Below are 46,295 nucleotides of genomic sequence, written 5' to 3'. Positions count from 1 at the left end.
AAGGCTCTTTTTCGTTTTGTCAACAACATTTTTTCGCTTTCGCTTAAAACCTTGTTGACGCTACGGCCGCTGGTTTCTGCCGCGGCCCTCGTTTGCAAACGAGGAGGCGAATCTTAGGCGAACATCAGCCATATGACAAGGGTTTGACCGAAATCTTTTTTGGCGAGTCACCTGCGGGTCGATTTCACCACTGCGTCCATCGGAACCGCCTCGGCCATAGCTGTGTAGCCGGCGTCGCTCGGATGGATGTGATCGCCGCTGTCAAAGCCACGCCGCAGGCGGTCCGGCTGCGCCGGATCGCGCAGCGCAGCGTCGAAATCTACGACGCCGTCGAAAGCATGGCTGGTCCGAATCCACTGATTGACGGCGAGCCGAATGCTTTCTCGCTGCGACGGAAGCGACGCCGGCGTCAGCGTCGCGCCGAACACCTTCACGCCGGCATGCCGTGCCGCGGCGATCAACCGCTGGTACCCGGCGATCAGATCGGCAGCCGTCACCGAGGTGTGCGGGAAGTCGCAGTCGAGGCCGTTACGCGGCGGCATCGCCGCAAAATTGATGTCATTGATACCGATCAAAAGAATCGCCGTCTTGACGCCCGGGCGCGCGAGCACGTCGTGCTCGAAGCGCGTCGCGAGCGCGTCGCCGTAGCAAGGGGAGTCACTCAGCAAGCGGTTGCCGCTGATCCCCAGATTGACGATCGCGGTCGACCGGTCGCCGCTAGTGGCGAATCGGCGCGCCAACGCGTCCGGCCAGCGGCGATTCTGGTTCAGGCTGGAACGCATGCCGTCCGTGATCGAGTCGCCGATCGCGGCAACGGCGGCGGATGCAGGCGCCGCGTCCACCGACAATCCTGTCACCCATACATATTGCGTGAACCGGGCGCGAAACGCTTCCGCGGAAGCGTCCGCCGCGTGATTACCCGGCGCCGAAACGTAGTTCACCTGGTTCGACACGCGGTGCCAAGCCACGATACGTTGCTCGGGACCCATAAACGCGCTGACCGCATAAGGCGCACCTTCGGCAATATCGACAGCGACGGGGTCGCTGTCCAACTGGCCACCCGGCGGAATCGAAACCGCGCTCTTGCCACCGAACGTCACGCGCGCCTCGCCGTTACCAGCCGCCGCCGCGCCACCCGCCGAGCGTGCGATACGCAGATCTTCGATGACAAGCGGAGTTTTGCCGTACCGGTTGCTGAGGTGGACTCGCGCCGACTTTCCGGACAGTGTCGGATACACAATCTGACGAACCGTGCGCCCGGCTACTTCCGGCGCGCGATAGAGCGGCGGCAAGTCCGCCCGCTGTGGGATGGGTTGCAGCGCTGTCGCCCAGGCGGTGACCCAATGTGCAGGGGCGTCGGCGGCGAAAACGGTTGGGGAAACGGCAAATTGGACAAGCAACGCCGCGCCGCATGCGGCAGCCAGGGTGCGAATGGTCATTCGGGTGGTCGGTTCGAGGCGAAACGTGCATTGTGCCCGATCGCACCAGCCGTCGCGGGTCCGCGCGACGGCGTTCCCGCGCTCCGCCGACTCAGGCCGTCTGTGCCCCGATCATCTTCAGCGCGAGCGCTTCAGCGACTTCGATTCCGTCGATGGCCGCCGAATAGATCCCGCCGGCATACCCTGCGCCTTCGCCAGCCGGATACAAACCTTCGACGTTCATGCTTTGATAGTCGTCCCGCCGACGCACGCGAATCGGCGACGACGTTCTCGTCTCGACGCCCGTCAGCACCGCGTCGTGCATTGCAAAGCCGGCGATCTTCTTGTCCATCTGCGGAAGAGCTTCGCGAATGGCCTCGATCACATAGTCGGGAAGCGCGGTGCTGAGATCGGTTGGATGCACGCCGGGTTTGTACGACGGCACCACCGAACCCAGCGACGTGGACGGCCGGCCGGCGATAAAGTCGCCGACCAACTGGCCCGGCGCCATATAGTTGCCGCCGCCGAGCTCGAAAGCCCGCTCTTCCCATTTGCGCTGAAAAGCGATGCCGGCGAGCGGGCCGCCCGGATAGTCGTCCGGCGTGATGCCGACGACGATCCCCGCGTTGGCGTTCCGCTCCGCCCGCGAGTACTGGCTCATGCCGTTGGTCACCACGCGACCCGGCTCGGATGTCGCCGCCACAACGGTGCCGCCAGGGCACATGCAAAAACTGTAGACAGCGCGGCCATTGCTGCAGTGATGCACCACCTTATAGTCGGCGGCGCCCAACTGTTTGTGACCGGCAAACTTGCCGAAACGGCTACGGTCGATCAAACCCTGCGGATGTTCGATGCGGAACCCGAGTGAAAACGGCTTCGCCTCAATATAGACGCCGCGGTCGTTGAGCATCTGGAAAGTGTCTCGCGCGCTATGACCGACCGCCAGCACCACATGATCGCAGCGCAGCGTTTCGCCGGTCGACAGCTTCAGCCCGCGCACCTTGCCCTGATCGATCTCGATATCGTCGACGCGGCTTTCGAAGCGCACCTCGCCGCCCAGCTCGTGAATGGTCGCGCGCATTTTTTCGACCATGCTCACAAGCCGGAACGTGCCGATATGCGGTCGGCTCAGAAACAGAATGTCTTCCGGCGCGCCGGCTCGCACGAATTCCTCGAGCACCTTGCGGCCGTAGTGCTTTGGATCCTTGATCTGGCTGTACAGCTTGCCGTCCGAGAAGGTGCCCGCGCCGCCTTCGCCGAACTGCACATTCGACTCGGGATTAAGCACCGACTTGCGCCACAGGCCAAAAGTGTCCTTGGTGCGCTCGCGCACGGCCTTGCCGCGCTCGAGGATGATCGGCCGGAAGCCCATTTGCGCCAAGATCAGGCCGGCGAACAGGCCACACGGCCCCATGCCGATCACGACCGGGCGCAGCGCGGTCATCTGCGCCGGGGCTTTGGCAACGAACCGGTAGGCCATGTCCGGTGTCACGCCGCAGTGCGGCACATCGGCGAGTCGCTTGAGCGCGGCCGCTTCATCCGCGACCTCGACATCGACGATGTACGTGAGTTTGATGTCGGCGCGCTTGCGCGCATCGTGCGCGCGGCGAAACACGGTGTATCGGATGAGCCCGTCCGCGGCCACGCCGAGTTCCGCGAGGCGCGCACGCACGGCGGCTTCGAGGGCGCTCTCGGGATGATCGAGCGGGAGTTTGATTTCGCTTAGACGTAACATGAGTACCGGGGGATGCAGGAAGGCCGCAAATCGTGGCCAATTCGCAATTTTATAGGTTTAGTGTGGGGGCGGGGCGCCGGCGCAGACGAAACGCTTGCCAAGGAAACCGCCCAAGCCCCTATCGGCCCAATCGACCCATCTCAAAAAATTTATTAACCGACCGGTCGGTTGGCTTATACTGTGCGCACACAGACAACTTCCGCAGAGAGCGTCCCCATGTACACGCAATCCCTGGATATTCCCGGCAATGTCGCCCCGCTGGATGCGGGCGCAGACTCGTCCGAGCAGACGCATTTCGACGCGGTCATGGCCGCCGATGGCAAGATCGAAGCTCAGGACTGGATGCCGGAGGCCTACCGCAAGACGCTGGTCCGGCAAATCTCGCAACACGCGCATTCGGAAATCGTCGGCATGCTGCCGGAGGGTAACTGGATCACGCGCGCGCCCAGCCTGAAGCGCAAGGCGATTCTGCTTGCCAAAGTGCAGGACGAAGCCGGCCACGGCCTCTATCTATATAGCGCGGCGGAAACGCTCGGCGTGTCGCGCGACCAGTTGATCGCGGCGCTGCACTCGGGCAAAGCCAAATATTCGAGCATCTTCAATTACCCGACGCCCACATGGGCCGACGTCGGCGTGATCGGCTGGCTGGTGGACGGCGCGGCGATCATGAACCAGATTCCGCTGTGCCGTTGCACGTACGGCCCGTACGCGCGCGCCATGATCCGCATCTGCAAGGAAGAGTCGTTCCACCAACGCCAGGGTTTCGACGCGCTCATGTCGATGATGGCCGGCACCGAAGCGCAACGTGAACTGGTCCAGCAGGCGGTGAATCGCTGGTGGTGGCCGGTGCTGATGATGTTCGGCCCGAGCGACAAGGATTCGATCCACAGCAATCAGTCGTCAAAATGGGGCATCAAGCGCATTTCGAACGACGACCTGCGTCAGAAATTCGTCGACGCCACCGTCGACCAGGCCAAGGTGCTCGGCGTCACGCTGCCCGATCCGGACCTGAAATGGAACGAAGCGCGCGGCCATCATGACTACGGCGACATCGACTGGGAAGAATTCTGGCGCGTGGTGAACGGCGACGGTCCGTGCAACCGCGAGCGTCTCGCCACCCGCGTCAAAGCCCACGACGACGGCGCCTGGGTTCGCGAAGCCGCCCTCGCCCACGCCGACAAGCAGCGCCAGCGCGCACAACAGCACGCCGCCTAAGCAGCGCGGCATGCCAGACAAAGCATCTCAGGAGATCTGCAATGAACAAGGAATGGCCGATTTGGGAAGTCTTCGTGCGCAGCAAGCAGGGACTCGACCACAAACACTGCGGTAGCCTGCACGCAGCCGACGCGCCGATGGCGCTGCGCATGGCGCGCGACGTCTACACGCGGCGCCAGGAAGGCGTGAGTATCTGGGTGGTGCCGTCGTCGGCGATTACGGCGTCCGCGCCGGAAGACAAGGCGGAGCTGTTCGAACCGGCTGGCGACAAGATCTACCGCCACCCGACGTTCTACACGCTCCCCGACGAAGTCAACCACATGTAAGTGCGGCCATGAACATCACGCCCCAACATCTCCAATACGTGCTGCGCCTCGCGGACACCGCGCTGATCCTCGGTCAGCGCAATACCGAATGGTGCGGCCACGGCCCGATCCTCGAAGAGGACATCGCTCTGTCGAACATGAGCCTCGACCTGATCGGCCAGGCGCGCCTGCTGTACACGCATGCCGCGTCGCTCGAGCAACAGCTCACCGGCAAAAGCCGCACGGAAGACGACTACGCGTACTTTCGCGCCGAGCGCGAATTCGCCAACTACACGCTCGCCGAGTTGCCGCATGTCGGCCCGCTGTCGGCCACCGCGCAAGCCGAGAAGGATTACGCGGTCACGATCGTCCGCAATTTCCTCTACTCGACGTTGATGGCGCATCTTTGGACGGCGCTCACGGCATCCACCGACGAGCAGCTGGCGGCGATCGCGTCGAAGTCGATCAAGGAAACCAGCTATCACGTGCATCACGCGCGCGAGTGGCTGATCCGTTTCGGCGATGGCACCGAGGAATCGCATCGCCGAGCGCAAGCCGCACTGGACTATCTGGTGCCGTACACGCGCGAATTCTTCAGCACGGACGCCGTTGAGGAAGTCGTTGCAGCAGCCGGCATCGGCCCGTTGACGTCGGACCTCGAAGCGGCGTGGCTCGACGACGTGCGCGCCACGCTCGACGAAGCCACCTTGACGCTGCCCGAGCCGGTCAAGCACATCACGACCGGCAAACACGGCGAGCATTCCGAGCACATGGGTTTCGTGCTGGCCGAAATGCAGAGCCTTGCACGCCAGCATCCCGGCGCCACCTGGTAATCCGACGATGACGACTTCGACTGCCCTTCGCACAAACGACATGACTGACACGACCGACGCCGCGCTCGCACGCGCATGGGCCGTGCTCGAAGCGGTGCCTGATCCGGAGATTCCGGTGGTGTCGATTCGCGAGCTCGGCATCCTGCGCGACGTGCGGCGCGCCGCCGACGGCACGCTCGAAGTCGTGATCACACCGACCTACTCCGGTTGCCCGGCCATGTCGCAGATTGCCGAGGACGTCGCGCATGCACTCGACGTGGCGGAGCTCAAGCCTTATCGGATCGCCACGGTGCTCGCGCCTGCCTGGACCACGGACTGGATGACCGCCGACGCACGCGAAAAACTGCGCGCCTACGGCATCGCGCCGCCCACGGGCAATTGCGGTTCGCCTGCGCCCGTGCAGGAAAAGGTGATGCGATTCGTACCCCGCGCGCTGCCCGCGCCGTCGTGCCCACGCTGCGGCTCGGCGCACACCGAGCGTCTCGCGCAATTCGGCTCGACCGCCTGCAAAGCCTTGTACCGCTGCATCGACTGCCGCGAACCCTTCGACTACTTCAAACCATACTGATATGGCCACCCCGCAATTTCACCCGCTGCGTATCCGCGAAGTACGACCCGAAACCGCCGATTCGGTTTCGGTCGCCTTCGAAGTCCCCGCTGAACTGCGCGACCACTATCGCTTCACGCAAGGCCAGTTCGTCACGCTGAAGACGCATATCGACGGTGAGGAAACGCGCCGGTCGTATTCGATCTGCGTCGGCGTCACCGATTACGACCGCGACGGCGAACTGCGCATCGGCATCAAGCGCGTACGCGGTGGGCGTTTCTCGAACTTCGCCTTCGACACGCTGCAGCCCGGCCACACGATCGAGGTGATGACGCCGGACGGGCGCTTCTTCACCCATCTGAACGCCGATCAAGGCCAGCAATACCTGGCGTTCTCGGGCGGCTCGGGCATTACGCCGGTGCTGGCCATCATCAAGACCACGCTCGAAGTCGAACCGCGCAGCACCTTCACGTTGGTGTACGGCAACCGCAGCGTCGATCAGATCATGTTCGCGGAAGAGCTCGAGGATCTGAAGAACCGCTTCATGAACCGCTTCGTGCTCTATCACGTGCTGTCCGACGATCTGCAGGACGTCGAGCTGTTCAACGGCGTGCTCGATCAGGAGAAGTGCGCGGCCTTCATCGAGAATCTGTTGCCGGCAGATGCGATCGACGAAGCCTTCATCTGCGGCCCCGGTCCGATGATGGACGCCGCCGAAGCCGCGCTGAAAGCCGCCGGCGTGCCGTCGGAAAAGGTGCACGTGGAGCGCTTCGGTTCGCCGCTGCCGCAAGCGGGCGTGCCGCCGGTCGAAATCACCGAAGACACGCCGGCTGCCGATCTCGAAATCGTGCTCGACGGCAAACGCCGCAAGCTGCGCCTGCCGTATCAGGGCGTGAGCGTGCTCGACGTCGGCCTGCGCGCCGGCCTTGCGCTGCCCTATGCGTGCAAGGGCGGCGTCTGCTGCACCTGCCGCGCGAAGGTGCTGGAAGGCGAAGTGAAGATGGAAAAGAACTACACGCTCGAAGAACACGAGATCCGCGACGGTTTCGTGCTGACGTGCCAATGTCATCCAATCAGCGACCGCGTGGTGGTGAGCTACGACGAACGTTGAACCGCGTGCGGCGGGCGAGCCTGCTAGACGTCCGCCGCGCTTTCAGCAGTTCCGCGATCCGCTTACACTAGGGGCCGCTCGCGATCGGACACCTGTTCCGGTCGATGAGCGGCCCCTAGTGTTGTTAACCGCCCTACGCCACTGCCGATGAGCACGATCCACCTCACCAACGGCGATGTCGCCGCCGAGTCACTGCGCACCGCATTGCGGGATGCCGGCCGCGCCGATCGCGTGCACGCCTTGCGCGACGATCTCGCGGTCGGCCCGCTACGCGGCGTCGACGACGCACCGGACGTGCGCGCGGACTTCTGGGATCGCGTGAGGGCGGACACCCGGCGTGATTTCCTTCGGGAATTCCGCGAACACGCTGCGGCGCTGGAGAATATCGCGCGCGGCGAAGCGAATCTGGTGGTGTGGCACGGCGAAAGCGCATCGGATCAATTGATGCTGCGCCGCGTCTGCTATCACCTGCGCAACAGCCCGCAGCGCCTGAACGAAGTGCGTCTGTCGATTCGCGATCTCACCGATCCGGGCGCGTGGGCGCACAGCCGCAAAGACCGCGCGACGTCGGTCGGCATGTTCGCGCCGGCCGTGCTGCAATCCCGGCTGCCGGACGCCGCGCCGATTTCCGTACTGCGCATCAGCCGGCTCGCGCTCGAATGGCAGGAAGTCAAACACGCGAACGGCGAAACGCGGCGCTGGCGCGACAATACGTTCACGAGCGGCAGTTTCGCGGAATTGGACGCGCTGATTTTCGAGCACGTCACTGAAGACTGGCAGCCCGCCGCGCGCGTTGCCGCCGAATTGATGACCGCCGAACTCGGATTCCTGGTCAGCGACAGCATTGTGCTGTGGCGCTTCCGCGAACTGGCCGCGACCCGGCGCATCAGGCTGCGCGGCGACGCGAGCGCACGGCGCACGCTCGAATTGTGCGCGGCGTTCGCCCCCTGTCCACACTAATACAACAGACGACTATGGCCCGCACCCGTGCCCCCGACCACGAAACCCAGCGCGAGCAGATTCTCGAACTCGCCGCGGCAAAATTCGCCCAGACCAGCTATCCGAGCACCTCGATGGCCGATCTCGCCGCCGCGAGCGGCACCTCGAAAGCGCGCCTCTACCACTACTACGCGAGCAAGGAAGCGATCCTGTTCGATCTGCTGGACCGTTACACCAAGCGGCTGATGCTGATCATCGCCGAGGTGGAAGGCGCGAGTCAGCGGCGCGGTTTGTCGGAGCGGGAAACCTTCGCCGAGCTGATCCGGGCGTTTTTGTCGGAGTACGAGACGTCGCACAGCCGGCACGTCGCGCTGTTGAACGACGTGAAGTATCTGGTCGATACCCAGCGCGAAGTGATCCTGAACCGTCAGCGCGACGTGGTCGCCGCTTTTGCGCGACAGTTGGCCCGCGCGTACCCGGAGCGCGCCACGCGCGACAACCAGACCGCGCTCACCATGATGGTGTTCGGCATGATCAACTGGACATTCACCTGGCTGAAGCCGGATGGCCGGATGGGCTACCGTGAATTCGCCGAGCAGGTGGTCGGTATGGTGGACCACGGATTGAGTTCGAACCCAGCCTGATCCCGCACTGCAACAATATTCAGACGAAATAATGGACCAAAGTGCCCGATGTGCGACACCGTGTCACGAACGTCTGTTCCATTTATTTATTATTTAAAATCAATAACCTAAAATTAGGGCGCCACCTTTTTAGGCATCTCCTTCAAATATTGATACGGGTTTTCCCTAGTGATCGGTCTGGATCTCCGCTAAAATTGCTTTTGCGGTGCACCACGCCGCTCGACTAAAAGGAGAACCCGACCATGAACTTGATTACACCCCGCGCCGCTGAGCCGATCGTCGCGCACGATCGTTTGACGCAGCCAGCCGGTCGTGCGCCTGCTCTGGTCCGCGAGCTCACCGCTGTCGACCGCGAGCGTCTGCTGACCCACTTCCTCGCGCTCGACGAGGACGACCGACTCCTGCGCTTCGGCCAGATCGTGCCGGATCACGTCATCGAAAACTATGTTCGCGCGATCGACTTCAAGCGCGACACCGTCTTCGGCGTGTTCAACAATCAACTGCAGTTGACCGGCGTCGGCCACCTGGCCTATCTGCCTGCCGAAGGCGACAAGCGCACGGCGGAGTTCGGCGTGTCCGTGCTGGAAAGCGTCCGCGGCCAGGGCATCGGCACGAAGCTGTTCGAGCGCGCCGCCATTCGCAGCCGCAATACGCACGTCACCATGCTGTACATGCACTGCCTGTCGCGCAATTCGACCATGATGCACATCGCGAAGAAGGCCGGCATGAAGATCGAATACGCCTACGGCGAGGCCGACGCTTACCTCACGCTGCCGCCGGCGGATCAATCGAGCATCATCGCTGAAATGCTGCAGGAGCAGGCTGCAGTGTTCGACTACGCGCTCAAGCGGCAAGCGCGTCAGGCGTCGAAGCTGTTCGAATCGTTCATGCCGACGGAAGTCGCAGCCTAAAACGCTTGCGCTTCGCCAAACAACAAAGGGCGGCCCCGTGGCTGCCCTTTTTGTTTGCTGGGCGGTCGCACGCCACGCCGTCGTGCTCACAAAATCGGCAGCGCCGTCGTCTCCTTGATCTTTTCCAGTGAGAAGCTCGTTTTCACGTCGATCACCGACGGATGGTGTAGCAACTGGTCCTGCACGAAGCGCGAAAAGTGCGCCATGTCCTCCACCTGGACACGCAACAAGTAGTCCATCTCGCCGGTCATCGCATGACACGCCACCACTTCCGGCCACGTCTGAACGGCCACGCGAAACAGATCGGCGTGCGTGGCGTCACCGCGCGGACTGAGTGCCGGACCGCCGCGCTTTTCCAGCCGCACATTCACGTACGCGAGCAAGTCGAGCCCAAGCCGCTGCGCATCGAGCAACGCGACATAGCCGCGGATCACGCCGCTCTCTTCCAGCCGCCGGATACGCCGCAAACACGGACTCGGCGAAAGATTGATGCGCTCGGCGATCTCCTGATTCGAAAGCCGGCCATTCTCCTGAAGGATCGCCAGAATCCGCCTGTCGATGGCGTCTATCTCTATATTGGCCATTTTCTGCCGTCCATTCAAAACATTGAGCTATAAACTAGCGTCAGCGTATCGATGCGCGATTAAGTTCGCAAGTTTTCGCCGCAGGCAGGCCTTTACACTTGCGTCATTCAGTCGCGCTCAATCGCACATCCGGAGACAGACATGCAGGTTTCAACTTGGGAAAATCCGCTCGGCACCGACGGCTTCGAGTTCATCGAATACACCGCACCGGATCCGAAGGCGCTCGGCAAGCTCTTCGAGCAGATGGGCTTCACCGCCGTCGCGCGGCATCGTCATAAAGATGTGACGCTGTACCGCCAGGGGGAAATCAACTTCATCGTCAACGGGGAGCCGGATTCGTTCGCGCAACGCTTCACGCGTCTGCACGGCCCGTCGATCTGCGCGATCGCTTTCCGCGTTCAGGACGCCGCCAAGGCGTACAAACAGGCTCTGGAAAAAGGCGCCTGGGGCTTCGACAACAAAACCGGCCCGATGGAATTGAACATTCCGGCGATCAAAGGCATTGGCGACTCGCTGATCTATTTCGTCGACCGCTGGCGCGGCAAGAACGGCGCCGAGCCGAACAGCATCGGCAACATCGACATTTACGATGTCGACTTCGAACCCATTCCGGGCGCAAACCCGAATCCGGTCGGCCACGGCCTGACCTACATCGACCACCTGACGCACAACGTGCATCGCGGCCGGATGCAGGAATGGGCGGAGTTCTACGAGCGTCTGTTCAACTTCCGCGAAGTGCGTTACTTCGATATCGAAGGCAAGGTGACGGGCGTGAAGTCCAAGGCGATGACCTCGCCGTGCGGCAAGATCCGCATCCCGATCAACGAAGAAGGTTCGGAGACCGCCGGCCAGATTCAGGAATATCTCGACGCGTACCACGGCGAAGGCATTCAGCACATTGCCCTCGGCAGCAACGACATCTACCGCACGGTGGACGGCTTGCGCGAATCGAACATCTCGCTGCTCGACACGATCGACACTTATTACGAGTTGGTCGATCGCCGCGTGCCGAATCACGGTGAACCGCTGGACGAATTGCGCAAGCGCAAGATCCTGATCGACGGCGCACCCGATGATTTGCTGCTGCAGATCTTCACCGAAAACCAGATCGGCCCGATCTTCTTCGAGATCATTCAGCGCAAGGGCAATCAGGGCTTCGGTGAGGGCAACTTCAAGGCGCTGTTCGAATCGATCGAACTGGATCAGATTCGCCGTGGCGTGGTGCAGGACAAAGTCTGACGGCTTGCGCCGCTTCACGAGAGCGGACACATAGCTCCAAATGAAAAGGGCGAAGATCTCACGATCCTCGCCCTTTTCATTAGCGCCGTTGTCTCAGGTGAAACCTTGGTCGGAGAACGGCTGGTTACTCAATCGACACACCGCCTGCGCGGCGCATCACGAATTCTGGTCTTCCTCGTCGGACTTGGTGGATCGCGTGACGCGGTCCATGGCAATGCGTGCGGGCGCGACCTGCGCCGTACGGGTTACAGCGTTCGACAGCGCGCCTGCACTGCCCGAGTTCGAGCGCACCGGTGCGCTCATGGCGAAAAATGCGGCCGAAACCATCAGGAACGTCTGGATGTTTCTCGTGTTCATGCGTACTCCTTTTCTGACTGCCCTGTTGTCGTGAAGCTCCGCCGAATGCGGAGCGTTGCGCGGACATTGCTCACAGGTTGGGGGTTAGACAGACATTTCAACTGCGGTTCCGCAGATTTGTAGTTTTTACAGCTTGTTACAGGCCGTCGCAGGAACAGCGGGCGCGCACACGCCGAGCGGGCGCACGCCTACACCGACCGTATCGCTGCGGTCCCCATTTTTTCGCGGCCTGCGGCGGGTTTTCACCAGTGCTACCATCACTTAAAACACGTCAAGATGACGGCCCCGGCCCTACGCATTCACAAGATGCCGCGGCCCAAAAAAGTTTTGGTGATCCCAAACTGGTTGGAGGAGTACACATAATGAACGCCCCGCTAGACGCAGGTCAGCGAGCCTCGCTCGAAGCCGCGTTGTCTTCCGTCACGCTCGACGACAAATACACCCTCGAACGCGGCCGCGCGTACATGAGCGGCATCCAGGCGCTGGTGCGTCTGCCGATGCTGCAACAGGAACGCGACCAGGCCGCCGGGCTCAATACCGCCGGCTTCATCTCCGGTTACCGCGGATCGCCACTCGGCGGACTCGACCAATCCCTGTGGAAGGCGAAACAGCATCTCGCCGCGCATCAGGTCGTGTTCCAGCCAGGCGTCAACGAAGACCTCGCGGCAACCGCCGTTTGGGGTTCGCAGCAGGTCAATCTGTACCCGAGCGCCAAATACGACGGCGTGTTCTCGATGTGGTACGGCAAAGGCCCAGGCGTCGACCGTTCCGGCGACGTCTTCAAGCATGGCAACTCGGCCGGCTCGGCGCGCAACGGCGGCGTTCTCGTGCTCGCCGGCGATGACCACGCGGCGAAATCGTCCACGCTCGCGCACCAGTCCGAACACATTTTCAAGGCGTGCGGCCTGCCGGTTCTGTTCCCGTCGAATGTGCAGGAATATCTCGACTTCGGTCTGCACGGCTGGGCGATGAGCCGCTATTCCGGCCTGTGGGTCGCGATGAAGTGCGTCACCGACGTGGTCGAATCGTCGGCATCGGTCGATATCGATCCGCACCGCACGAAAATCATCCTGCCGGAAGACTTCGCAATGCCCGAGGGCGGCCTGAATATCCGCTGGCCGGATCCGCCGCTGGTGCAGGAAGCGCGTCTGCTCGACTACAAGTGGTACGCGGCGCTCGCCTACGTGCGCGCCAATAAACTGGACCGCGTCGAAATCGATTCGCCGCATGCGCGCTTCGGCATCATGACCGGCGGCAAGGCGTATCTCGACGTGCGTCAGGCGCTGACCGACCTCGGTCTCGATGACGAAACGTGTTCGCGCATCGGCATCCGTCTGTATAAGGTCGGTTGCGTGTGGCCGCTCGAAGCGCAAGGCGCGCAGGCTTTCGCGCGCGGCCTCGACGAAATTCTGGTGGTCGAGGAAAAGCGCCAGATTCTCGAATACGCGATCAAGGAAGAGCTGTACAACTGGCCCGACGCACAGCGTCCGCGCGTGTTCGGCAAGTTCGACGAGAAAGACGGCGCGGGCGGCGAATGGTCGGTGCCGATGGGCAACTGGCTGCTACCGGCGCACTATGAACTCTCGCCGGCGATCATCGCCAAGGCTATCGCCACGCGGCTCGACAAATTCGACCTGCCGTCCGATGTGCGCGCTCGCATCGCCATGCGCATCGCGGTGATCGAAGCGAAGGAAAAGGCGCTGGCGCGGCCGCGCGTCGAAGCCGAACGCAAGCCGTGGTTCTGCTCGGGCTGTCCGCACAACACATCGACCAATGTGCCGGAAGGCTCGCGTGCAATGGCCGGCATCGGCTGCCATTACATGACGGTCTGGATGGACCGCAGCACCAGCACGTTCAGCCAGATGGGCGGCGAAGGCGTCGCGTGGATCGGCCAGGCGCCGTTCAGCAACGACAAGCACGTGTTCGCCAATCTCGGCGACGGCACCTACTTCCATTCAGGGCTGTTGGCGATTCGCGCGGCGATCGCGTCGAAGGCCAACATCACCTACAAGATTCTCTATAACGACGCGGTCGCCATGACCGGCGGCCAGCCGGTCGACGGCGTGCTGACCGTGCCGCAGATCACGCACCAGCTCGCCGCGGAAGGCGCGACGAAAATCGTGATCGTCACCGACGAGCCGGAGAAGTACTCGGCAAACGTGGGCCTTGCGCCCGGTATCGACATCCACCATCGCGACAAGCTCGACGAGGTGCAGCGCCAACTGCGTGAAGTGTCCGGCACGACGATCCTGATCTACGACCAGACTTGCGCGACCGAAAAACGCCGCCGCAGGAAACGCGGCACGTATCCGGATCCGGCGCGCCGCGTCGTGATCAACGAAGCGGTGTGCGAAGGCTGCGGCGATTGCTCGGTGAAGTCGAACTGCCTGTCGGTCGAACCGCTCGATACCGAGTACGGTACGAAGCGCCAGATCAATCAATCGACCTGCAACAAGGACTTCTCGTGCGTGAACGGTTTCTGCCCGAGTTTCGTGTCCGTTGAAGGTGGTCAGTTGCGCAAACCGAAGGCCGCCTCCGGCGTCGCCGGCGACGCGATGCCGCCGGTGCCGGAACCCGAATTGCCGTCCATGGAGCGGCCGTACGGCGTGCTGGTGACGGGCGTCGGCGGCACGGGCGTCGTGACGATCGGCGCGTTGCTCGGCATGGCCGCGCATCTGGAGAACAAGGGCGTCACCGTGCTCGACGTCACCGGCCTCGCGCAAAAAGGCGGCGCCGTGATGAGCCACGTGCAGATCGCGAAAAATCCGGCCGACATCCACGCGACCCGAATCGCCATGGGCGAAGCGAGCCTCGTGATCGGCTGCGACGCGATCGTCACGGCCAGCGACGAATGCGTGTCGCGCATGCAGGCGGGCCGCACACGCGTCGTGCTGAATAGCGCGCATACGCCGACTGCCGAACTCATCAAGAACCCGAACTGGCGCTTCCCTGGCAGCAGCACGGAAGCCGACGTGCGCGCCGCCGCGGGCGACGACGGGGTCGACACGGTCGACGCGAATCACTTCGCGGTCGCGCTGCTCGGCGATGCGATCTATACGAATCCGTTCGTGCTCGGCTATGCATGGCAACGCGGCTGGGTGCCGCTCATGTATGAGTCGCTGATGCGCGCCATCGAGCTGAACAACGTGCAGGTCGAGAAGAACCGCGCGGCGTTCGAGTGGGGCCGCCGTGCAGCGCACGATCTGGCCGGGGTTCGCAAGCTCGCGCAATCGCAAGGACGCGGCGCCGCGGCGGAAACGGCGAGCAGCAAGATCATCTCGCTGCACACGCCGAAGGCCCTCGACACGCTGATCGACAAACGCGCCGAGTACCTGACAGCGTGGCAGAACCACGCGTATGCGGAGCGTTATCGCGCGGTGGTCTCGCAAGTGCGTGCGGCGGAGTCGGCGCTCGATTCGATAGACGGTCAGTTGCCGTTGACCGAGGCGGTCGCGAAGAACCTGCACAAGCTGATGGCCTACAAGGACGAGTACGAAGTCGCGCGTCTGTACAGCGATCCGGCGTTCATCGAAAAACTGAAGTCGAATTTCGAAGGCGATTGGAAGCTGCACATTCACCTCGCGCCGCCGACGTTCTCGAAGAAGGATGCCAAGGGTCATCTGGTGAAGAAGAAGTACGGCCCTTGGGTTTTCAGCGCGATGCACGTGCTGGCCCGCTTCAAGTTCCTGCGCGGCACCGCGCTCGATCTGTTCGGCAAGACGGAAGAGCGTCGCACCGAGCGCGCGTTGATCGGCGAGTATGAAGCGCTGGTGCGTGAACTGATCGCCGGCCTGACGACGCAGAAGCGTGAGCTGGCCATCGAACTGGCGAATCTGCCCGACGGCATCCGCGGCTATGGTCACGTGAAGGAAAACAACCTGAAGGGCGTGCGCGTCAAATGGAACGAGTTGCTGGCGCGGTGGCGTTCGCCGGAGGCTGGCAAGACGCAACACGCGGCGTGATCGGAATGGCTTGACCGGCTCGCCGGTCTGAAAACAAAAGGCGACTGTCCTTGCGGACAGTCGCCTTTTTTACGTGCTATGAGACGTGACGCGTAACGCCGGTGCAACTACTGCGCCAATAAAAAAGCCACGGGTTCGGCACCCATGGCTTTTTTGCAAACTCGTCGCGAACGCCTCGACGAGGCGCCGCTCCGAGTCTCAAAGCATCCGCATTACTTCGCGTTCACTGCCTTGCGTGCGTTGGCCGACGCGACTGCCGTCATGTTGATGATCCGGCGCACGGTCGCAGCCGGCGTCAGAATGTGCACCGGCTTTTCCGCGCCCAGCAGGAACGGGCCGACCGTCACGCCTTCGCCGCCGATCATCTTCAGCAGGTTGTACGTGATGTTCGCCGCTTCCACGTTCGGCATGATCAGCAGGTTGGCTTCGCCGGTCAGCGTCGTGCCCGGGAACGCCGCCTTGCGGACAGCTTCTGACAATGCCGCATCGCCATGCATTTCACCGTCGATCTCGAGCGACGGCGCACGTTCGGTAATCAGCTTGCGAGCCGCAGCCATACGTTGCGACGACGACGACGGCGCGCTGCCGAAGTTCGAGTTCGACAGCAACGCCACCTTCGGCGTGATACCGAACTTCTCCATCTCACCCGCAGCCAGCATCGTCATATCGGCGAGTTGCTCGGCGGTCGGCGTTTCGTTCACGTAGGTATCGCAGATGAACAGATTGCGGCCCGGCAGCATCAGCAGATTCATCGCGGCGAAGTTCTGCACGTTGTCCGCCTTGCCCAGCACCTGTTCGATGAACTTCAGATGCGCGTGGTACTGACCGATCATGCCGCAGATCATGCCGTCCGCTTCGCCGAGGCGCACAAGGATCGCGCCAATCAGCGTGTTGAACTTGCGCATTGCAGCCTTCGCCACGTCCGGCGTCACGCCTTCACGCGCACCGAGTTCGTGGTACGCCTGCCAGGATTTCTGATAGCGCGGATCGTCTTCCGGATCGACGATCTCGAAGTCGTCGCCGCACTTGAGCTTCGAGCCCATCTTCTTCAGACGCATCTCGATCACCGACGGACGGCCGACCAGGATCGGCTTGGCGATCTTTTCCAGCAGCACGAATTGCGCGGCGCGCAGCACGCGCTCGTCTTCACCTTCGGCGAACACGATACGCGCCGGCTCCGACTTGGCCGCTGCGAACACCGGACGCATCACCATGCCCGTGCGATACACCGTCGTGCCGAGTTCTTCGCGATAAGCGTCCATGTCCTTGATCGGACGGGTCGCGACGCCCGAATCCATTGCCGCTTGCGCGACGGCCGGCGCGATCTTGATGATCAGGCGCGGATCGAACGGTTTCGGAATCAGATACTCGGGACCGAATTCCAGCGAGTGTCCTTCATAGGCCTTCGCGACTTCATCGCCCTGATCGGTTTCTTCGGCCAGCTCGGCGATTGCGCGTACGCAGGCGAGCTTCATTTCTTCCGTGATGGTGGTGGCGCCGACATCCAGTGCGCCACGGAAGATGAACGGGAAACACAGCACGTTGTTGACCTGGTTCGGATAGTCCGAACGGCCGGTCGCGATGATGCAGTCCGGACGCACTTTCTTCGCGTCTTCCGGGCGGATTTCCGGTTCCGGGTTTGCCAGCGCGAGAATCAGCGGCTGGGTGCCCATTTCGGCGACCATCTCCGGCTTCAGCACGCCTGCGCTCGAGCAGCCGAGGAACACGTCGGAGCCGCGGATCGCGTCAGCGAGCGTGCGTGCCTCGGTGTTCGCCGCGTAGCGTTCCTTCGACGGATCGAGGTTGCCGCGGCCTTCGTAGATCACGCCCTTGGAGTCGGTGACGAGAATGTTCTTCTTCGACAGGCCCAGGTTCACCAGCAGATCCAGACACGCGATTGCCGCGGCACCTGCGCCCGAACACACCAGTTTCACTTCGTCGAGCTTCTTGCCGACCACTTTCAGGCCGTTCAGGATAGCCGCCGATGCGATGATCGCGGTGCCGTGCTGATCGTCGTGGAAGACCGGAATCTTCATACGTTCGCGCAGCTTCTTCTCGATGTAGAAGCACTCGGGCGCTTTGATGTCTTCAAGGTTGATGCCGCCGAGCGTTGGCTCGAGCATCGCGATCGCTTCGACCAGCTTGTCCGGATCGGACTCGGAGAGTTCGATGTCGAACACGTCGATGCCCGCGAACTTCTTGAAGAGACAGCCCTTGCCTTCCATCACCGGCTTCGCGGCGAGCGGGCCGATGTTGCCGAGACCGAGCACGGCCGTGCCGTTCGTGATCACGCCGACCAGGTTGCCACGCGAGGTGTACTTCTGCGCGTCGAGCGGCTCCTCGTAGATCGCCATACAGGCCGCGGCGACGCCCGGCGAGTACGCCAGCGACAGATCGAGCTGATTCGATAGCGGCTTGGTGGGCGTGACCGAAATCTTGCCGGGTTTCGGATTCTGGTGGTATGCGAGAGCGCTTTGCTTAAGTTGTTCGTCCATTTTTTGGCCTGCGAGACGTAAGAAATTGGGCCCGGCACACCGCACGTCAGCGTCGCGTGCATCTATCGAATGGATAATCGACCGAGGCGGTTTGCGCATGCGCCGGTTGAGCGCGGCGTCGAACCTCGCCGGAGGACAGGACGATGCGGAGTGCTTCGCGGGTCGGTTAGTGTACACCCCGAATGAGTCGATGCACTGACTGGTTAACGCTGCTCGCCATCGGCGAAACAGCGCTCGCGCAATGCTGCAGCGCCGCATGCGGCGGCCCTTTCGCGCTTTGTCATGCGCAGGTCACGGACAGGCTGTTCGCGCTCACTCGAGCTCGGCGCCGCGTCGTTCGGGAATCAGGAAGAGTGTCGCGAAGATGTCGAGCAGGTAGATCGACGCAAGCAAAGCCAGCGCCGCGCCGAACGAGTAGCGCGCGGCCAGAGCGCCGACCACCACCGGCCCGAAGCCGCCCACCGCCCGGCCGATGTTGAACAGCACATTCTGCGCGGTGGCGCGCGCATCGGTTGGATAAAGCTCGGAGATCAGCGCACCGTATCCGCCGATCATGCCGTTGACGAACACGCCCATCGCCGCGCCGCCGATCAAGAGCGCCATCGGCGTGCTCAGGTGAGCGTAGACGAACACCATCACCACGGCGCCCGCCTGGTAGAACAGAAAGGTCGGCTTGCGGCCGAAGCGGTCGGCGGCGATGCCGAACAGCCAGATGCCGCACGCCATGCCCAGAATCGTCGCGGAGGTCCACAGGCCGGATTTGGTCAGCGAATAGCCGAAGGTTTTCGACAGATAGCTCGGCAGCCAGATCATCAGGCCGTAGTAGCCGAAGTTTTGCACTGAACAGAGAATCGCCACGCCGATGCTGGCGCGCGTGGTCCGGCCATCGGCCACCAGCAATTTCAGCGGCAGCTTGCGCATGCCGCGCGCCACGCGCTCGGTGAAGAGCGCCGGTTCCTCGACCTGGCGCCGCACGAAAAACGACACCACCGCCGGCAACAGCCCGAGCGCGAACATGCCTCGCCAACCGATCACCGGCAATAGCAGCGGCGTCAGCAATGCCGCAGCCAACACGCCGAGCTGCCATCCCAAGCCGACGTACGACGAGACGCGCGCGCGCTGTGACGCCGGCCATGCCTCGGCCACGAGCGTCATGCCGATGCCGAATTCGCCGCCAAGCCCGATTCCGGCGATGGTCCGGTATGTCAGCAGATCGGCATAACCTTGCGCCAGCGCGCACAAGCCGGTGAACACCGCGAAGATCAGGATCGTCCACGTCAGCATGCGCACGCGGCCGAAATAGTCGCTCAGCACGCCGAAAATCAAACCGCCCGCCACTGCGCCAATCAGCGTCCACGTGACGAGCGAGCCGGCCTGCGCGGAGCTCAGATGCAGATCGGCGGCAATCACCGGCAGCATGAAGCCGAGGATCAGCAGATCGAAGCCGTCCATCGCGTAGCCGAGCACCGAGGCGATCAGCGCCCGGCCGGCGTAGCCATTTCTCACGGATGCGCGGGGGTCGGTGGTGGAGGGAGCGGTGTTCATTGAAAGCATTCCGTAGGTCGAATGGGCGGCAATGGCGGCAGGCGCCCGAGAAATTCGCGTGAGTGTAAAGGCCCCTCTGACGCCTCACAAGCGAACCAAAAAGCGCTCGTGGATGCGGGCGCCCGATGCGCCCTTCGATGCCCGCCCAAGCCTGCCCGGTGCGCCCGTTATGACCGTCATTCGCCGCGGCCACGCACGACGGGTTCCTCGGAAGGGCCCGTTTCGGGTAAAATGTCGGCCTACGCGCGCAGCAAAAACCGGCCTGCACTCCACTGACCGGCTGCGTATTCCGCCCGGCATGGCGCGGAATACCACGCTTGCTGCGCCACCGGGCCCCGCGCCCGCTTCTCCCCGCTCACACCCAAGGATCCGCCCATGACAGGCTTCGATCGCCAGACGATCTCCGACACGACCGCCAAAATGCTGCTGGAAGTGCAAGCAGTGCACTTCAACGCGGAGAAACCGTACATTTTCACGTCCGGCTGGGCGAGCCCGGTTTATATCGACTGCCGCAAGCTGATCTCGTATCCGCGCGTGCGCCGCGGCCTGATGGAAATGGCAGAGTCCACGATTCTGCGCGACGTCGGCTATGAGCAGATCGACGCGGTCGCCGGTGGCGAAACCGCAGGCATCCCGTTCGCGGCATGGCTCTCCGATCGCCTGATGGTGCCGATGCAATACGTGCGCAAGAAGCCGAAGGGTTTTGGCCGTAACGCGCAGATCGAAGGCCTGCTGACTGAAGGTCAACGCGTGCTGCTGGTCGAAGACCTGACCACGGACAGCCGCAGCAAGATCAACTTCATCAACGCGCTGCGCACTGCCGGCGCCACGGTGAACCACTGCTTCGTGCTGTTCCACTACAACATCTTCAAGGAAAGCGTGTCGGTGCTGAAAGACATCGACGTCGATCTGCACGCGCTCGCCACGTGGTGGGACGTGTTGCGCGTCGCGAAGGAAAACAAATACTTCGACACCAAGACGCTCGACGAAGTGGAAAAATTCCTGCACGCACCGGCTGAATGGTCGGCTGCGCACGGCGGCGCAACCTCGACGCCGCAGTAAGCCTCTCCGCCTCGCGCGGATCGAATAAAAAGGGCGCCTGTCTTATCGACAGGCGCCCTTTTCTATTTTTGCCTTAAGCCTCGTATGCGACCTTAAGATGCTCCGCCTGTGTTTTCCGTTGAATGCGACGACAGGTTCAGCAAGCCATTGCTTTGCGCGTACTGGAACAACTCGGAATCGCGCTCGATGCCGAGCTTGCGCATAGCGGTGTTCTTTTGCGTGCTGATGGTCTTGATGCTGCGGTTCAGATGCTCCGAGATTTCCTTGATCGTCATGCCCGACACGAACAGACGCACCACTTCCAGTTCGCGTTTCGACAGCATCACTTCGTCGTTCTTGCCACCGGCATTCATGCGCAGTGTGTCGAGCGATGCCTTGACCGACGGGCTCATATATTCGAGGTGGCGGCTGACGTGCTGCACCGCGAGCCCAATGTGGCTGAGATCATCCGACTTGTTGACGACAGACGTCACGCCGAGTTCGCTCAGCCGCTTGAGCAACGCGGCGTTCTCGAGCATCGTCAGGACGACGATGGGAAGGTTGGGGAAATTTCGCCGCAGATAGCCGATCAGCGGCAAACCATCGCCGTACTGACCGCCTGGCATCGCCAGATCCGTGACGAGCACGTCGCAGGCAATGGTTTGCAGCACCTTGATCAATTCCGTTGACTGTCGCGCACGCGCGACGACCTGCAGACCGGGAAACTTGAGCAAAGCCTGTTCGGCGCCGAACAGAATAACCGGATGGTCATCAGCGACCACGACCCTGACTGGATCTTGCATTGCCCTCCCCTCGACAGATAAACCACTCTGCAAAACTTCCGACATGTCTTATGTATTCTAGCTACTGAAACGGGTGAGGACGCGGCCTATCTCCGCGGGCAATTCCTCTGACTATAGCCGATTCCGGTGCGCAAATTCCAGCGGACCACAACAATGATGTGTCGTAGAGCTAATGTTAGACTTGAATCGACCTTGAGGCACAAAATAGGGACAATAACCATCGCGAGGACAACCGCCTCGCGCCCTCACAGGAGAACCGGCACATGCGCTCGCGTTGCCTGGTTGTTTCGATTGCTTCGCCGTTCCGCCGTCTGCCGTCGTTCCCCTGCGCCATGCTGGGCCTCGCCCTCCTGGCCGCTCACGGACCACACGCCCTCGCCGAAGGCGCGTTCGCACTAACCAGCGCCAGCTTCCGTGCGGGCGGCACCGTGGCGGACGCTCAGGTTTTCAATCAGGACGACTGCAAAGGCGGCAACCGCTCACCGCAACTTTCGTGGCACGACGCGCCGCCCGGCACGCGCAGCTTCGCGGTCACCATGTTCGATCAGGATGCGCCGGGCCGCGGCTGGTGGCACTGGTCGGTGGCGGGCATTCCGGCCACGGTCAGCAGCTTGCCGGAGAATGCGAGCTCTTCCGGCTTCCTCAGCAAACTCGGTGCGGTCGAAGCGCGCAACGACTTCGATACCGACGGCTATGGCGGCCCCTGTCCGCCGCCAGGCAAACCGCATCGCTACATCGTCACCGTTTATGCGCTCAGCACCGCGGACCTGCGCCTCGCGCAAGGCCGTCCCGCGCTGATGTTCGATCACGAGATCGGCACCGCCACGCTCGGCTTTGCGCGGATGGTGGTCAATTACGGGCGCTAGCGCGTATCGAAGCGCCTCACGTGCAAGCGCCACTGTCAAGGCCGCCGACGCAAGCCGAGGCTGGCGTACGGATTGCGTCGCATTGCCGCCCACGCGGAAATTCTGTCATCCGCGCACGCTAATGTGCAGCCTGGCGGTGTGCGCCATGCTTGCCGCTGCCGCGCCGCCGCAGGTGCGCACCATTGCCGTGCCCGACCCATCGTCTTTTCACTTTGCTGGAGTTTGTCATGTCGAAGATCGTCATCGTTTATCACAGCGGCTACGGCCACACGAAGAAAGCCGCCGAGTCCGTGCTGGCGGGTGCCCTCGAAGCCGGCGCGGACGCCAAACTGATGCCGGTCGGCGAGGTCGACGATGCAGCCTGGGCCGAACTGGCCGCCGCCGACGCCATCATCTTCGGTGCGCCGACATACATGGGCGGCCCTTCCGCAGACTTCAAAAAATTCGCCGATGCGAGCTCGAAGCCGTGGCTCGAGCAGGCGTGGAAGGACAAGATCGCGGCCGGCTTCACCAACTCCGCGACCATGAACGGCGACAAGTTCTCGACGATCCAGTACTTCGTCACGCTGGCCATGCAGCACGGCATGATCTGGGCGGGCACCGGCATGATGCCGTCCAACACCAAGGCGGCGACCCGCAACGACCTGAACTACGTCGGTGGCTCTACCGGCGTGCTCACGCAGTCGCCGGCCGATGCCTCGCCGGAAGAAGCACCGCCCCCCGGCGATCTGGAAACAGCGCGGCTGTTCGGCGCACGCGTAGCCGCGGTCACGGCGCGCTGGACCGCCGCGGCCCGCTGACGCGCGGATTGCCGCGATCCGGCCGGCATCGGCGTGCATCTGCCGCATAACGGGTCACGCCGATGTCATGTTCGGCGCGCATCGTCGTTTTTTCACCCCCCTTTTGCACGTGCGGCGCCATCAGGTCTTAAAATGACGTTCCGGCGCGGCGTCGCGCCCCGTTTCCAGCAAGCCAGTGAGATCGAGATGAGCACGAAAGTTTTTGTCGACGGACAGGAAGGCACGACCGGCCTGAAGATTTTTGAATACCTGTCGCAGCGCGCCGACGTTGAGATCCTGCGTATCGAAGAAGCGAAGCGCAAAGACCTCGAAGAACGCCGCCGTCTCATCAACGCGTCGGACGTCACGTTCCTGTGTCTGCCCGATGTCGCCTCGCGCGAATCCGCTTCGCTGGTCGAAAACGATCACACCGTACTGATCGATGCCAGCACCGCGTTCCGCACGTCCGCCGACTGGGCCTACGGCCTGCCCGAACTGGCCCGCTCGCAACGCGAGCGTCTGCGCTCGGCGAAACGCATTGCCGTGCCGGGCTGCCATGCATCGGCCTTCGTGCTCGCCATGCGTCCGCTGGTCGAAGCAGGCGTGGTGGCGCCCGAGTTCGCGGCGCACGCTTACTCGATCACCGGCTATAGCGGCGGCGGCAAGAAAATGATTGCCGACTACGAAGCCGGCGGCAACGACAAGCTCAAGAGCCCGCGTCCGTACGCGCTCGGTCTCACGCACAAGCATCTGCCGGAAATGGCCGCGCATACGGGCCTGAAGTCAGCGCCGATCTTTACGCCGATCGTCGGCGACTTCTACAAGGGTCTCGCGGTCACCACCTTCTTCTCGCCGAACCAGTTGGCGAAGAAGGCCACGCCGCAAGACGTGCAGGCGCTGTTCGCCGAGTACTACGCGGGCGAGGCGTTCGTGCATGTCGCACCGTTCGACGCGGAAGCGAACCTCGACAGCGGCTTCTTCGACGTGCAGGCAAACAACGACACGAACCGCGTCGACCTGTTCGTGTTCGGCAACGAAGAGCGCTTCGTGACCGTCGCGCGTCTGGACAACCTGGGCAAGGGCGCGTCGGGCGCGGCGATCCAGTGCATGAACCTCGCGATCGGTGCCACTGAAGAAAGCGGCTTGAAACGTTAATCAAGTTCGAAATTACGGACGGTAATTCACCGTCAATATATTGAAAGGCCGGTCTGCAAAGACCGGCCTTTTTGTTTTAAAAGTCCGCCATTCAAAATTCCCTATTCGCGTTTAATCAGTAGTAGCCCGTATTTCCTAAAAAATAAAAATCGGACCACTCAAAATCTGCCGGTAATTCATTCCTGATATCGACGCATAGCGCATAGTTTTCCGCATAGGGAAATTCCTGATTTTTTCGCGAACGGTCGTTCGCAGATGATAGAGCCATTTTGCTAAGAGGCTTACCTGGCAAGGGAGTGCGGCGAAGCAACGATGCCGCCTTCCAGGCGAAAAATCGTTTTTTGTTTAAAAGACCCGCAGATGTCCACGCGGCGCGCGCGCAGCAAAAAATGCGCTGTTTGAATCGGTCTTTTTAGACGGCTCATTCAATTGACAGCCATTATCCGCGCAGCGAAATTAGCTCGCACAATTACATGAAGGGAGACAGCTGCATGTCGCACGCCATTACTCGAAGCCTCGCGATGGCCATTGCCACGGCCCCATTCCTGATCGCTTGCGGCGGTGGCAAGGCCGACAATCCAGGCGCGATCAACGCACCGCAATGTTCCGGCGCGAGCTGCGGCGTGCAAGGCCCGCCCGCCTCGGGTGCCGGCGCGGCGGCGTTGTGCCCGGCGACTGCCGACATCGTCAAGAGCACCTTCCTCGGTGGCGCGGGCAGCGGCGAAGTGGTGCAACTGAACATCGACGCGACGGCGATGACCTACACGCTGAAGTGGCTCAAATCGCCGATCCCGCTGACCAGCGCCGACGTCACGATCACGCGCGAAGGCACGCAGATCACCGGTGCGGTGATTCATCCGCCGACCGGTACGCTGCCCACCGCCGAGCAAACACGTTGCGCGTTCATTCTCGGCAAAGGTACCGGCACCGCGCCTGCCAACGGCACGACCTACACGACACCCGACTTCGTCAACAACCCGAACCCGCCGATGATCCTGGTCGGCCAGGGCGTGGCCGGCGGTGGCATTCCGGGCGCGACCGTCGAGTACGACGGGCTGACCATCATTCCGGGCATCATCGATCACGTTGGCGCGGTCCCCAACCGGCATTTCGATTTCTATCCGTTCCTCGGCTTTGCCAGCACGACGAACGACGTCACCAAGCTGGCCGGCACCTACAACGGCCTCCTGTATCACCTGGTGCCGTCCGGCTCGTACGCGGCGACCGCTACCAACACGGTCGAAACCTTCGACGCGGCCGGCAACTGCACGGGCTCCAATCCAGCGAACGCGGCCTTTACGCCGAGTTCGAGCGGCTGCCTGACGACGGGCACGGCGTGGACCGCGAACAGCAGCGGCTACTTCGACAGCCAGAATGCGCCGCAGATCGGCACGCAGCTCAAACTGCCGCCGCTGAATCAGCCGAGCGGCGTGTCCGCGCAGGCGCACATGATTCTCGGCCAGGTCAACGGCGCAACGGTGCCGCTTGTGATCCGCACGGGCTCCGTGAATCTGGGCACGGCAGTGTTGCTCCACTCCGACGCCAAAGTCGACGACGAGTCCGGTATCGCGATGCTCGCCGCTGCCACACCGCTTGCCTCCGGCGGCTTCGACGGCGGCTACGTGGGCGCCGACTCCAACTTCAAGTACACCGCGGCGTTGATCCAGGGCGGCGTCGGCACCTTCATCAATCCGTCGACTTCCGCAGGGGAAGACGGCTTCGGCCTGGGCTACGCGTTGCCGAGCCCAGGACTGGTCGGTGTCCAGCAGGCCAACGGCCAGAAAGGCCTCGCGATCGCTTCGGGTGGCCTGTACGCGATCGAGATTCAAGGCACCGTCAACGGCGGCGTCGCGCCGACGTCGCAACTCAGCAGCACGGCTTCGAGCGCGCCGTACTTCGGCATCGGAGCGCAAATCAGCAGGTAAGGCACGCAAGTAAGCCAGACAACCAAGCCACAGCGGACCGGCAGTGGGCAGTACGAGAGACAAATAGCAAAAAGGTGGCGGGACTGGGAGCCGGCCACACACAACGAGAAAATTCTGGAGGCGGTATGAAATGGAGAATCCTTTCGGTGCTCACTCTTGCTGCACCGTTGCTGGGGGCGTGCGGTGGTGGCGGCGGAGGCGACGGGCCCGTGACGGAAGTGCGTCTGTGTCCGGCGTCGCTGGACTACAGCACGGTATTCACGGGCGGCGGCGGTGACGGCGAACTGGTCAAGCTGCAACTCGATACGACCAAGATGACCTGGCAGGTCAATTACATCGAGTCGCCGATCCCCGCGACCACCGGCACCGTCGTCCCGACGCGCGCGAGCCAGACCGCCAGCGGCACGCTGACTCAGGAAACCCAGCTGCCGACCAACAAACTCAACCAGTGCGCGTTCCGCCTGAATGGCGCGAGCCTCGATCCGAATCGTCCGGCGCGGATTTTCGTCGGCGAAGGGGTGGCGGGCGGCACGATCCCCGGCGCGGAAATTTCGTTCGGCGGGATTCTCGGCGTGGGCGCCGTGCCGGATACCAAATTCCCGTACTACCCGTTCATCGGTTTTTCGTCGATTGAAACGAATCTCGCGAACGTGGCCGGCACCTACAACCAGCTCGGCTATCACCAGGTGCCGTCGCAAAACTTCGCGCCGGTCGCGGTCGATTCGAAGATCACGATCAACGCGGACGGCACGTGGACCGAGTGCGACAACTCCGGGGTCAACGCGGGCAAGTGTCAACAGCCGGGCGGCAACTTCGCGCAGTCGGCGGACGGCAGCGGCGCGTTCCAGACCAACAACTTCCTGGGCCAGGCCAAGCCGACGCTCGCGACGACCCCGGAAGCGCGCGGCTACATGATCGTCGGCAAGCTGCGTAACCAGCTGGTGCCGATCCTGGTGCGAACGGGCGCGGCGAACTCGTCGGTGACCGTGCCGCAAAACGGCGCGCTCGGACCCTACGCCGACGACGAATCCGGCATCTCGATTCTGGCGCCGCAGAGCGCGATCACGGTGAACTCGCAGAACGGTGAGTACATCGGCGTGGATAGCCAGTTCGACTACCGCACCACCGCGCTCGACGGTGCTGAGGCCACGCTGCTGGATCCGTTCAATGCATCGCAGGCATCGCTGGCGACGCCGCTGAATCTGGACTTCACGCAAGCGGTTCCGGGCGTGGTGAGGACGACGCAAGTCGGTGCCTCCACCGGCACTACGCCGACCGGAAAGATGATCTTCACGGGTGGTGTGTTCGGCTATCTCGATCTGACCAACGCGGCCTCGCCGTACTTCACGATCGGCGCCTTCGTCCAGTAACGGACTCAGCACGCGCCGCCAATCCGCAACGTGGCGTTCGCGTCCCGGCTGCCGCGCAGCGCAACCGCGCGGCGGCCGGCGCCCAACGAATATGCAGCGCGCCGGCGCGGTCGCCAACCCGCCGCCGCTTGCCGCGCGCGATGAGTTTCAGCGCGCCTCAGGAGGAACAAGATGAAAAAAATCTATCTCGCGTTACTGGCCGCCTGCCTGTCAGCCGGTGCGCACGCCCAGCAAGCGGGCGACAACGTCGCAGCGCTCGGCTGGTTCCACGTGATGCCGCAGGATTCGAGCACGCCGCTCACCACCCATGTCGCGCCGACGCCGATCAACACACCGCTGCGTCTACCGAGTTCATTCACCTCGGCTGGCACGAGCTTGTCGACCAGTAACGCCGACACCGTCGGCCTGGTGTTCAGCCATTACCTCACCGATCACATCGCCGTGACGACGGTGGCAGGCGTGCCGCCGGTCTTCAAGATCTACGGGCACGGCACCATCAAGCCGCCGGGACCGGCCGGCGCGCTCGGCCAGCAGGATCTGGGCGATCCGCAAGCCAACCCGATCGTGAAAAGCGTGCGCCAGTGGAGCCCGGCGCTGCTGTTCCAGTACTACTTCAATGCGCCGACGGCGAAATTCCGGCCGTTTGTCGGCATCGGCGTGTCGTACAACTGGTTCTCCGACATTCAGTTGAGCCCGAATTTCGTGACATCGACGCAAAACAATCTCGGCGCCGTGCTGGCCGCCGGCGCGGGCAAGCCGGGGCAGACGCAGGTGTCGGCGAAAGCGTCGTCGTCGTGGGCGCCGGTGTTTAACGCGGGCCTCGTGTACAACATCACCGAGCACTGGGGCCTTCTGGCGTCGGTCACGTACATTCCGCTGAAGACGACCTCGTCGGTCATCATCAAGGCGGCGGACGGCACGGAGCTGGGTGTGTCGAAGGCGGACCTGAAGGCCGACCCGATCATTTCGTTCCTCGCCGTCTCGTACAAGTTCTGAGTTCGGTCCTGACGCAACAAAGCCGGCTGACCCTTGCGCAGGGCAGCCGGCTTTGTCTTGTATGGGACGCTGGAAATTCAGGGCAAAAAAAAGCCCGCCTATGTGGGCGGGCTGAATCCATATCAGAGGAGACATGGAGGAGACAAGACAAACTATAGCAAACGGCTTGGTGCGGCGCAACATGCAAATTAGGGTAGACCCTCGGCGTTGTAAATGCGCAACACCCCGCAAGATGTCTTGCCGCCGCCGTTGACCAACGGCTGCGCCTTGCGCCTAGTGCCGCACCAGCGCCATCATCGCGCCGAAGCCGACGAACACGCCCCCCGTCAGACGATTGAACATGCGGGCGACGCTGTGGCTCTTCAACTTCGCGCCGATTCGCGTGCCGAAACCCGCGTACACCAGATACCAGCTCACCTCGATCACGGCGAAAGTAGCGACGAGCACGCCGAACTGCGGCAGCTTGGGCTGCGCGGCGTCGATGAATTGCGGCAGCAGCGCCGCGGCGAACAGAATCGCCTTCGGATTGCTGCCCGCGACGAGAAAGCCGTTGCGGAACAGCGCGAAGCGCGAGCGCGCGGGCTTGACGGCCAGTTCGTCGGCATCGCCGGCGGCCGCTTCGTCAGCCGGCGCGCGCCACGCCTTGATGCCGAGATACACGAGGTACGCCGCGCCGATCATCCGCAGCGCGTTGAACATGGCCGGCCACGCCTCGAGAAACACGCCGAGGCCCGCCGCCGACACCGCCAGCATCAGCACCAGCGCCGACAGGCAACCCGCCATGGTCGCGCTGGAGCGGCGCAAGCCGTGCTGGGCGCCGTGCGTCATCACGAGCAGCATGTTCGGACCGGGAATCGCGGAAACGACGAAGACAGTGGCGACGAACAGCCACCAGGTATGCAGACTCATGGGAATCAGGGCGGATAAAGGATCGGGCGGCTATTATGCCCGCCCGCGCCGGTCAGTGCCGTTCTTCAGTGGCTCTTCAGGGCCTGTCAATTGCTCTTAGCGCCCGGCTCGCCGCGCGGCGACCTGGCCCAGCACCGCGAAATCCTTCTCGCCGTCGCCGTGAGCCATGGCTTCGAGCAGGCTGTCGCGCACCACGCTGGCAATCGGCAGTGGTGTCGTGACGGCGTCGGCCGCGGCCAGCGCGAGCCGAATGTCTTTCAGGCCGAGACGCGCCTTGAACAGCGCCGGCTCGTAGCGCTGCTCCGCGATCAGCTTGCCGTAGCCGGAATAGACCGGTCCCGGAAACAGGCCGCTCGTGATCACGTCGAGGAAATCCTGCATGGCGAGACCGTGTCCGGTCACCAGTGTGGCCGCTTCGCCGAGCGTCTCGACTGCCGCGCCGAGCATGAAGTTAGCGGCGAGCTTCATGACGTTCGCCTGCTGCGGGAGCGAACCGATGCGCCAGGTCTTCTGGCCGATCGCGTCGAAAATCGGCTGGACGCGGTCGATCGATTCGGCCGGGCCGCCCGCGACAATGGTGAGCTTTCCCGCCGCCGCGACATCGGGCCGGCCCATCACCGGCGCGGCGACGTAGTTGACGCCGCGCGACGCGTGCGCCGTCGCCAGTTCCTCGGCCAGCGCCACCGAGATCGTCGCCATGTTCACGTGGATCAGCCCGCGCGGAGCATGTTCCAGCAGCGAAGCGGTGATGACCTCGCGCAAAGCGCTATCGTCGGCGAGCATCGAGAACACGGCGTCGCCCGCAAACGCTTCGGCCGGCGTCGCGACGACCCGCGCGCCTGCTTCGGCGAGCGGCTGCGCGCGCTCCGGTGAGCGGTTCCACACGCGCACCTGATGCCCGGCTTTCAAAATGTTTGCAACCATCGCGGCACCCATCTCGCCGAGACCGATAAAACCGATGTCCATCTGTCGCTCCGTCTTCTAAAGAACTGGAAGTAAAACACACCCATGCGACACGTGCAGGACAGCGCGCAAAGAAACACGGTGCGATACTGCGGTGATGGTGACCGCGACATTCCGCTTCTACGAGGAGCTGAACGATTTTCTCGCCCGGCCGCTGCGCCGGCGCGCGTTCAGCTACGCCTGCGCGCCAGGCGCCACCGCGAAGCACATGATCGAAGCGCTCGGCGTGCCGCATACCGAGGTCGAGCTGATTCTGGTCAACGGCGAGTCGGTCGGTTTCAATCATCCCCTCGCGGACGGCGATCGCATCGCCGTCTATCCGAAGTTTGAAGCGCTCGACATCCAGCCACTCCTGCGTGTGCGCGAGCGGCCGCTGCGGGTGGTGCGTTTCATCGCCGACGCGCATCTGGGCGGCCTCGCGCCACTTCTACGGCTAGCCGGCTTCGATACGCTGTACGACAACCACTTTCCCGATGCCGACATCGAAGCGCTCGCCGCCGAGCAGCAGCGCATCGTCCTGACACGCGACCGCGAGCTGTTGAAACGCCGCAGCATCACGCATGGCTGCTACGTCCGCACGCTCAGGCCGCGCGAACAATTGCGCGAAGTATTTGAACGACTCGATCTGGCGGGCAGCGCGCAACCGTTCCGCTTGTGTCTGATGTGCAATGTGCCGCTGCGGCGCATCCCCAAAGAGGAAGTCGGCACGCGCGCGCCCGACGGTGTGCTGGAACGGCATGCCCAGTTCGTCACCTGCGACGTGTGTCGCCGCGTGTTCTGGGAAGGCACGCATTGGCAAAGAATGCGCGCACTGATGGACAGCGTGGCTGCCACGCCGGGCCGGTCCGAGTGAGTTTCGATTCAGAGTCATCCCGGTTCGGGTTGCACGTGGCAAACCACGCGCGCGGAAGCTGAACGCCATGCGTTCGCGCGACGCTCGGCGCGATGCGTACAATGCGGGATTACTTATCTGGCAGAGGCCTTCCGTATGGCGATGAAAAAAACCGACCTTGAAAAGAACAAGGCACTCAAGCTGAACAACGCAATGAAGCTGTCGACCGCCGACCGTTTCGGCAAAGCCGCCGCAGCCGAGCCGAAGCTCGATCGTCGCGAACAGCGCAAGCTCGACCAGGCGCAGGGCCTCGTCGCGTTTGCCTGCAAGCTGAACGGTGATCTGGTGACCGAACTGAAAGAGCGCGCCGCGACCCATCCCGAAGGGATGACCGGTTTGCTCAACGAAGTCATCAAGCGCGGCCTTGCCGGCTAATCGCCGCAAAAAACCCGCCTCGAATGCAAAAAGGCCAGAGCTCGTGCTCTGGCCTTTTTGCTTGCGACGCCTTCATCCGAATCGCGCTGCACTAGCCGGCTAGCGGCGCCGTGCAGTCGACCGGCGAAGCTGACCCGAAGAATCGGGCGACAGCTTAGTTTTGCGTGCCCTTGTCGTTCGTGCCAGCTGCCGAAGCAGCTGCCGAAACCGGAGCGCGCTTACCGTGCGTCGTCAGCTTCTTGACGTGATGCTTCTTCGGCGCGCTTGCTGCAGCAGCCGGCGCTGCGTCCGACGCTTGTGCGAAAGCTTGAACAGAAACCAGCGCGATCGAAGCGGCTGCGAGCGAGACGATAACTTTTTTCATGTGTTGTTCCCCAAACCTGGACGACTGAGTCAATGTGAATGAATAAGCTGCACGGTGAAGCAGACAGGGCTTGAGGCGCCTTCCCGCTCCCCGCGGGAGAGTATTACCCAGTGTAGGCGGTTTGTCATGCCCAAAACTCGATATGTATTTTCCGGGAGACAGCTTTGCTTTCGACCCGCTTTCACTCGTTAAGCATCCCGTACCAGGGGATTCACCTAGACCGTGTCAAACGAGGTTGCGCAGCAGGCTGGCGTTCTCCAAAAGGGTCGGCAACACCCGGTGCAGCGCGGCATTGGCCGACTCCTGCCCGATCGGCATGCTGACGCTGATCGCCGCCACGACCGAACCATGCCGGTCGCGCAACGGCACCGCGACGCCGCGCACGCCCAACTCCAGTTGCTGATCCGTGACCACGTAGCCATTGCGGCGAATTTCGCCGAGCACTTCGCGCAACTGTTCGATCGTCGAGTAGGTGTGGGGCGTGAACACCTTGATCGGATACGACGCCAGCCACTGCTCGATGTTCTCCGCCGCCTGGAACGCCAGCAGGACCAGTCCCGCCGACGACAACGGCGCGGGCGCGCGCGAGCCGAGCACGAAACCGACCGCCATCGCCCGGTTCACGCCGTTGCGCGCCACGTACACCACATCGTGTTCGTCGAGGATCGCGACCAGCGCGGTTTCCTGCACGGTCGCGGTAATGCGCTGGAGGAACGGCTGCACGGTGCGCGGCAAGCGCGCCGAATCCAGATACGACTGGCCGAGCCGCAAGACACGCGGCGCCAGCCAGAACAGCTTGCCGTCGGTATCCACGTAGCCGAGTTCACGCAGCGTCAGCAGATAACGGCGCGCCGCCGTGCGTGACAGACCCGCGCGGCCGGCGACCATGGTGGGCGTCATGCGCGCGTGCTCTTCGTCGAATGCTTCGATGATCGCTAGCGCTTTCGCGGCGCCGGCGATCCAGTCTTTCTCGTCCATTGCGTTTGCCTGAAAATCGGCCGGTCGTTGGGTCAGTCGTGTCCGAGGTCCGTGGCCGACTGGCGCGATTATCGCGCGAGTCGGCTAGAGAACGAACCGCCATGAGCGGATTCAATCATTTGAGGTCTCAGCGCATCTGCTCGGCGACGCGGTGTGACACGGCGCACTGCCGACATCAGGCTCTCCCGCCAGCCCTTGAACCGCAGTTTGTCATGCGGCGATCCCGAGTACTTTGAGAAGACGTCGAAGCGGCATGCCGACATTTCGGATTCCCGATCGACGCACCGCTCAATAGCGCGATCAATAGCGATAAGTCAGTGCCGTAATCGCGAAGTAGTTATTCTTCGACTGCACGATCGGGCTGTTCGCCGAAGCGCCGAGAAGCCGCGTCATGCCGCCAACTCGCGCTGCGCAAAGACGTGCGCGAACTCGATGAACTGGTCACCGAATTGCTGACCTTGAGCCGTCTGGAACAAGGTGCGGGACATCTAATGCTGATGCGCGTGTCGGTGGATGAACTGCTCGATAGCGTGGCCGCGAGCCATGTGCAACGATGTCGTCGACCGCTCGCTGACGCTTTCGGTTTCCACGGGCGGGGCGGCGGTTGCGCAGGCGCCCACGTATCATGTCTGCGATCCCAAGCTGGTCGCGCGTGCGCTGCTGAATCTGATCCGCAACAGAACGCGCTATGCAAAGCGGGCGATTTCGCTGGGCGCGGAAGTCGATGGGACGGGCACGCTGGTGCTGACCGTCGACGATGACGGTCCCGGCATTCCGCTCGCTGATCGTGACCGTGTGTTCGAGCCGTTTCATCGACTTGATTCGAGCCGTGACCGGCATACCGGCGGGTTCGGCCTCGGCCTCGGCCTTGCGATCGTGCGGCGTGTGGCGCTGGTCCATGGCGGAGACGTGCGGCTCGAGTCGGCCGCCTCAGGCGGCGCACGCTTCGTGATGACGCTGCCGGCGTTGACGTTGCCGGCGAACGCGACCTCTAGCTAGCCAGCGCCGCGCCTCTGCCCGGCCACGAGCAACTTGTCACACAACAACCGAATTAGACAGACCACCTTTGAAAAACGAAACCCGCCAACACCTGCGCGCCAATGTCCTGATGCTGATCGCCGCGATGATCTGGGGCTCCGCGTTCGTCGCGCAACGCTTGAGTCTCGACGCGATCGGACCGTTTCTGTTCACCGGCCTGCGCTTCCTGCTAGGCGCGCTGGTCGTGCTGACGCTGATCGTTTGCGTGCGGCGCTCCGCGCTGGCTGAACTGTCGAAGCGCGAACCCGGCGGCGCACGCGAACTGCTCGGCGCCGGCGCGCTGCTCGGCGTGGTGCTGGCCGCCTCGATTTCATTGCAGCAGATCGGCCTGCAATACACGAAGGTCGCCAACGCGGGTTTCATCAGTTCGCTGTACGTAGTGATCGTGCCGCTGCTGGGCGTGCTATTCAAACATCGCACGGGGATCGGCACGTGGCTCGGTGCGGCGCTCGCGGCCGTCGGCATGTATTTCCTGAGTGTCAACGAGCACTTTTCGATGCTGTATGGCGACTGGTATCAGCTCGCCGGCGCGCTCGTGATCTCCATTCAGATGATGCTGGTCGGGCGTTTCGCGCTGCGCCACGACACGCTGATGCTCGCGCTCGTGCAGTTCGTGACGTGCGGGCTCGCGTGCCTTGTTGTCGGTCTCGCCGTCGAACCGTTCAGCCTCGCGGTGATTGCGCGCGCCGCGCCGACCATCCTGTACGGCGGGGCGCTGTCAGTCGGTATCGCTTACACGATTCAGGTGGTCGCGCAAAAACACGCGGCGCCGTCGCACGCGGCGGTGATCTTCAGCATGGAAGGTGTGTTCGCCGCGCTTGCGGCCTGGCTCGTGCTAGGCGAAACGCTGACGGCGCGCGCGCTGTTCGGATGCGCGCTGATGCTCGCGGGTTTGATCGTGTGTCAGGTGATGCCGGCGTGGCAACGCGGCCGTGAACGCGTGACTCGCGCGTCGTCTTGAGGATGCAGCCAGCCACCCCATTCGACGCCAAAGCGGGCGAGATATTTGCGCAGGCGTTCGGCGTCGTTGGGTTGCTTGCTGCCCTCAGGCCGCCCGCGGATGCGCAAACAAAGCGGGCGTATCGGCGGTTGGCGGAAACACGCACCAGCAGCCGTCGTCGTGACGAAAGAAGAACAACCCGCGCGAGCCCCTCTCGAGCGAAGTCTCGACGCGTACGTATCGCCGCCCTCCCAGGCGAGTGCGGCTGAATTCGGTGACGTGAACCGGCGCCGAAGGTTCCGGAGCGAGCCATTTCTCAACCAGAAACCGCAGCGACTGTTCGCTTGCCGTTCTCATGATCCGCTCCGGGCCGGCTTGTCCTGGTGCGCGTCGCGCGTGGCGTCGCTATTCTCGTCGCTGTCGGCGAGGTCCGCTTCGTGTTCAGCGGATGCGTGCGCGATGGCCCGATTGGTGGCTGCCGCCCGCAGCGTGCTGCAATGGGTGGCATGTCGGATATCCGAGAGAAGACGGACGAGCTGTCGAGCTGTTCTGCGTTTCATTCCACACCCCCCGCACTGCACCAATAACCTCAGAAAACACTTTAACTCTATGCCTGGATCGGGCGTTGCCGAAATGGTTTTGACTAAATAGCAACAGTTGCGCTTGCAAAAAGAGAGACGCAATCTTTGTGCCGTCCGTCTTCAATGTGCGCGTCTGGCAGGCAGCGGTCTGTACGGTGGCGAGCGCTTGGGCAACTTGAAAAACTTGCCCGGCAACGGTTGGAGAAACGACTGCGAACGCGAGTTATCCACAATTCCCTATGAATAACTTCGGGATAGCGCATGGAACAGCCTGTGTGCGGAATCTTGATAAGACGGCGCGTCAGGCAAGCCCCGTCAAAGTTATCCCGGTTTGGTAGTTTTTCTACAGACGTGTTCCGCAGGGTTATCGAGTTTGCATGGCGTTGATGTGATGGAAGATTCGGGAGTTATCCACAGAAGGGGTTAACCCTTGTTAACTATTACTACATATATATACGTATGAAGTAAAAGACATAGGATAAGTAATGCTTCGCGATGAGATGGGAGGCTGATCAGGTCTTGACCAGCCTCGACACCGCGAACGCCCGCGGACGGGTCAGGGCGCTACGCCGACTCCGCTCGCCGGCTGCACGGACGCCGCCTTGCCGATGGCATCGGGCATCTCGGGAACGGGCACTGGAGCCGTCACTTCGACTGGCACCGGCAGCAGGCGCGTCTCGATGCGGTTATTGGCAACCGGCTGCGTGCGCACCACCGTCTGCAGATAGTGATCGACGAGCCCGAAGAAACGGTCGTAGAACTTGCCCGACGGAATGGTCTCGCTCGAAATCTTGACCATTGCATCGCTGTTCGAACGGATCGGCAATGACAGCGACCCCAGCACGCTCAGTCCGACGCTTGCCGACGTGTCGCTTTTCTTCAGCGCAAAGCCGTTCTGCACCGCATTGACATAGACGATGCTGGTATCGCTCGCTTCTTCTCCCGGCGTACAGACCACGTGAAATTCGACGACCACGTGCGTGTCGCCCGTCGGCTGGAAGTTCTTGGTGCCGTCGACGGTATCGTTGCGGGTCATCGTCGTCAGATAGCCCTGGCTCAAGAGCGCCCGGCGCGCGGCCTCGCAGCTATCCGTGGTGCTCGAATTGAAATTGCGTGCGTACGGGCTCGCGCCGGTTTCGAACAATTCCTGCTGGAATTTCGGCTGCGGCGTGCTGCTACAGGCGGCAAGGGTCAGCAGGCCGGCAAACGCGGCGGCTGTGGATCTGGAAAACGAGGTCAACATGGTCGATCGGAAGAGACGCTGCGTCAGCGCGAATGGGAATGCATTGTAGAGCGGTTGCCCACTGTGCGTAAAAAGGGCGCAACGTGGCGTCTTACGGGACGTGACAATGCATGACCGCGGCTGCGGCTCTGCGGTAGGAAAAGAGACGAATGTCGCTTAGTGTGACGTCGCGGGAAGTCCCGTCGCCGACGTCGCCGCGCCGTTCAATCCGGCGGCATTGACGGCCGGGACGGTGAACGTATCGGCCCAGTTGCCCGGTGCCGCGCAACGGTCAGACGCAGGCCGTGCCGCGCACATGCCGGCCTGCACATCCGATTGTTGCGCAGCGTCTTGCGATGGCGCGACCGCTGCGAAGTCTCCGACGCGCAAGCTCACCTTCTGCGCGTACGCTTGCGATCCGCCGTAGCTCTTGAGCGCGGCGTTCATGTCGCCGTTGGCCGAACGCATGTAGCCGTACAGAATCGCCGAGCCCACTTCGATGTTCGCGGTTGGCTCGGTGAGGTCCTTGACGTTCCTCAGCAGTCCGCGATGGGCGCCGGGCACGACTTGCATCAGCCCGGTCGCGCCGTTGGCGCCCTTGGCCTTTTCCTTGAAGCGGGATTCGATCGAGATGATCGCCAGCAGGAGCGCCGGCGGGAGGGAATATTTCGAGGCGGCCGATTGCACCGCGTCGGAAATCTTTTGAGCCTTTTCCTTTGCCAGACCGAATTTTTGCGTCAGGTACGCGGACATCCGGTCGGTGTTTTCGTCGGCCGTCGCGGTCTGCATCAGGCCGAGCGAAAGCGCCATCAGGCAAAGTAACCGGCTCATAGCGGAGGACGGGAAAGAAAAGGGAATCCGGCCATTATAGCTCTGCCCCCAAATTAAGACCCAGAACGAACTGAAATTCGTCTGAAGTATCGTGGCTGGTGGGCGTCTTTCGCATGTCAGTGTGACGGCTTCGGCTTCAGCATGTAGTCGTCGTTCAACGTCGCAGGAAAGCGGCGACGTCGTCGATATCGCGCTCCGACCAGACCGGACGCTCACCGGCTTTGCGTGTGAGCGGTTCGTCGGTCGTGTCGACGTTGACGCGCAGCGCGGCCGGAAAATCGTTGAATTTGTCGACCTTGCCTCGCCCGCAAATCTGGATTGCGTGGCACGCCGAGCGCCTGGAAGTTTGAAATCCGTGAATAGCGGATGAGAGCCGTCCACGCCCACTTGATCGATATGGCAGGTGGCGGAATAGCCGCCCGCTGGATTGTCGACCAGTTTTTTCCCCCTCAACACTTGTGCCGTTAGTTGCAATTTATTGTCCAAGTAATAGTCGGACTTGCTTCTGTGCGGATCAAATCTCGGATCTTCGAACTCGAACCGTTCGATCGCATACGTGGCGTGCATGGAGGCTTTGGCGCGTTCGACGAAGATGTTCTCACCGAAGACTTCCTTGAAGCGCGCCGCGTACGGCGTCCGCTCCAGTTTCGCGAGCACGGCCGCTGGATCCTTGTCGGCCCGTTCGGATTGAACAGCGCGAAACTCGCCTGATCGTGCGGACGGCTAAAGCGGCCATCACAACCGACACCGCCCACCGGGCGCGTTTCCCGTTTCGCTCAGACGCTCGATCATGCTCGCCGCCTGCGTGTGACTCCACATCGGCGTGCGGTTCAGCACGTAGCGCAGGCCCGGCACGGCGCGCTTGCCTTGCGAACGCATATGCCACCCTACCCAACTGTGCCGCGACGCCGTTGGGCGGCCCGTACACGTGCGACGGGCACTCTCACGCCGTCATTCCGCGTAACGTCGATGCAACGCCGCCGCGACTTCCGACATGCGCGCGCGCAACTCAGGCGGCGCCAGCACCTCGGCCTCGGTGCCGAAGCGCAGCAATTCCGCGCACGCCTGCCTCACGGAACCGACCGGCAGCGTCACGGTGCGCCAACCGTCGACGGAATCCGGTTCGCCAATGATCGCCGCAGAGCGCGCGAACGGCGACACGAAGATTTCCAGCATCCGCATGCCCCAAGGCGACAGACGCAGCCTCGCTTCGCTCGCATGCATTTCTTCGGAGAGACGCTGCGTGCTGTCCTGCCAGTAGGCGGCGAGATCGAATGCGGGCGGCCGCTCAAACGTCTCGTCCAGCAAGCTCAATTCGAGAATGCGTGAAATGTGGTAGATGCGCACGTCCGGCGCGACGCGCCCGACCACATACCACGCGCCGCTTTTCAGCACGATGCCAAGCGGTTCGATCCGGCGAAACTTCTCCGCTTTCCAACTCTGATAGCGAATCTCCAGCGGATGCTGCTCCCACACCGCACGCGCGATCGACGGCAGATAAGCGGGCTCGTCCGCGTCCGAAAACCACGCTGGCGCATCGAGATGAAAACGCGAGCGCATGCGCTCCGCGGTCGAGCGCAATTCGACCGGCAGCGCGGCCAGCAACTTGGTCTGCGCGCCGGCCATCACCGCGCCCAGGCCGAGCGCCTGCATCGGTCCCGGCAGGCCACCGAGAAACAGCGACTCCGCTTCCTGCGAGGACAAGCCGTTCAGCCGCGTGCGGTAGCCGTCGAGCAGGCGATAGCCGCCTTCCGACCCGCGCTCGCTATGAACCGGGACGCCTGCAGCGCTCAGGGCGTCGATATCGCGATAGATCGTGCGCAGAGAAACCGCGCAGTCGTCGGCGAGCGACTGCGCTGTGACGCGGCCACGCGCCTGCAGCGTCATCAGGATGGAAAGAAGGCGGCTCGCTCTCATGCGGACAAGTGTAGTCATACCTGACACAAACTGACAGGTATGGACGCTTAGGATGAACGCATCCCCCGGCGCATCGTTGCTGCCTCAAAGCCGGTTTTTTCGTCCACCACGCACATTCGGGAAGCCTCAAGCCATGACCACAGACCGCACGATCACCCTGTTCCACTCGCCGCAATGCCGCTCCATCAGCGCGCTCACGCTGCTGGAAGAGCTCGGCGCGCCGTACCAGTTGAAGGTGCTGAACATGAAAGCCGGCGAGCAGCGCAAAGCGCCCTATCTCGCCATCAATCCGCTCGGTAAAGTGCCGGCGATTCTCCACGGCGACGCGCTGGTCACCGAACAGGTCGCCATCTTCATCTATCTGGCGGACCTCTTTCCTGAAGCCGGTCTCGCGCCGGCGCTCGATGATCCGTCTCGCGGGCCGTATCTGCGCTGGCTGGTGTACTACGCGGCCTGCTACGAACCGGCGCTGGTCGACAAAGCAATGAAGCGTGAACCCGCTCCGCCCTCCACTTCGCCCTACGGCGATTTCGATTCGATGCTCGCAACGGTAACGAGTCAGTTGCAGGCCGCGCCTTATTTGCTCGGGGACACGATGTCGGCGGCGGATATTTTGTGGGGCATCGCCTTGCATTGGGGAATGATGTTCAAGCTGGTGCCCGAAACGCCGGCCTTGCTTGAGTATGTCGAACGCATTTGCTCGCGCCCGAGCTTCGTGGGCGTGAACGAGCGAGACGTCGCGCTAGCGGCCGAGCACGCGGCGGCAGTCAAAGACGCTTGAAGATGGCGGCGAGCGGCCGTGTTGCCGGCCACCGCTCGGCGCGCGTGTTGGCTCGCCGGTTGAATCCGCCCGGATTTGAGACAATGAAGCCCGCCGGCGAATATCCTCCCCGGACAACCGGGTGTAGGCTTGGCATTCGTGCCGGTGCCGGCCCATCGAACAAGAGATGTTTTCAGGTATGAGCAAGACCGCATTCATTCCCAGCGTCCCCGCGACGTCGGAGGACGATTTTGAAATTTCGGCCACGTCGAAACTGGCCGGCTACCGGCGTTTCTTCGGCGTGTTGAAAGTGGTTCGAACCACCGACGGACGCGTGCTGTTTCCGTTCGACGGCGCGCCCGAACTCGGGCCGTACGCGACCAAGCTGGAAGCAGTCGCTGCGGCGCAGGTGTACGGCGAACATATCGTCATCAGCGATCTGGCGCGGCCGGAGTTGTAAGCGCGAGTGCGTGGCCGGTTTTGCGTTGGCCGCTTGCGTTGACCGCTGGTAGCGATCACTTCGGGAGCAGCGAATGACCTGTGCGCGCAAAGTCGGATCATCGGCCGCTGTCATGTGGCGTGCGGCTTCTCTCGTGAGCGTGCTCGCCGCGACGCTCTGTCAATCGAGCTTCGCGCAGGATGCCGACGCTCCCGCCGGACAACAGGCGCTCGGACGCGCCGAAGTGATTCACGCGCAAGTCCGCGTGGTCGCAATCAATACCGTCACGAATAGCGTCACGCTGCGTGGTCCGCGCGGCAATCTCGCTGACGTGGACGTCAATCCTGCCCTCGCCGATGTCAACCGGCTCAAGATCGGCGACAAGCTCAACGTTGCGTATCAGCAGGCGCTGCTGGTCAACATCGACAAGCTCGCGACCAAGGGTGTGCGCGAACGCGTGGAGACGACCGCGGCGATACCGGCTTCGGCGGGCTACGCGTCGTCGGCGCATAGCGTGAAAGTGGTCGCGACGGTGATGAAGATCGACCGCAAGACCCGCATGGTCACGCTGCGTGGCCCCAAGCATCAGCAGGTGCTCAGGGCCGCAAAGGGGATTTCGCTCGATCGGTTGAAAGTCGGCGATAGCGTGCGCGCGGAGTTTGTTTCGGCGGCGGCGGTGGAGTTGGTGAGGGAGTGAGGATGAGGTTCGTGGGACGTCGACCGTAGGCGCGAAAAAAAGCCACCTGTGAACGACAGGTGGCTTTTTTCCAGCAATAGAGCAAGCAACAGCTACCTCACTCCACTGTCACCGATTTCGCCAGATTCCGCGGCTTGTCCACATCCGTACCCCGCGCACACGCCGTGTGATACGCCAGCAACTGCAGCGGCACCACATGCAAGATCGGCGACAACAAACCGTAGTGCTCCGGCATCCGGATCACATGCAAACCTTCGTCGTTAACGATCTTCGTATCCGCATCGGCGAACACATACAGCTCACCGCCGCGCGCGCGCACTTCCTGAATATTCGACTTCAGCTTTTCCAGCAGCGCGTCGTTCGGCGCCACCGTCACCACCGGCATCGCCTCCGTCACGAGCGCGAGCGGCCCATGCTTCAACTCGCCAGCCGGATAAGCCTCAGCGTGAATATACGAAATCTCCTTGAGCTTCAGCGCGCCTTCGAGTGCGATCGGGTAGTGCAAGCCACGCCCGAGGAACAGCGCATGTTCCTTGCGCGAAAACTCTTCCGACCACGCGATGATCTGCGGCTCCAGCGCCAGCACGCTATTCAATGCCGCCGGCAAGTGGCGCAGTTGCTTCAGGTACACCGCTTCCTGCTGTTCACTCACACGGCCGCGCATCTTGCCCAGCGTCGCCGCCAGCACGAATAGCGCAACCAGTTGCGTCGTGAACGCCTTGGTCGACGCCACGCCGATCTCGCGGCCCGCGTGCGTCAGGAACGAGAACTCCGTCTGACGCACCATCGCGCTCGTAGCGACGTTGCAGACCGCCAGCGTATGTTTGTGGCCGAGTTCCTGCGCGTGCTTGAGCGCCGCGAGCGTGTCCGCCGTTTCGCCCGACTGCGAGATCACCACCACCAGCGACTTCGGGTTCGGCACCGACTCACGGTAGCGATACTCGCTGGCGATTTCCACCTGAGTCGGAATCTTGGCGATCGATTCGAGCCAGTACTTCGCGGTCAGCCCCGAGTAGTAGCTGGTGCCGCACGCAAGGATCAGCAGGCTGTCGATCTCCGCGAACACCTTCTCCGCGCCCTCGCCGAACAGCGAGGCATCGAACGAATCGGCTTGCGGGATCGTGTCGGTGATCGCGCGCGGCTGCTCGAAGATTTCCTTCTGCATGAAGTGGCGATACGGGCCGAGTTCGACCGCGCCGCCATATGCCGCCACTTGGCGCACTTCGCGCTGCGCTTCATTGCCGTCGCGATCGGCGATGCGTACACCTTCGAGCGACAGTTCGCAGACATCGCCTTCTTCGAGGAAGATGAACCGTTCAGTGCTGCCCGCGAGCGCCAACGCGTCCGAAGCGAGGAAGTTCTCGCCGTTGCCGAGCCCGACCACCAGCGGCGAACCCTGCCGCGCGCCGACCACCGTATGCGGCTGATCCTTATGCAACACGGCGATCGCATACGCGCCGTGCAATTGCCCGACGGCTTCACGCACCGCCGCGAACAGATCGCCGCGGTACAGGCTGTGAATCAGATGCGCGATAACCTCTGTGTCGGTCTGCGAGACGAACGTATAACCCTTGCCACGCAACATTTCGCGCAGCGTTTCGTAGTTCTCGATGATGCCGTTGTGTACCAACGCAAGCGCATCTTTCGAGAAGATCGGGTGCGCGTTGTCCGTGACCGGCGCGCCGTGCGTCGCCCAACGCGTATGGGCAATACCCGTGATGCCTTCGAGATGACTCCCGCGCACCTGTTCGTCGAGATCGGCCACCCGCGCCACGCTGCGCGCGCGGCGTGGACCGTCTGCGCCAAGCACGGCCACGCCGCACGAATCGTAGCCGCGATACTCGAGGCGACGCAGTCCTTCGATCAGGACGGGAACGATATTACGTTGCGCTACCGCGCCGACAATGCCACACATGGCTCATTCCTTTTCAGTGCTAGTGCTGCGTTTCAGGGAGCGCGCGTTGAGCGCGCGTCATGACCATCAGCTCTTTTTCTTGGTCGGGCGCACGTAGCCCGTTTTGCTCGTTTGCGTCTTGTCGTTCAGGACCAGCGCGTCGGCCTCAACGTCCTTCCAGACCGTGGTGCCCGCCGCGATCGTCACGCCGCGCTTCACACGCACCGGCGCAACCAGTTGCGTATCGGAACCGACGAAAACGTCGTCTTCGATGATCGTGCGGAATTTGTTCGCACCGTCGTAGTTGCACGTGATGGTGCCCGCGCCGATGTTCACGCGCGCGCCGATATCCGCGTCGCCGATATACGTGAGGTGATTCGCTTTCGAACCGTGGCCGAGCACCGCGTTCTTCACCTCGACGAAGTTGCCGACATGCGACTCGTCGTGCAGCGACGCGCCGGGACGCAACCGCGCATACGGTCCGAGCACGACATTCGCACCGACTTCGGCGCCTTCGATGTGCGTGAACGCGTCGACGCGCGTACCGGCGCCGATGTTCGCATCGCGGATGACGCAGTTCGGCCCGATGGTGACGTTCTCAGCCAGCGTCACGCGGCCTTCGAACACGCAATTCACGTCGATCGACACATCGCGGCCGCATTCGAGCGTGCCACGCACATCCAGCCGCGCCGGATCGGCGAGCGTTACGCCCGCGACCAGCAGCGCATCCGCCACGTTGTGCTGATGAATCCGCTCGAGTTCGGCAAGCTGCTGCTTGCTGTTCACGCCGAGCGTTTCCCACTCGTCGTCCGGCTGCGTGGTGACGACTTCAAGGCCTGCTTCGATCGCCATCTCGACCGCGTCGGTCAGATAGAACTCGCCTTGTGCATTGTCGTTCTTCAGCGCGGCAAGCCAGCCGCCCAGACGCTCGGTCGGCGCGACGATGATGCCGGTGTTGATCTCGGCGATCTCGAGTTGCTCGGGCGTCGCGTCTTTCTGCTCGACGATGCGCGCCACTTTGCCTTGCGCATCACGCACGATGCGGCCATAGCCGCTCGGGTCCGCGAGCGTGACAGTGAGCACGCCGTAGCCGCCCTGCCCCGCACACTCGGTCAGCGCCTGCAGTGTGCTGGCGCGCGTGAGCGGCACGTCGCCGTATAGCACCAGCGTAGGCGCGGACGGATCGAGCAGCGGCAACGCCTGCTGCACCGCGTGGCCCGTGCCGAGCTGCTGTTCCTGCACGGCGAACTGCACGTCCGGCGCGGCGACGGCCTTGCGCACGGCTTCGGCGCCGTGGCCGATCACCACCACAAGATGCGTGGGTTTGAGCGTGCGAGCCGTGTCGATGACGTGAGCGAGGAGCGGCCGGCCAGCCAGGGGATGAAGCACCTTGGGAAGCGCGGACCGCATGCGCTTGCCGGTGCCTGCCGCCAAAATCACAATGTTCATGGCACGGCAAATAGACGAGTTTGGAGGCGTCGATTCTAACACGCACCCTCTAGCGAAAAAGGCCGCTGTGGCGGCCTTGATGCGTACTGCAGTGTGCGGAAACGCCCATACCACGGGCGTTTTTCGTCAAAGCTCGTCGAACTGGACGATGGAGATCGATTTTGTTGCGCTGGGCATTGCGCCGTCGCCGGCATCGGTCGAACACGGCTCCTCGTCGAAGGCGATATCGCCTTGCGGATCGGCCTCGCCGGTCGCACGCAGGCCCGCGAACGGGAACAGCTTGTGATCCATCAAATGCGAGGGCACGACGTTCGACAATGCATTGAACATGTTTTCGATGCGACCCGGGAAGCGCTTCTCCCAATCGCGAACCAGCGCCTTCATTTCCGCGCGCTTCAGATTCGGCTGGCTGCCGCACAAGTTGCACGGAATGATCGGGAATTCGCGCAGCTCGGCGTACTTCTCCAGATCGGTTTCCTTCACGTAGGCGAGCGGGCGGATCACGATATTCTTGCCGTCGTCGGATTGCAGCTTGGGTGGCATGCCCTTCAGCTTGCCGCCGTAGAACATGTTCAGCAGCAGCGTTTGCAGAATGTCGTCGCGATGATGGCCGAGCGCGATCTTGGTCGCGCCGAGCTCGCCGGCGACGCGGTAAAGAATGCCGCGCCGCAGCCGCGAGCACAGCGAACAGGTGGTCTTGCCTTCCGGTACCAGCCGCTTGACGATGCTGTACGTATCCTGATTCTCGATGTGAAACGGAATGTCGAGCTGCTTCAGATACTCGGGCAGCACGTGCTCGGGAAAACCGGGCTGCTTCTGGTCCAGATTCACCGCGACGATATCGAAGTTGATCGGCGCGCGCTCGCGCAGCCGCATCAGAATTTCGAGCATCGCGTAGCTGTCCTTGCCGCCCGACAGACACACCATGACCTTGTCGCCGTCCTCGATCATGTTGAAGTCGCCGATCGCCTGGCCGACCTGGCGCGCGAGCCGCTTGAACAGCTTGTTGTTCTCGTACGCTTCCTTCTGTTCGCGGCGCGTGAGCGGCGACTTGGCGCGCGAGGCGGCTTGCGTGGCCTCGGTTGCGGCAGCGGCTTCGGCGGTTGTGGCGCCGTTCAGGATCTCCGGAGCATTCATGGCTCAATCCTCTTTGATGCGGAAGACTTCGACGCCCACCGCGTCGCAGTCAGGATAAACGTCCGGCTTTTCCGTCGACACACGCGCGGCTCGCACTTGCGGATGCTCGAGCATGGTCTTGACGAGGTCGTCGC

44 protein-coding genes and 1 pseudogene (1 of these 45 cut by a window edge) are annotated in these 46,295 nt (G+C 62.7%); 24 read left to right on the top strand and 21 right to left on the bottom strand.

Annotation, left to right across the window (positions count from 1 at the left end; translation table 11 throughout):
- Positions 1-167: 167 nt before the first annotated feature.
- Together P0D73_RS13205 and P0D73_RS13200 are read right to left on the bottom strand one after the other, a co-directional pair.
- The gene (locus P0D73_RS13205; protein ID WP_408431599.1) at positions 168-1,439 is read right to left on the bottom strand and encodes an SGNH/GDSL hydrolase family protein; all 1,272 of its coding nucleotides are present in this window, start codon (positions 1,437-1,439) and stop codon (positions 168-170) included.
- A gap of 91 nt (positions 1,440-1,530) precedes the next feature.
- The gene (locus P0D73_RS13200) at positions 1,531-3,153 is read right to left on the bottom strand and encodes an NAD(P)/FAD-dependent oxidoreductase (protein WP_408431597.1); all 1,623 of its coding nucleotides are present in this window, start codon (positions 3,151-3,153) and stop codon (positions 1,531-1,533) included.
- 216 nt (positions 3,154-3,369) lie between these two features.
- Between P0D73_RS13200 and paaA the strand changes: the two genes are divergently transcribed.
- The 8 genes from paaA (at position 3,370) to P0D73_RS13160 (ending at position 9,658) form a co-directional block, all read left to right on the top strand.
- Positions 3,370-4,368 carry a 1,2-phenylacetyl-CoA epoxidase subunit PaaA gene (paaA, locus tag P0D73_RS13195; protein WP_408431595.1) on the top strand — a complete coding sequence of 333 codons (999 nt, stop codon included), beginning with the start codon at positions 3,370-3,372 and terminating at the stop codon, positions 4,366-4,368.
- Positions 4,369-4,409: 41 nt separating this feature from the next.
- Complete coding sequence (gene paaB / locus P0D73_RS13190) at positions 4,410-4,694, top strand: 1,2-phenylacetyl-CoA epoxidase subunit PaaB (protein ID WP_007179854.1); 285 nt, start codon at positions 4,410-4,412, stop codon at positions 4,692-4,694.
- 8 nt (positions 4,695-4,702) lie between these two features.
- The gene (gene paaC / locus P0D73_RS13185; RefSeq protein WP_132376686.1) at positions 4,703-5,506 is read left to right on the top strand and encodes a 1,2-phenylacetyl-CoA epoxidase subunit PaaC; all 804 of its coding nucleotides are present in this window, start codon (positions 4,703-4,705) and stop codon (positions 5,504-5,506) included.
- Positions 5,507-5,513: 7 nt separating this feature from the next.
- A complete protein-coding gene (paaD, locus tag P0D73_RS13180; protein ID WP_408285710.1) occupies positions 5,514-6,074 on the top strand; it encodes a 1,2-phenylacetyl-CoA epoxidase subunit PaaD in 561 nt (186 codons plus the stop codon).
- Between the two features lies 1 nt (position 6,075).
- Positions 6,076-7,164, top strand: a complete 1,089-nt coding sequence (gene paaE, locus P0D73_RS13175) for a 1,2-phenylacetyl-CoA epoxidase subunit PaaE (protein WP_132376684.1) — start codon at positions 6,076-6,078, stop codon at positions 7,162-7,164.
- Positions 7,165-7,311: 147 nt separating this feature from the next.
- On the top strand, positions 7,312-8,124 hold the full coding sequence (locus P0D73_RS13170) for a DUF1835 domain-containing protein (RefSeq protein WP_408431593.1): 813 nt from the start codon (positions 7,312-7,314) through the stop codon (positions 8,122-8,124).
- 14 nt (positions 8,125-8,138) lie between these two features.
- The gene (locus P0D73_RS13165; protein WP_132376682.1) at positions 8,139-8,747 is read left to right on the top strand and encodes a TetR/AcrR family transcriptional regulator; all 609 of its coding nucleotides are present in this window, start codon (positions 8,139-8,141) and stop codon (positions 8,745-8,747) included.
- A gap of 242 nt (positions 8,748-8,989) precedes the next feature.
- A complete protein-coding gene (locus tag P0D73_RS13160) occupies positions 8,990-9,658 on the top strand; it encodes a GNAT family N-acetyltransferase (protein WP_132376681.1) in 669 nt (222 codons plus the stop codon).
- 86 nt (positions 9,659-9,744) lie between these two features.
- Here the strand turns inward: P0D73_RS13160 and P0D73_RS13155 are convergent, their stop codons facing one another.
- Positions 9,745-10,242, bottom strand: a complete 498-nt coding sequence (locus P0D73_RS13155; protein ID WP_408176495.1) for an Lrp/AsnC family transcriptional regulator — start codon at positions 10,240-10,242, stop codon at positions 9,745-9,747.
- A 141-nt stretch (positions 10,243-10,383) separates the two neighbouring features.
- Between P0D73_RS13155 and hppD the strand changes: the two genes are divergently transcribed.
- The gene (hppD, locus tag P0D73_RS13150) at positions 10,384-11,481 is read left to right on the top strand and encodes a 4-hydroxyphenylpyruvate dioxygenase (protein ID WP_408176494.1); all 1,098 of its coding nucleotides are present in this window, start codon (positions 10,384-10,386) and stop codon (positions 11,479-11,481) included.
- A 156-nt stretch (positions 11,482-11,637) separates the two neighbouring features.
- On the opposite strand, the gene P0D73_RS13145 is transcribed toward hppD, so the two are convergent.
- A complete protein-coding gene (locus P0D73_RS13145; protein WP_132376678.1) occupies positions 11,638-11,838 on the bottom strand; it encodes a hypothetical protein in 201 nt (66 codons plus the stop codon).
- A gap of 362 nt (positions 11,839-12,200) precedes the next feature.
- Between P0D73_RS13145 and P0D73_RS13140 the strand changes: the two genes are divergently transcribed.
- Positions 12,201-15,800: an indolepyruvate ferredoxin oxidoreductase family protein gene (locus tag P0D73_RS13140; protein ID WP_408431590.1), complete on the top strand. Its 3,600-nt coding sequence runs from the start codon at positions 12,201-12,203 to the stop codon at positions 15,798-15,800.
- Positions 15,801-16,012: 212 nt separating this feature from the next.
- Here the strand turns inward: P0D73_RS13140 and P0D73_RS13135 are convergent, their stop codons facing one another.
- Both P0D73_RS13135 and P0D73_RS13130 read right to left on the bottom strand, forming a co-directional pair.
- Positions 16,013-18,295 (bottom strand): NADP-dependent malic enzyme, encoded by a 2,283-nt coding sequence (locus tag P0D73_RS13135; protein ID WP_408176491.1) that lies wholly within the window; start codon positions 18,293-18,295, stop codon positions 16,013-16,015.
- 312 nt (positions 18,296-18,607) lie between these two features.
- Entirely contained in the window at positions 18,608-19,840 is a 1,233-nt protein-coding gene (locus P0D73_RS13130; protein WP_408431588.1) for an MFS transporter, read from the bottom strand.
- A 375-nt stretch (positions 19,841-20,215) separates the two neighbouring features.
- Between P0D73_RS13130 and P0D73_RS13125 the strand changes: the two genes are divergently transcribed.
- Entirely contained in the window at positions 20,216-20,902 is a 687-nt protein-coding gene (locus P0D73_RS13125) for an orotate phosphoribosyltransferase (protein ID WP_128585320.1), read from the top strand.
- A gap of 92 nt (positions 20,903-20,994) precedes the next feature.
- Here P0D73_RS13125 and P0D73_RS13120 read toward each other — a convergent pair whose 3' ends face one another.
- Positions 20,995-21,684, bottom strand: a complete 690-nt coding sequence (locus P0D73_RS13120; RefSeq protein WP_408176489.1) for a response regulator — start codon at positions 21,682-21,684, stop codon at positions 20,995-20,997.
- A 263-nt stretch (positions 21,685-21,947) separates the two neighbouring features.
- On the opposite strand from P0D73_RS13120, the gene P0D73_RS13115 reads away from it, so the two are divergent.
- From P0D73_RS13115 to P0D73_RS13090, 6 genes are all read left to right on the top strand, one after another.
- The gene (locus P0D73_RS13115) at positions 21,948-22,550 is read left to right on the top strand and encodes a YbhB/YbcL family Raf kinase inhibitor-like protein (RefSeq protein WP_132376673.1); all 603 of its coding nucleotides are present in this window, start codon (positions 21,948-21,950) and stop codon (positions 22,548-22,550) included.
- A 227-nt stretch (positions 22,551-22,777) separates the two neighbouring features.
- Positions 22,778-23,350: a flavodoxin family protein gene (locus P0D73_RS13110; protein ID WP_132376672.1), complete on the top strand. Its 573-nt coding sequence runs from the start codon at positions 22,778-22,780 to the stop codon at positions 23,348-23,350.
- A gap of 186 nt (positions 23,351-23,536) precedes the next feature.
- The gene (gene argC / locus P0D73_RS13105; RefSeq protein WP_408252688.1) at positions 23,537-24,484 is read left to right on the top strand and encodes an N-acetyl-gamma-glutamyl-phosphate reductase; all 948 of its coding nucleotides are present in this window, start codon (positions 23,537-23,539) and stop codon (positions 24,482-24,484) included.
- 491 nt (positions 24,485-24,975) lie between these two features.
- Positions 24,976-26,409 carry a DUF2957 domain-containing protein gene (locus tag P0D73_RS13100; protein ID WP_408431586.1) on the top strand — a complete coding sequence of 478 codons (1,434 nt, stop codon included), beginning with the start codon at positions 24,976-24,978 and terminating at the stop codon, positions 26,407-26,409.
- 125 nt (positions 26,410-26,534) lie between these two features.
- On the top strand, positions 26,535-27,779 hold the full coding sequence (locus P0D73_RS13095; protein ID WP_408285699.1) for a DUF2957 domain-containing protein: 1,245 nt from the start codon (positions 26,535-26,537) through the stop codon (positions 27,777-27,779).
- A 171-nt stretch (positions 27,780-27,950) separates the two neighbouring features.
- Positions 27,951-28,775 (top strand): OmpW/AlkL family protein, encoded by an 825-nt coding sequence (locus tag P0D73_RS13090; protein WP_408285697.1) that lies wholly within the window; start codon positions 27,951-27,953, stop codon positions 28,773-28,775.
- Between the two features lie 273 nt (positions 28,776-29,048).
- On the opposite strand, the gene P0D73_RS13085 is transcribed toward P0D73_RS13090, so the two are convergent.
- Positions 29,049-29,684 carry a LysE family translocator gene (locus P0D73_RS13085; RefSeq protein ID WP_408176482.1) on the bottom strand — a complete coding sequence of 212 codons (636 nt, stop codon included), beginning with the start codon at positions 29,682-29,684 and terminating at the stop codon, positions 29,049-29,051.
- Between the two features lie 96 nt (positions 29,685-29,780).
- Positions 29,781-30,650 carry an NAD(P)-dependent oxidoreductase gene (locus tag P0D73_RS13080; protein ID WP_408431584.1) on the bottom strand — a complete coding sequence of 290 codons (870 nt, stop codon included), beginning with the start codon at positions 30,648-30,650 and terminating at the stop codon, positions 29,781-29,783.
- A 94-nt stretch (positions 30,651-30,744) separates the two neighbouring features.
- Between P0D73_RS13080 and P0D73_RS13075 the strand changes: the two genes are divergently transcribed.
- Together P0D73_RS13075 and P0D73_RS13070 are read left to right on the top strand one after the other, a co-directional pair.
- Complete coding sequence (locus P0D73_RS13075) at positions 30,745-31,500, top strand: Mut7-C RNAse domain-containing protein (protein WP_408176480.1); 756 nt, start codon at positions 30,745-30,747, stop codon at positions 31,498-31,500.
- 135 nt (positions 31,501-31,635) lie between these two features.
- The gene (locus tag P0D73_RS13070) at positions 31,636-31,914 is read left to right on the top strand and encodes a hypothetical protein (protein WP_012434605.1); all 279 of its coding nucleotides are present in this window, start codon (positions 31,636-31,638) and stop codon (positions 31,912-31,914) included.
- A 154-nt stretch (positions 31,915-32,068) separates the two neighbouring features.
- On the opposite strand, the gene P0D73_RS13065 is transcribed toward P0D73_RS13070, so the two are convergent.
- The 3 genes from P0D73_RS13065 to P0D73_RS13055 all read right to left on the bottom strand — a co-directional run bounded on the left by P0D73_RS13065 (position 32,069) and on the right by P0D73_RS13055 (position 33,649).
- Positions 32,069-32,278 carry a hypothetical protein gene (locus P0D73_RS13065; RefSeq protein ID WP_132376664.1) on the bottom strand — a complete coding sequence of 70 codons (210 nt, stop codon included), beginning with the start codon at positions 32,276-32,278 and terminating at the stop codon, positions 32,069-32,071.
- A 225-nt stretch (positions 32,279-32,503) separates the two neighbouring features.
- Positions 32,504-33,256 (bottom strand): IclR family transcriptional regulator domain-containing protein, encoded by a 753-nt coding sequence (locus P0D73_RS13060; RefSeq protein ID WP_408431581.1) that lies wholly within the window; start codon positions 33,254-33,256, stop codon positions 32,504-32,506.
- Positions 33,257-33,556: 300 nt separating this feature from the next.
- Positions 33,557-33,649 carry a hypothetical protein gene (locus tag P0D73_RS13055; protein ID WP_408176479.1) on the bottom strand — a complete coding sequence of 31 codons (93 nt, stop codon included), beginning with the start codon at positions 33,647-33,649 and terminating at the stop codon, positions 33,557-33,559.
- On the opposite strand from P0D73_RS13055, the pseudogene P0D73_RS13050 reads away from it, so the two are divergent.
- Positions 33,622-34,255, top strand: a pseudogene (locus P0D73_RS13050) (ATP-binding protein); the annotation flags it as partial. The gene P0D73_RS13055 and the pseudogene P0D73_RS13050 overlap by 28 nt on opposite strands.
- Before the next feature lie 67 nt (positions 34,256-34,322).
- Positions 34,323-35,255: a DMT family transporter gene (locus P0D73_RS13045; RefSeq protein ID WP_408176477.1), complete on the top strand. Its 933-nt coding sequence runs from the start codon at positions 34,323-34,325 to the stop codon at positions 35,253-35,255.
- Here P0D73_RS13045 and P0D73_RS47080 read toward each other — a convergent pair.
- From P0D73_RS47080 to P0D73_RS13025, 5 genes are all read right to left on the bottom strand, one after another.
- The gene (locus P0D73_RS47080) at positions 35,198-35,362 is read right to left on the bottom strand and encodes a hypothetical protein (RefSeq protein WP_494471452.1); all 165 of its coding nucleotides are present in this window, start codon (positions 35,360-35,362) and stop codon (positions 35,198-35,200) included. The two genes, P0D73_RS13045 and P0D73_RS47080, sit on opposite strands and share 58 nt — an antisense overlap.
- Positions 35,340-35,591: a hypothetical protein gene (locus P0D73_RS13040; protein ID WP_132376661.1), complete on the bottom strand. Its 252-nt coding sequence runs from the start codon at positions 35,589-35,591 to the stop codon at positions 35,340-35,342. The genes P0D73_RS47080 and P0D73_RS13040 overlap by 23 nt, the downstream gene beginning before the upstream one ends.
- 780 nt (positions 35,592-36,371) lie before the next feature.
- On the bottom strand, positions 36,372-37,058 hold the full coding sequence (locus tag P0D73_RS13035; RefSeq protein WP_408176476.1) for a DUF2242 domain-containing protein: 687 nt from the start codon (positions 37,056-37,058) through the stop codon (positions 36,372-36,374).
- Between the two features lie 156 nt (positions 37,059-37,214).
- Positions 37,215-37,868, bottom strand: a complete 654-nt coding sequence (locus tag P0D73_RS13030; protein ID WP_408176504.1) for a lytic transglycosylase domain-containing protein — start codon at positions 37,866-37,868, stop codon at positions 37,215-37,217.
- 951 nt (positions 37,869-38,819) lie between these two features.
- A complete protein-coding gene (locus P0D73_RS13025; RefSeq protein WP_408431579.1) occupies positions 38,820-39,803 on the bottom strand; it encodes a helix-turn-helix transcriptional regulator in 984 nt (327 codons plus the stop codon).
- Between the two features lie 115 nt (positions 39,804-39,918).
- Here P0D73_RS13025 and P0D73_RS13020 point away from each other — a divergent pair, with 115 nt between their 5' ends.
- The 3 genes from P0D73_RS13020 to P0D73_RS13010 all read left to right on the top strand — a co-directional run bounded on the left by P0D73_RS13020 (position 39,919) and on the right by P0D73_RS13010 (position 41,681).
- On the top strand, positions 39,919-40,566 hold the full coding sequence (locus P0D73_RS13020) for a glutathione S-transferase family protein (RefSeq protein ID WP_408176473.1): 648 nt from the start codon (positions 39,919-39,921) through the stop codon (positions 40,564-40,566).
- Between the two features lie 178 nt (positions 40,567-40,744).
- On the top strand, positions 40,745-41,005 hold the full coding sequence (locus P0D73_RS13015; protein ID WP_132376655.1) for a DUF6723 family protein: 261 nt from the start codon (positions 40,745-40,747) through the stop codon (positions 41,003-41,005).
- A gap of 133 nt (positions 41,006-41,138) precedes the next feature.
- Entirely contained in the window at positions 41,139-41,681 is a 543-nt protein-coding gene (locus P0D73_RS13010) for a hypothetical protein (protein WP_408431577.1), read from the top strand.
- A gap of 97 nt (positions 41,682-41,778) precedes the next feature.
- On the opposite strand, the gene glmS is transcribed toward P0D73_RS13010, so the two are convergent.
- The 4 genes from glmS to P0D73_RS12990 all read right to left on the bottom strand — a co-directional run.
- Positions 41,779-43,596 carry a glutamine--fructose-6-phosphate transaminase (isomerizing) gene (glmS, locus tag P0D73_RS13005; RefSeq protein WP_408431575.1) on the bottom strand — a complete coding sequence of 606 codons (1,818 nt, stop codon included), beginning with the start codon at positions 43,594-43,596 and terminating at the stop codon, positions 41,779-41,781.
- A 66-nt stretch (positions 43,597-43,662) separates the two neighbouring features.
- The gene (gene glmU / locus P0D73_RS13000; RefSeq protein ID WP_132376652.1) at positions 43,663-45,024 is read right to left on the bottom strand and encodes a bifunctional UDP-N-acetylglucosamine diphosphorylase/glucosamine-1-phosphate N-acetyltransferase GlmU; all 1,362 of its coding nucleotides are present in this window, start codon (positions 45,022-45,024) and stop codon (positions 43,663-43,665) included.
- A 126-nt stretch (positions 45,025-45,150) separates the two neighbouring features.
- Positions 45,151-46,161, bottom strand: coding sequence for a tRNA 2-thiocytidine(32) synthetase TtcA (gene ttcA, locus P0D73_RS12995; protein WP_408431572.1), 1,011 nt, complete (start codon positions 46,159-46,161; stop codon positions 45,151-45,153).
- A gap of 3 nt (positions 46,162-46,164) precedes the next feature.
- A protein-coding gene (locus P0D73_RS12990) for a dihydroneopterin aldolase (RefSeq protein WP_012434647.1) crosses the window boundary here: on the bottom strand, positions 46,165-46,295 show its final stretch. The gene runs 265 nt beyond the window's last position; only the last 131 of its 396 coding nucleotides appear in the window; the start codon falls outside the window, past its right edge; the stop codon is at positions 46,165-46,167.

This window comes from Paraburkholderia sp. RL18-101-BIB-B, assembly GCF_046026985.1.
GTDB lineage: Bacteria > Pseudomonadota > Gammaproteobacteria > Burkholderiales > Burkholderiaceae > Paraburkholderia.
Note: the sequence above shows the minus strand (reverse complement) of the source record. Positions and strands in the feature narration are given on the sequence as shown.

Coding starts and splice junctions, on each gene's coding strand:
- P0D73_RS13205 (WP_408431599.1), bottom strand. CDS start 1,439: ATGACCATTCGCACCCTGGCTGCCGCATGCGGCGCGGCGTTGCTTGTC.
- P0D73_RS13200 (WP_408431597.1), bottom strand. CDS start 3,153: ATGTTACGTCTAAGCGAAATCAAACTCCCGCTCGATCATCCCGAGAGC.
- paaA (WP_408431595.1), top strand. CDS start 3,370: ATGTACACGCAATCCCTGGATATTCCCGGCAATGTCGCCCCGCTGGAT.
- paaB (WP_007179854.1), top strand. CDS start 4,410: ATGAACAAGGAATGGCCGATTTGGGAAGTCTTCGTGCGCAGCAAGCAG.
- paaC (WP_132376686.1), top strand. CDS start 4,703: ATGAACATCACGCCCCAACATCTCCAATACGTGCTGCGCCTCGCGGAC.
- paaD (WP_408285710.1), top strand. CDS start 5,514: ATGACGACTTCGACTGCCCTTCGCACAAACGACATGACTGACACGACC.
- paaE (WP_132376684.1), top strand. CDS start 6,076: ATGGCCACCCCGCAATTTCACCCGCTGCGTATCCGCGAAGTACGACCC.
- P0D73_RS13170 (WP_408431593.1), top strand. CDS start 7,312: ATGAGCACGATCCACCTCACCAACGGCGATGTCGCCGCCGAGTCACTG.
- P0D73_RS13165 (WP_132376682.1), top strand. CDS start 8,139: ATGGCCCGCACCCGTGCCCCCGACCACGAAACCCAGCGCGAGCAGATT.
- P0D73_RS13160 (WP_132376681.1), top strand. CDS start 8,990: ATGAACTTGATTACACCCCGCGCCGCTGAGCCGATCGTCGCGCACGAT.
- P0D73_RS13155 (WP_408176495.1), bottom strand. CDS start 10,242: ATGGCCAATATAGAGATAGACGCCATCGACAGGCGGATTCTGGCGATC.
- hppD (WP_408176494.1), top strand. CDS start 10,384: ATGCAGGTTTCAACTTGGGAAAATCCGCTCGGCACCGACGGCTTCGAG.
- P0D73_RS13145 (WP_132376678.1), bottom strand. CDS start 11,838: ATGAACACGAGAAACATCCAGACGTTCCTGATGGTTTCGGCCGCATTT.
- P0D73_RS13140 (WP_408431590.1), top strand. CDS start 12,201: ATGAACGCCCCGCTAGACGCAGGTCAGCGAGCCTCGCTCGAAGCCGCG.
- P0D73_RS13135 (WP_408176491.1), bottom strand. CDS start 18,295: ATGGACGAACAACTTAAGCAAAGCGCTCTCGCATACCACCAGAATCCG.
- P0D73_RS13130 (WP_408431588.1), bottom strand. CDS start 19,840: ATGAACACCGCTCCCTCCACCACCGACCCCCGCGCATCCGTGAGAAAT.
- P0D73_RS13125 (WP_128585320.1), top strand. CDS start 20,216: ATGACAGGCTTCGATCGCCAGACGATCTCCGACACGACCGCCAAAATG.
- P0D73_RS13120 (WP_408176489.1), bottom strand. CDS start 21,684: ATGCAAGATCCAGTCAGGGTCGTGGTCGCTGATGACCATCCGGTTATT.
- P0D73_RS13115 (WP_132376673.1), top strand. CDS start 21,948: ATGCGCTCGCGTTGCCTGGTTGTTTCGATTGCTTCGCCGTTCCGCCGT.
- P0D73_RS13110 (WP_132376672.1), top strand. CDS start 22,778: ATGTCGAAGATCGTCATCGTTTATCACAGCGGCTACGGCCACACGAAG.
- argC (WP_408252688.1), top strand. CDS start 23,537: ATGAGCACGAAAGTTTTTGTCGACGGACAGGAAGGCACGACCGGCCTG.
- P0D73_RS13100 (WP_408431586.1), top strand. CDS start 24,976: ATGTCGCACGCCATTACTCGAAGCCTCGCGATGGCCATTGCCACGGCC.
- P0D73_RS13095 (WP_408285699.1), top strand. CDS start 26,535: ATGAAATGGAGAATCCTTTCGGTGCTCACTCTTGCTGCACCGTTGCTG.
- P0D73_RS13090 (WP_408285697.1), top strand. CDS start 27,951: ATGAAAAAAATCTATCTCGCGTTACTGGCCGCCTGCCTGTCAGCCGGT.
- P0D73_RS13085 (WP_408176482.1), bottom strand. CDS start 29,684: ATGAGTCTGCATACCTGGTGGCTGTTCGTCGCCACTGTCTTCGTCGTT.
- P0D73_RS13080 (WP_408431584.1), bottom strand. CDS start 30,650: ATGGACATCGGTTTTATCGGTCTCGGCGAGATGGGTGCCGCGATGGTT.
- P0D73_RS13075 (WP_408176480.1), top strand. CDS start 30,745: ATGGTGACCGCGACATTCCGCTTCTACGAGGAGCTGAACGATTTTCTC.
- P0D73_RS13070 (WP_012434605.1), top strand. CDS start 31,636: ATGGCGATGAAAAAAACCGACCTTGAAAAGAACAAGGCACTCAAGCTG.
- P0D73_RS13065 (WP_132376664.1), bottom strand. CDS start 32,278: ATGAAAAAAGTTATCGTCTCGCTCGCAGCCGCTTCGATCGCGCTGGTT.
- P0D73_RS13060 (WP_408431581.1), bottom strand. CDS start 33,256: ATGGACGAGAAAGACTGGATCGCCGGCGCCGCGAAAGCGCTAGCGATC.
- P0D73_RS13055 (WP_408176479.1), bottom strand. CDS start 33,649: ATGACGCGGCTTCTCGGCGCTTCGGCGAACAGCCCGATCGTGCAGTCG.
- P0D73_RS13040 (WP_132376661.1), bottom strand. CDS start 35,591: ATGAGAACGGCAAGCGAACAGTCGCTGCGGTTTCTGGTTGAGAAATGG.
- P0D73_RS13035 (WP_408176476.1), bottom strand. CDS start 37,058: ATGTTGACCTCGTTTTCCAGATCCACAGCCGCCGCGTTTGCCGGCCTG.
- P0D73_RS13030 (WP_408176504.1), bottom strand. CDS start 37,868: ATGAGCCGGTTACTTTGCCTGATGGCGCTTTCGCTCGGCCTGATGCAG.
- P0D73_RS13025 (WP_408431579.1), bottom strand. CDS start 39,803: ATGACTACACTTGTCCGCATGAGAGCGAGCCGCCTTCTTTCCATCCTG.
- P0D73_RS13020 (WP_408176473.1), top strand. CDS start 39,919: ATGACCACAGACCGCACGATCACCCTGTTCCACTCGCCGCAATGCCGC.
- P0D73_RS13015 (WP_132376655.1), top strand. CDS start 40,745: ATGAGCAAGACCGCATTCATTCCCAGCGTCCCCGCGACGTCGGAGGAC.
- glmS (WP_408431575.1), bottom strand. CDS start 43,596: ATGTGTGGCATTGTCGGCGCGGTAGCGCAACGTAATATCGTTCCCGTC.
- glmU (WP_132376652.1), bottom strand. CDS start 45,024: ATGAACATTGTGATTTTGGCGGCAGGCACCGGCAAGCGCATGCGGTCC.
- ttcA (WP_408431572.1), bottom strand. CDS start 46,161: ATGAATGCTCCGGAGATCCTGAACGGCGCCACAACCGCCGAAGCCGCT.